The sequence below is a fragment of the Flavobacterium sp. U410 genome, from assembly GCF_053570605.1.
The window spans coordinates 1-57,671 of the sequence record NZ_JBSEFI010000008.1 but is presented as its reverse complement, the minus strand read 5'-3'; the positions used below and the strand labels follow the sequence as shown (position 1 = coordinate 57,671).

The following is a 57,671-nucleotide window of genomic DNA, read 5'->3' as shown; positions in this document are numbered from 1 at the left end:
AAAAGTAGCTTTAGAATTAGCTTCTTACGCAAAAAAAGTAGCTGACGCTATGGGTACTTCAGTAACTGCTGTAACTGTTAACGCTAGTGATGTTAGCGAATTAGCAAAATACGGTGTAAGCAAAGTTTTAAAAGTATCAAGCGACAAATTAGCGAACTTCAACGCAAAAGCTTATGCTGATGTAATTAAACAAGCTGCTGAAAAAGAAGGGACAAAATTAGTCGTATTATCTTCAACTACAGATAGTTTATATTTAGCTCCGGTTGTAGCTGTAAACCTAAATGCAGGTTACGCTTCAAACGTAGTAGCTTTACCGGTAAGCACTAGCCCTTTCCAAGTAAAAAGAAACGCTTTTTCGAACAAAGCTTTCAATATCACAGAAATTTCAACGGATGTAAAAGTAATTGCTTTAGCGAAAAACTCTTTTGGGTTAGCTGAAGATGCTGTTTCTTTATCAGAAGAAGATTTTGCACCAGCTTTAAATGATGCAGATTTTAGCATCAAAACTGAAAATGTTGAAAAAGTAACCGGAAAAGTAACTATTGCTGATGCAGAAATTGTAGTTTCTGCCGGACGTGGTTTAAAAGGACCTGAAAACTGGGGAATGATCGAAGAGTTAGCTTCTGTTTTAGGTGCTGCTACTGCTTGTTCTAAACCCGTTTCAGATATCGGATGGAGACCTCACAGTGAGCACGTTGGACAAACTGGTAAACCGGTTGCCGCTAATTTATATATCGCTGTAGGTATTTCCGGTGCTATTCAACACATTGCAGGTATCAATGCCTCTAAAGTGAAAGTTGTCATCAATAATGATCCTGAAGCTCCTTTCTTTAAAGTTGCTGATTATGGTGTTGTCGGGGATGCTTTCGAAGTAGTTCCGAAATTAATTGAAAAATTAAAAGCTTTTAAAGCGAATAACGCATAATATTTTTTCAAAAAAAGTTTAAAATAAGAGTTATCTTTGTTAGGATAGCTCTTTTTTTTATTTTTGACGAATTAATAAAAGCGTGTTATCTACTTACACACCAAAAAAATATGAGTTTAGTTAAATTGACCATAAAAGGAATTTCGTATAGTCAAACCCAAAACGGTGCTTATGCGTTAATCCTGAATGAAGTGGACGGCGAAAGAAATCTACCTATAGTTATTGGAGCTTTTGAAGCCCAATCTATCGCTATTGCATTAGAACAAGATATAAAACCTCCGAGACCTCTAACCCACGATTTATTCAAGAATTTTGCGGATAGATTCGACATTGTCGTTAAACAAGTAATTATACACAAGCTAGTGGACGGCGTTTTCTTTTCCAGTATTATTTGCGAACGCGATAAAATTGAAGAGATCATCGATGCCAGAACTTCTGATGCGATTGCTTTAGCCATACGCTTTGGTTCTCCAATTTTCACTTATAAAAACATTTTAGATAAAGCGGGTATTTATCTAAATACAAATCCGGTTGAAGAAAACAAAGAAAATGTCGAAAATGAAGATGATATTTTATCGACTCCGGAAACTTTTGGTCTTGAACCAGAAGAAAAAAAAGTAACTAAAGACGACTTTAGTCAATATACTTTACAAGAACTTTACGACAAACTTGAAGAAGCTGTACAAAATGAAGATTATGAAAAAGCAGCTAAAATAAGAGACGAGATCTCAAAAAAAGAATCTTAAAAACTAATCCTAAAACCAAAGATGACTAAGAAAATTTCTTTCCTAATATTTTTCTGCCTTTTCAGCATAGGTATTTTTGCTCAAGAAATTGAAAAAAAATGGCAATTACAATCTTCTCAGAATGATTATTTAGAACTAAACAAAGGAACATATCAATTAAAGCTTTCTTCTGACAGTATTTTTCAAAAAGGAGATTACTGGATTCAAGACAATTATCTTTTCTTATTTGAAAACGGTTCAGATTCGCCAACAAAGCGTTTCTTAATTGAAACCAAAACAGATTCTACTTTAACACTAAAAAAAGGAAATGAAGCCTATTCTTTCTTTGCATCCAATAAAGTAAAGAAAAAAGAACTTCAAAAAGCGACCATTATCCCTAATCAAGGATTAAGTACTTCCGGAGTGATTAGAGGAATCGTTGGTATGATTGCTTTATTAGCCATTGCTTTTCTTTTTAGTTCTAACAAAAAAGCCATTAATTGGAAAACAGTTGGATTAGGATTGCTATCTCAATTGATTTTAGCTGTCGGAGTATTAAAAGTTTCATTTGTAAAATCAGCATTTGAATACGTTGGAAATCTATTTGTCTTAGTTTTAGACTTTACTAAAGCCGGAAGTGAATTTCTATTAGGCGGAATGGTAAACGTAGAAACTTTTGGATTCATTTTTATTTTTCAAGTGTTACCAACCATCATTTTCTTTTCGGCATTAACTTCTTTATTATTCTATTTAGGTGTTATCCAAATTGTTGTAAAAGGAATGGCTATGGTTTTAACCAAAATATTACAAATATCAGGAGCCGAAAGTTTATCAGTAGCCGGAAATATTTTCTTAGGTCAAACCGAAGCACCTTTGATGATTAAAGCTTATTTGGAAAAAATGAACCGAAGCGAAATACTATTGGTTATGGTTGGTGGTATGGCCACCGTTGCCGGCGGTGTTCTAGCTGCATACATCGGTTTTCTTGGTGGAAATGATCCTCTTTTGCGCTTGGAATTTGCTAAACACTTACTTGCTGCTTCAGTGATGGCAGCACCGGGAGCTATTGTAGTTTCAAAAATGTTGTATCCTCAAACAGAAAGCATCAATACAGAAGTTGAAGTAACTAAAGATAAAATTGGTTCTAATATTCTAGACGCCATTGCAACCGGAACTACAGAAGGTTTAAAATTAGCGGCTAACGTTGCTGCTATGCTTTTAGTTTTCATTGCTTTCATCGCTATGATTAATTATATGTTAGGATCATTCGGTAGTTTCACCGGATTAAATGATTTCATTGCAGCTCACACACCATACACTAAGTTCTCTTTAGAAACAATTCTAGGAATCATCTTTTCTCCATTAATGTGGTTAATTGGTGTGGCCCAAGAAGATATGATGTTAATGGGACAATTGTTAGGAATTAAATTAGCTGCCTCAGAATTTGTGGGCTACATTCAGTTGGCCGAACTTAAAAACGCCGCTAACGACATTCACTTTACGTATGAGAAGTCTGTAATTATGGCAACTTATATGTTATGTGGTTTTGCCAATTTTGCTTCTATTGGTATACAAATCGGAGGAATTGGCTCATTAGCACCTAACCAACGTAAAACTTTGTCTGAATTTGGATTAAAAGCAGTAATTGGCGGTAGCTTAGCTTCGCTTTTATCAGCAACTATTGCAGGAATGATTATTGGGTAATAAATTATAATTTATGTTTGTAAATCATTATTATAAATGTCCGCATTGCAAATCGAAAAATAAAATTTCCATTGATGCAGAAGACAGAGGGCAATTACAAATGAAAAGTGGAAATGAAATAGGTCACACCTGTAATTACTGTCATAAAAAAGAAAAAATTCACATTAATAATATTTATGCTGAACCCACTAAAATTGGATATTTAATTGGTTTAGTACTAAGTTGTATTATAACCATATTATTCTGGAATTTAGGATTTATTATCACCCTCTCGTTTAGCATACCAATGGGAGTATATTTATATCAACAAAATTTAGCGAGGACTTTTAACAACTATAAAATCCGAAAATAATTTAAGCGAGGATCAATAACCCAATTAAAGATGAAACAATACCACGACTTAGTAAAACATGTTTTAGAAAACGGACATCAAAAAGGTGATAGAACCGGAACCGGAACTATTAGTGTTTTTGGGTACCAGATGCGTTTTGATTTAAGTGAAGGTTTCCCGATGGTGACCACAAAAAAATTACACTTGAAATCTATTATTTATGAATTGTTGTGGTTCTTGAAAGGCGATACTAATATTGGTTACCTTAAAGAAAATGGAGTTAAGATTTGGGACGAATGGGCTGATGAAAACGGAGACTTGGGTCCTGTTTATGGTCATCAATGGCGCAATTGGAACAGTGAAGAAATTGACCAAATCTCAGAACTAATTGAGACCTTAAAAACGAATCCGAACAGCCGACGTATGTTGGTTTCGGCATGGAATCCAAGTGTTTTACCGGATACTTCTGTTTCTTTTGCTGAAAATGTGGCTAACGGAAAAGCAGCTTTACCACCGTGTCATGCGTTCTTTCAATTTTATGTTGCTGACGGAAAGTTGAGTTGTCAATTGTACCAAAGAAGTGCCGATATTTTCTTGGGCGTTCCATTTAATATTGCTTCGTATGCTTTGTTAACTATGATGATTGCACAAGTTTGCGATTTACAAGTTGGTGATTTTGTACACACTTTTGGCGATGCTCATATTTACAACAATCATGTTGAGCAGTTAAATCTTCAGCTATCAAGAGAATGCAGACCTTTGCCGACAATGAAACTGAATCCGGAAATTAAAAATATTTTCGATTTTACTTTCGATGATTTTACCTTAGAAGGTTATGATCCGCATCCGCACATTAAAGGTCAAGTTGCAGTATAAATGAGAGATATTATTATCATAGCTGCTGCATCTGAAAACAATGCTTTAGGAAAAGACAATACTTTGGTTTGGCATTTGCCCGATGATTTTAAGCGTTTCAAAGCGTTGACTTCCGGACATTATATTATTATGGGAAGAAAAACTTTCGAAAGTTTTCCAAAACCATTACCTAATCGAACTCATGTAATTATCACCCGTCAAAAAGGATACGAAGTTCCCGAAGGTTGTTTGGTTGTTCCTTCAATTGAAGCTGCCGTTTCAGTTTGTCCAAAAGAAGAGGATATATTCATCATTGGCGGAGGCGAAATTTATAAACAATCATTTGAAGTGGCCACTAAAATAGAATTAACCCGAGTACATACAGAAGTAGAAGCAGATACTTTTTTTCCGGAAATTGACAATTCAAAATGGAAATTGATTTTTGAAGAATCCCATCCTAAAGATGAAAAACATGCTCTTGATTTTACTTTTTTAACATATTTGAAAAAAACAAATAACATTACTTCAAATTGATTTTAATTTTTGAAATTGATTTTTGAAATTGAAATTGAAATTTTATCAGTACTTTTGCATCCCATTAATTTGATATACAATGTCTAAAAACATTACGCCATATAAAGATTCTGAATTAGGTAAAAAAGAACAAGTTGCCCAAATGTTTGACAACATTTCCGGTAATTATGATGGATTGAATAAAGTGATTTCTTTTGGAACTGATGCAAAATGGAAACAAAAAATATTAAAAATGGTTACGACACAACAGCCAAATTCTATTTTAGATATTGCAACAGGAACCGGAGATTTAGCCATTCTTTTTGCTTCTACCTCAGCTAAAGAAATTATCGGTTTGGATATTTCGCAAGGCATGCTGGAAATTGGAAAGAAAAAAATTGCCACTCAAAATTTAGAATCAAGAATACAAATGGTTTTAGGCGATGGCGAAAATATTCCGTATACTGATAATTATTTTGACGTAATAACAGTTGCTTATGGGGTACGAAATTTCGAAAACTTAGAAAAAGGGTTGTCAGAAATTTTAAGAGTACTTAAGCCCAACGGACAATTAATTATTTTAGAAACTTCTGTCCCAACAAAATTTCCGTTTAAACAAGGATATGCTTTTCACTCAAAAGTAATATTGCCTTTAATAGGAAAATTGTTTTCTAAAGATAAAACTGCGTATTCTTATCTTTCAGATTCTGCAAATATTTTTCCTTTTGGTGAAGCTTTAAACAATATTTTGAGAAAAATCGGGTTTATAGATGTAAAAGACCTACCTCAAACATTTGGTGTAGCTACAATTTATCAAGCATCTAAAAAATAATATGAAAAAAATTCTAATTATATTCTTAATCAGTATCAGTCTTTCCTCTTACGGACAATTTAGAATGTTCGGTAAAGACCCGCTTATCAACAAAGAAAACTTTGACAAGCAACGTGTGCATTGGGGATATTTCTTAGGTTTTAACAGCTTGGATTTTAAGTTTGATTATTTATCCGTTACTCAGGACATTCAGGTTCAATCAACAACTGGCTTTAACGTAGGCTTAATTGGAAATCTTCGTTTAACAGATTATGTTGATTTTCGTTTTGAACCCGGACTTTACGTTACCCAACGTAATTTAACATATCCTACTCTTGAAGATCCTGTAGATCGCTTACGTGAAGTAAAATCTACTTACATCTTTTTTCCTGCTTTATTAAAACTTTCGTCTAAAAGAACAGGAAACATCAGACCTTATTTAATTGGTGGTTTATCCACTGCTCTAAATTTAGGAAGTATGGCTAATTCCACTGAAGACAACTACAACCGAAAATTCCGAATGAAAGATTGGACTAGCTTTTATGAGTTAGGTTTCGGGATTGATATTTACTTTGAATATTTTAAATTCTCTCCTTCTATTCGTGGTGTTTTTAGCACTAAAGATGAATTAATCAGAGACAACGACCCTAATAGTCCTTGGACTGGAAATATTCAATCGATGCAAACTCGTGGATTCTTCGTTAATTTTGCCTTCCATTAATTATTTCTTCGGAATTCGCTTAATGTAATTGCCGTTGCCGTTGCTACATTTAAACTTTCCGTTTTTTGTAATTTCCCAAAACGCGGAATCGCAATTTTATGAGTAACCAATGCTTCAATTTCCGGAGAGATTCCGTTAGCTTCATTCCCCATAACAATTACCGCTTCTTGAGCTAAATCTTGATTGTAAACATTTTCGCCATCCATAAAGGTGCCATAAACAGGAAGGTTCACCTTGTGTAAAAACGAAATTAAATCTACATAGACAATTTTCACTCTACTAATTGACCCCATGGTCGACTGAATTACCTTTGGATTATAGACATCCACGGTTTCCGTTGAACACACTAAAGTTTCTATTCCAAACCAGTCGCACAAACGAACTATTGTTCCTAAATTACCAGGATCTCTTATATCGTCTAAAGCCAAAATCAATCCATCGCTAATCAAATCAGAACTTTTCGGCATTTTAAAAACGGCTAAACATTCATTAGGTGTCTTGAGTGCACTAATTTTTTTCAGCTCTGCTTCAGAAATGGCATACATCTTGTTTGCTTCAACTACAGGGAAAAGAGTTTCGTCAACAGTAAATAAATTTACAAGCTCAAATTTCGCATCCAGAAATTCATCAATCACTTTTTTGGTCTCCGCAAAAAATAATTGATGCTGATTTCTATATTTTTTTTGCTGCAAACTCGTTATCAGTTTAATTTGGTTTTTACTAACCATAAAAGTTGTATTTTTGACTAATTATATAATTGCTATTTTGAAAAAAAGTTTACCAAAAATACTATTATTATTCGGAATAGGACTCGGTTTTTATTCGTGTTCCTTAACAAAAAAAGTTCCTGAAAGCAAACAGCTTTTAACAAAGAACATTATTCTGGTTAATGATACTATTAAAAAGGACGAAATATTAGAAAGTTTCTTTTATCAAAAACCAAATGGCAAGTTTTTTGGTTTGCCTTTACGCCTGACGTTATACAATATGGCAAAAGACAATCCGGATTCTCTTTACTATGATTGGTTAAACCGAAAACCAGATCGTAGAGCACATTTAGCCGGATTTCTTTCTGACAAACAAGTTGACCGTTTAAGTCAATCTTTCATTGTTTCAGGGTTTAGTAAGTTGCTTAAAAATGTGGGGCAAGCTCCTTCTATTATTGATGACAAAAAAATTAAAAGTACTCGAAATAAACTCAAAGCGTATTACAATTACAATTTAGGCTATTTTGACGCTGAAGTGGAAACACAAGTAGATACTGTAGGCGAAAAAAAAGGAAAAGTCAGTTACAAAATTACCACTGGGAAGCAATCAATACTTGACACTATTGATCATCAAGTGGAAACAAAAGATTTGGAACAATTATATACAGACATTGAAAAAGAATCACTATTAAAAAAAGGCGCCCCTTTTAATTCACAAAATTTCTTGAATGAAAGATCTCGAATAACAGAATATTTCAGAAATCATGGTGTATATCATTTTCAGGTCAACAATATAAAATACGATATAGACACTCTTAATCCTAATCATCGTGTCAATGTAAATGTAAAGATCGAAGACAGAAGCATTAAAAAAGGAGATACCCTTGTAAAAACTCCTTTTAAAATTTATAAAATCAGTCAGGTTAATATTTTTACATCTAACACATCTAAAAAAGAAATAGATCAAATTCAAGATAGTGTTTCTTATAAAAATTTCAATATCTACAGTTCGGGGAAATTAAACTACAGGCCTAAAGCTCTTACTGATGCCATTTTTATTGAAAAAGGACGTTATTTTAGTGACAGGCAGAAAACAAGAACAACACAATCTATTAGCAACCTGAAAGTATTTAACTTCCCAACTATTGAATATGTAGAAGACAGCTTGGACGTAGATAACAATAGCTTAATAGCGAATATTTACTTAGTTCCGAAAAAGAAGTTTAACTTGAATGTTTCAACAGATTTTTCACACTCTAATATTCAAGATTTTGGTATCTCAGGAAATTTATCCCTAACATTCCGAAATATTTTTAAAGGGGCTGAGATTTTAGAGCTATCGGGAAGAGGAAATATTGGTTCGTCCAGAGACATGGCTAATCCGAATAATACTTTTTTTAACATTTCTGAATATGGTGGAGATGTAAAATTGAGTTTTCCAAGAATATTTTTCCCTGTAAATACTCAAAACATCATTAAGAAATACATGCTACCTACGACCCAATTTTCTGTTGGTTTTTCTAATCAAAGAAATATCGGATTGGATAAAGAAAGCGTTTCCGGAAGCTTAAATTACAGTTGGAAAACAAACTTCCAACGCAATAGTTTTAAACTGGAACTACTAGGGGTAAATTATGTTCGCAACCTTAACATAGGTAACTATTTTAACGTTTATAAAACTTCATATAATAGTTTAAATGAACTCGCTCAAATATACAATCAAGATCCGTCAAATATTGCTCCTACTACAGGAAATCTTACAGATGAAGGCGCTGTTCGCTTCATGGAACAATCACTCACCGGAGGACTTCTTTCTCCACAAAATCCTGATTTCAAAACTATTTTAAGTTTATCAGAGCGTTATTACCGATTGATTGAGGACAACTTAATTGTTTCTTCAAGTTTTACATTTAGCAGAAGCACCAAAAATAATTTAACAGACAAAAATTATTATAATTTTAGAACTAAGCTTGAATCTGCCGGAAATCTTCTAAGCCTTTTGGCTAATAATTTCAATAATTCTGGAGAAACCAGTGCTTCAGGAAACCAAAAAGTGTTTGGTATTGAATATGCGCAATATGCTAAAGGAGAGGTTGAATATATTAAACAATGGGATTTAGGCAGAAAACAAAGTATTGCCATTCGTTCATTTGCAGGTATTGCCATTCCTTATGGAAACGGAACATCCATCCCTTTCTCTCGAAGTTATTTTGGAGGAGGGTCTAACGATAACAGAGGTTGGCAAGCTTATAGCTTAGGTCCGGGAAAAAGTCAGAGCATATTAGATTTTAACGAAGCGAATATGAAGTTGGCTTTCAGTGCAGAATATCGCTTTAACTTCTTCGGCAGCTTAGACGGAGCCCTATTTTCGGATGTAGGTAACATCTGGAATGTGTTTGACAATATTGAAAATACTGACTATACGTTCAATGGAATTAAATCATTAGAGGATTTAGCCGTAGGTTCCGGAATTGGTTTTCGATATGATTTTAAATTTTTCGTATTTAGAATTGACTTGGGGTATAAAGCCTATGACCCTTCAAGAGAACTCAATGACCGGTGGTTCAAAGGATTTAATTTTAACAAAACCGTTCTAAATTTTGGTATAAATTATCCTTTCTAATTATAGTTTTTATTAATTTTGCTAATTAACAATAAACCAAAGATACTATGAAACACAACATTAAACCAGGTGTTGCAACAGGAGACCAAGTTCAGGAAATTTTTCAATATGCTAAAGCAAAAGGATTCGCATTACCTGCTGTAAACGTTGTTGGTTCTAGCACAATAAATGGTGTTATAGAAACTGCAGCTAAACTTAATGCTCCGGTAATTATTCAGTTTTCAAATGGAGGTGCTCAATTTAATGCCGGAAAAGGATTAAGTAATGAAAACGAAAAAGCTGCTATCTTAGGAGCAGTAGCTGGTGCTAAACACATACATACTTTAGCTGAAGCTTATGGAGCTACAGTTATTTTACATACTGACCACTGTGCAAAAAAGCTTTTACCTTGGATTGACGGCTTGTTAGATGCTTCTGAAAAACACTTTGCAGAAACAGGAAAACCTCTTTTCAGTTCGCACATGATCGATTTATCGGAAGAACCAATTGCCGAAAACTTAGAAATTTCTAAAAAATATTTAGAAAGAATGAGCAAAATGGGCATGACTTTAGAAATTGAATTAGGTATCACCGGAGGTGAAGAAGATGGTGTTGACAATTCAGACGTTGATAGTTCAAAATTATATACTCAACCAGAAGAAGTGGCTTTTGCTTATGAAGAGTTAATGAAAGTAAGTCCTAAATTTACTATTGCTGCTGCATTTGGTAACGTTCACGGAGTATACAAACCGGGTAATGTAAAATTAACTCCAAAAATCTTGAGAAATTCTCAAGAATATGTTCAAGAGAAATTCAGAACAGAAGCTAACCCAGTTGATTTTGTTTTCCACGGAGGTAGCGGTTCAACACTTGAAGAAATTCGCGAAGCAATTTCTTATGGTGTGATTAAAATGAATATTGATACCGACTTACAATTTGCTTATACAGAAGGTATCCGCGATTATATTTCTTCAAAAATTGACTATCTAAGAACACAAATTGGTAACCCTGAAGGATCAGATAGTCCAAACAAAAAATACTACGATCCAAGAAAATGGGTTCGTGAAGGAGAAATTACTTTTAACAAACGTTTAGAACAGGCATTTGCCGACTTAAATAACGTAAACACGTTATAATCATTCAAACACATTAATATTAATCGGTTAGATTTTTAGCCGGATCACATCCGGCTAGAATTTCTGACACCTAATTTAAGACTATGGCTTGGTTTAAAAGAAAAGAAAAGGGTATACAAACTCCAACAGAAGAGAAAAAAGATGTACCTAAAGGCTTATGGTATAAATCGCCAACAGGAAAAGTTGTAGATACTGAAGAATTGGCAAAAAATCTTTGGGTAAGCCCTGAAGATGATTTCCACGTAAGAATCGGAAGTGCCGAATATTTTGAAATTCTTTTTGACAACAATGAATTTGAAGAACTAAATCCGAATATTGTTTCAAAAGACTCACTAAAATTTGTTGACACAAAAAAATATAGTGACCGTTTAAAAGAAGTAATGGCAAAAACGCATTTAAAAGATGCTATTAGAACTGCTGTTGGAAAATCAAAAGGTAAAGATTTAGTAGTTGCTTGTATGGATTTCGCTTTTATCGGTGGTTCCATGGGAGCAGTTGTCGGAGAAAAAATTGCCAGAGCAATTGACTATTCTATCAAGCATAATGTTCCTTTTATCATGATTTCGAAATCAGGTGGAGCCCGTATGATGGAAGCTGCTCAGTCTTTAATGCAGTTAGCTAAAACTTCCGCAAAATTAGTACAATTAGCAGAAGCTAAAATCCCATACATTTCACTTTGTACCGACCCTACAACAGGGGGAACTACTGCCTCTTATGCTATGTTAGGAGACATCAACATTGGCGAACCGGGTGCTTTAATTGGTTTTGCCGGACCTCGTGTTGTAAAAGACACCACAGGTAAAGATCTACCCGAAGGTTTTCAAACTTCTGAGTTCTTGTTAGAACACGGATTCTTAGATTTTATTGTCCATAGAAAAGAACTGAAAAATAAAGTAAATTTATACCTTGACTTAATTTTAAATCAAGAAATCAGATAAAAAAACCGCTCAAATGAGCGGTTTTTTTTATTATATTGCAGTAAATCATTTCTACTACATATGAAAAATAAATTCTACTTAGATATCGAATCTCCATGCTCGGAAGATTTTAATTCGTTTACTCCTACTAAAAAAGGAGGTTTTTGTGATTCATGTTCCAAAGAAGTCATCGATTTTACAAAATTGTCTCAAAAAGAAATTAATGACTATTTTCATAACAAAAAGGACAATACTATTTGTGGAAGGTTCACTGCTGAACAATTAAAAACCACTTATGAACCAAAAAGAAAAAGTTTTTTTGGTTATCTAAGTGGGATTGGAATAGCTTGCATTACATTTTTCAATAGTTCTTCCCTACAAGCCCAAGAAATTAAGAATCAAAATGAATCTAACAATAATAGTATAACAACAGAAGATATATCTGAAGAAAAGTTGATCACAGCTAAAGGAATTGTTTCCGATGATTTAGGTCCAATTGCCGGAGCTTATGTAGTCTTAGAAGGTACAAGTATATCTACAACAACTGACTTTGATGGTTATTTTGAATTCCCTGAAAAACTAAAAAAAGGAGATGTTTTAGTTTTTAGTTATGTTGGAGCAGTATCTAAAAAGATTATATTTAATGACCAATCTGTTACAAATGTTGAATTAAAAATAGACTTAGTTCAATCTGGAGTTATTATGGCTGGTAAGGTTGCTAAAAAAGGAGTATATTCTTCTAAAAAATAACTTTATATAGGTGAGAAGATTATTTGTCATTTTAGTTTTTTTTACAACTTTATTACTTAAAGCTCAAGTATCAGATTTTGATTCAGTAAATTTTACAAGAGCAGATAATATAGCTAAACTTAATGAAGATCAAAAATTAGAGAACCTCCCTATTCTCGCTTATAATCTTACAAATAAACTCAATACCGATGTTGAAAAATTTAGAGCAATTTTTTATTGGGTGAGTAATAACATTAACGCTGATGATGCACTTAATTCAAAAGTTCTACATAAAAGAGAAAAATTCAAGAATGACAGTTTAGCTTTTATTAGTTGGGATAAAAAAAATAAAAAGAAGTTCTTTAAAAAACTTATAAAACAAAAACGAACTATTTGTACTGGTTATGCTTATTTAATCAAAGAATTATGCTTTTTTGCCAATATAGAATGTGAGATCATTAATGGATATGGGAGAACTATTGACAACAATGTAGAATCACTAGATTTGATAAACCATTCTTGGAATACTGTTAAATTGAATGACCAATGGTATTTATGTGATGCCACTTGGGCAAGCGGTTATTTAGATGAAAAAGGGTATTTCATTAAAGAATACAATGATGGATATTTTTTAACAGAACCTAATTTATTTGAGAAAAATCATATCCCAGAAGACTCAAAATGGGCTCTCAAAACTAATAGTAAAGAAACAAAAAAAATATTTCCACTTGTCTACGGAGAAACTTTTAAGCTAAATATTGATCCTATATTGCCTAATGAAATGATCAATAGATTTAAAGTAGGAGAAGAAATTACATTTAGCTATAAAAGTTCAAATAGTGAATACATAACATCGCTTGTAGAATTGATAGGTTCAAGAGAAATTCCTTTTGAAATTTATAATATTCAAAAAAAAGACGATATAACATCATTCATGTATAAATTTAACAAAAAAGGAAACTACGATGTACATCTTAAAATCAACGACTACATAGTTGTAACTTATATCATAAAAATAATAGACTAAAATACAATAAAAAACCGCTCAAATGAGCGGTTTTTTATTTAAAAACGATTATCACCATCTAACAAATTCCCTAAACCACCCAATAAACTTCCTTCACCTTTATCTTTTCCTCCCATTTGTGGTGCCGCTTGAATAACTCTATCAGCTAAACGACTAAATGGTAACGATTGAATATAAGCTACTCCCGGCCCGCGAAGTGTTGCAAAGAACACTCCTTCACCTCCAAAAATAGTATTCTTTATTCCACCTATAAATTCTATATCGTAATCTACATCTTTGGTGAAACCAACGATACATCCGGTGTCTACTTTCAATATTTCTCCCGGTTGTAATTCTTTTCGAGCCAAAGTTCCCCCGGCATGTACAAAAGCCATTCCGTCACCTTCTAATTTTTGCATAATAAAACCTTCTCCTCCGAATAATCCACGACCTAATTTTCGAGAAAATTCTATTCCAACAGAAACTCCTTTTGCAGCACAAAGAAAAGCATCTTTTTGACATATAAATTTTCCGCCATATTTCATCAAATCAATTGCTACAATTTTACCCGGATAAGGAGAAGCAAAAGAAACTTTCTTTTTGCCATAATCCACATTTTGGTATGCCGTCATAAAAAGACTTTCGCCTGTTAAAACACGTTTTCCCGCCGATAACAATTTTCCGAAAATTCCAGAATCTTTATTACTTCCATCACCGAAAATAGTTTCCATTTTGATGCCGTTTTCCATCATCATAAAACTTCCGGCTTCGGCAACAACGACTTCTTGTGGATCTAATTCAATTTCTACATATTGCATTTCTTCACCATAAATATGGTAATCTATTTCATGTGCTTGCATAATTCTTAGTTTTTGTTAATTAGTCGTTGGAACAAAAAAATTGTTACCAACTAATTCTTGTCAGCAAAAAAGAATTTGCTTTCGGAAGAATTAATACTCTAGATTAACATACCCAATATATCTACTAATCGTCTGTTTACGACGATTCATATAAGGCGTAGAACGCAACGGGTTATATTTACGAGGATTAGGTAGAATGGCTGCAATTCCGGCAGCTTCATAACGTGAAAGATTTCTGGCTTCTTTGTGATACCAATGACGAGAAGCGGCTTCAGCTCCATAAACACCATTCCCCATTTCAATACTATTCAAATATACTTCCATGATGCGTTGCTTGCTCCAGAAGATTTCAATTAGAACAGTAAAATAAGCTTCAAAACCTTTTCGGATATAACTTCTTCCAGGCCAAAGAAAAACATTCTTAGCCGTTTGTTGCGAAATCGTACTTCCGCCTTTTATCTTTTTACCATTTTGATTGCCCTCGAAAGCCTTTTGCATCGCCGAAAAATCAAAACCATTATGCTCTAAAAAACGACCGTCTTCACTGGCAATAACCGCCTTTTGCAAGTTGGGAGAAATGTATTCTATAGCCACCCAATGGTGTGAACAAGTCATTTCTTTTCCGGCATTTTTTTGTTCGATGGCTCTAATTGCCATTAATGGTGTATAAGGCACGGGAACAAACTTGTATAACAACACAAAAAAGACACACACAACATTAAACCAAAGAATAAACTTCCAGACAAAACGAAATAGCTTTTGTTTAAAAGTTCTCTTTACCGGTTTTTTTGCGGGCTTTTTTTTAGGTGCCGCTGCTTTTTTTGTTGCCATTTATAGTAAATCTGCTAATTCTTTTCCAACTAAACTTCCAATTGCCACGCCCATTCCTCCTAATCGAACACCACAAAACACATTTTCTGAAAGTGTTTTTACAATAGGATTCTTATGATTTCCTACTCCCATTATTCCACTCCAACGGTGTTCTATCTCGAAATTTTGACGCGGTAAAAGTACATCTTTTAACAATTGTTCTAACTGTTCTTGGATAATTTTTGTTTGACCAAATTCGGTTGTAGTTTCGCCTTCAAAATCAAGGTTTCTTCCGCCTCCAAAAAGGATTCGATTTCCCACATTTCTAAAATAATAATAACCTTCGTCTAAATGAAAAGTTCCTTTAATAGTTAAATTATCAATGGGTTTAGTAATCAAGACTTGAGCTCTTGCCGGCTTCACTTCCTCTTTGACAAACTGATTCGCAAAACCATTGGTCGCTATAAACAATTTATTTGTTATAAAAGAAACATCATTTGTTACCACTTCAACTTTTCCATTCAAATCTAGGAAAGAAGACACCTGTTGTTGATTCAAAATTAAAATATCTTTTGAAATTGCCTTTTTTAGCAAAGCCTGCATCATGTTTCCAGTATCAATTTGACCTTCAAAAGGATTAAACACCAATTCATCGCATATCTTTTGAAAACCAAAAGAATCTGTTTTAGTAACAAATACATCTTCTTTAAAAATTGGTTTCAATATTTGGTTTACCAAAGGAATTTGAGTCACACATTTTTCAAAAAAGTGCTTGTTCTTTTCCAAAAACAATTCGTAACCACCATATTGTTTGAAATCCAAAACAGCATCACCTAAATTTGTTCTTAGTAATTGTAAGCCTTGCCAACGTTTTTCCACCAAAGCGGCTACGTCGTCAACCGAATTCGCCTTTAAATCATCTAAAATTTCCGAAATACTTCCGAAACATGCAAAACCTGCATTTTTGGTACTTGCTCCCTGAGGCAAAATTCCTTTTTCTAACACTAAAACTTTGGCCTGAGGAAATTTCTCTTTCAGTCGTAAAGCACAATGTAACCCCACAATACCGCTGCCTACAACGGTAAAGTCAATATTTGAAAACCAATTTTTAAGTTCCCAATAGCTCAGTTCCATTTTTTACTCCGATTTATTTCTAGCTGTTTTGATCGCTTTCATTACCAAAGGAAATGTGGTAACAGCAATAAGAATCAAAATAATTTTTTCGATATGCTTTTTTAAGTCCAAATCAAATTCCTCCAAAAAGAATCCATACAGATAGTGCCCCGCAAAAACCAATAAAAAAGACCACAGTAAAGAACTCAATACATTATAAAGCATAAACTTGGTTTTTGGCATGTGTACAATTCCGGCAATAATGGGAACAAAAGTTCTTACAATAGGTAAAAAGCGAGCAAAAATAATGGCTATTCCACCGTGTTTTTCAAAAAAAGCCTGAGATTCATATAAGTATTTCTTCTTAAAAAAGAAACTATCTTCTTTGTGATATAAAAATTGACCACTTCTAGCACCAAACCAGTAACCAAATACATTTCCTAGTGTGGCTGAAGTTGCAATTAACAATGCTAAAACCGAAACATTTGAAAAGTCACTTGGAATATAGAAAAATGTCTCAACCAGTTCACGTGAATAAATTCCGGACAAAAAAAGTAAACTATCGCCCGGAAGAAAGAAACCTGCAAACAAACCTGTTTCGGCAAAAACAATGAAAAGCACCATGTAAATTCCAACAGGAACTCCACCAATCTCCATTGTTATATAAAACTCCGGATTAAATAATTTGGTCCAATGAAAATCTTCCATCTTACTCTAATTTATCAACTGATTTTGCCACCACCATTGAAACCGCAGCATCACCCGTAACATTTACAGTAGTTCTACACATATCTAAAGGTCTATCAATAGCAAAAATTAAAGCCAAACCAGCTTCGGGAATTCCGGCTTGCGCCAAAACAATCACCAACATTACCATTCCAGCTCCCGGAACTGCTGCACTTCCTATTGATGCCAAAGTTGCTGTCGCAATAATTCCTAATTGTGTTCCAAAACTCAAATCCATTCCAAAAGCTTGAGCAATAAAAACCGCTGCCACTGCTTGGTACAAACTAGTTCCGTCCATATTAATAGTAGCGCCAATTGGTAATACAAAACTCGCTACTTCATCATCAACTCCTAAATTATCCACCACTCGTTCCATAGTCACCGGTAAAGTTGCCGCACTGGAACTTGTGGAAAAAGCTAACAATTGTGCCGGAGAAATTCCGTCAAAAAAGAATTTAGGTGATTTCTTAGCCAAAAACTTAACCAACAGCATATAAACTCCTATCATTATCGCCAGTCCTAAAAGAACTGTCATCCCATACATTCCTAAAGCTTTAAACAAATCTAAACTCGGCGATTCGGCAACCAAAGAAGCCAACAAGGCAAAAACTCCAAAAGGAGCTGCGAGCATGATAATGTCGATCATTTTCAAAATAGCTTCATTAAAACCATCAAAAAAGGCAGTAACAGGTGTTGCTTTTTCTTGCGGAATTAAAATAAGTGCAATTCCAAAAAACACTGCAAAGAAAATTACCTGTAACATATTTCCATTATCAGAAGCTGCTTTGATGATGTTACTTGGCACAATATCTTCTAACGCTTGCAAAGGACCAACTTCACTTTGTTTTTCGGCAGCCATAATTTTAGAATTGGCATCACTGGCATAATTTCCAACTAATTCGGTTCTTGTTTCTTCAGAAATATAACTTCCGGGTTTAATTATGTTCACTACAACCAATCCTATAGAAACAGCAAATATCGTCGTCAAAATATAAAGTCCAATAGTCCTCCCTCCCATTTTGGAAAGCTTGGAAATATCTTTCAGATCAGAAACACCTTTAATCAATGAGGCTAAGATCAAAGGCACTGCAATAAGCTTAAGAAGATTGATAAAAATGTTACCAAAAGGTTTTACCCAATCTATAATAATATCTTTTCCCCAATCGAATTGAATTAAAACAATAGCAAACAAAACTCCTAGAATCATCCCAAGAAGTATTTGCCAATGCAGTGCAAGTCTCTTCATAATGCTTATTGAATTTAAAGTTGTGAAAATACGTATATTTTTCAAATTAAGCCTAAGTATGCATTGATTAATCACTGAATATCATAATTGTTCCTCTATTTATAAAAGTAATAAATATAACATAAAATTTATTTTATAGTATTTTTTAACAAAATATACAGAAAAACTGTAATCATTTTAACATTTTGATTTATACATTTGATTTATTAATTAACCTTACCTATTTTTTATGAAACAAAATTTACTAGGAATTGCCTTTTTAGCAATTTCGTACTTTGCCACAGGGCAAAACGGGGATTCGTTTTGGACAAAAGCTCAAAACAAGAGTACAGCAGAAATTGTACAAAACAAAAAAACAATTCAAAATCCAAAGCTCTTTGAATTAGACATTGCTAAAATGAAACAGACTTTAAGCCATGTTCCTAAAAAAGCTGACCTTAATCACAAATCAAACACCATTCTATCTTTTCCAAATGCTGAAGGAAATCTAGAAAACTTTAGAATATTTGAATATTCTGTAATGGATCCTGATTTGGCTGCACGTTATCCGGAAATTAAATCCTATGTCGGACAAGGAGTTGAAAATACCGGAGCAACTATTTATTTCAGCATTTCTCCATTAGGCTTTTATTCGATGATTCTCTATCCTGATCAATCTGCTCAATTCATTGAGCCTTACACTTCGGATTTAACGACATATACTTCTTATCGTAAATCAGACAAAAAAACTGCTTTTACAAAGTTTGAATGTGCTGTCATAGATCAAGTAGTACAATCTGATAATTCCAGTTATTTACTTCGTCCAAATGCAGATGACTCTACACTTAGAACATTTAGGCTAGCCATGTCTGTAACAGGAGAATACACAGCTTATTTCGGAGGCACTAAAGCCAATGCTTTAGCTGCAATTAACAATACCATGACTCGTGTAAATGGTGTTTTCGAAAAAGATTTTGGTATAAAACTTGTTCTTATTTCCAACACTGATACTGTTATCTATACTAATTCATCAACTGATCCTTATTCTAACTCCAGTTCCATGCAAAACTGGAATTCGCAATTACAATCTACATTAACCAGTGTTATTGGTGAAGCTAATTATGATATTGGACATTTATTTGGTAAAGATGGCGGTGGCGGAAATGCCGGATGTATCGGATGCGTGTGCGTAAACGGACAAAAAGGAAGTGGATATACTTCACCTGCTGACGGAATTCCTTCGGGAGATAATTTTGACATTGATTATGTAGCTCACGAATTAGGACATCAATTAGGTGCCAATCATACTTTTTCTATGAGTAATGAAGGTACTGGCGCAAACATGGAGCCCGGATCAGGGTCTACTATCATGGGGTATGCCGGAATCACTTCTCAAGATATTCAAGCTCATTCTGATGCTTACTTCCATGCAATAAGCATCCAACAAGTAACCAATAATATTAAAGCAAAATCTTGCCCGACGTTGACAAGCACAGGAAATAGCGTTCCCACAGCCAATGCAGGTTCTGATTACACTATCCCAAAAAGCACCCCTTTTATGCTAACGGGAACAGGAACAGATGCAAACGGAGATGTTTTAACATATTGCTGGGAACAAATGGACAATGCTTCTAGTTCGCAAACAGGATCCAGTTCAGCTGCCAGTGCAACAAAAACTAGCGGACCAAACTTCAGATCCTATACTCCAACTACTTCCCCTACACGTTATTTCCCGACAATGTCAAGAGTTCTAGCTGGAGCAACCACAACATCCGGATCAGAAATTACCGTAGAAGCTCTTTCTTCAGTTGCCAGAACTTTAAATTTCAGATTTACTGTAAGGGACAACAGAGCCGGAGGATCAGCTAATAATAGTGATGATATGGTTGTGACCGTAAACGGAACAGCTGGACCTTTTAATGTAACCGCTCCTAATACTGCTGTAAGTTATACAGGCGGAAGTACGCAAACCATCACTTGGAATGTTGCCGGAACAACTTCAAACGGAGTAAATTGCGCCAATGTTGACATTTTACTTTCTACAGATGGCGGTAGTAATTGGACAACTTTATTAGCTGCTACTCCAAATGATGGCTCACAAGATGTCACTATTCCAAACACACCTTCATCCCAATGTAGAATTATGGTTAAAGGAACTAATCATATCTTCTTTGATGTTTCTAACACCAATTTTACAATTACGGCGAGTGCCGGAAATGACACAACAGCTCCTTCAGCTCCAACTAATTTAGCAGCTTCAGGAACTACTCAAACCACAACTAGTTTAAGTTGGACAGCCTCTACAGATAATATTGCTGTAACAGGATATAATATATACCAAAACGGGACTCAAATCGGAACTTCATCAACCACATCTTACAATGTTACCGGATTGTCTGCTTCTACAACTTATAGCTTTACTGTAAAAGCTAAAGATGCTGCAGGAAATATCTCTAATACAAGTAATACTGTAAACGTAACAACATTAAGTGGCTCTACAACTCCAACATATTGTACTTCTCAAGGAAATTCAGTTTCTGATGAATACATTGGAAGAGTACAATTAAACACAATAAATAACTCTTCAACTGGTAATAATGGTTATTCTGATTTTACTTCCATTTCAACTAGTTTAACAAAAGGAACGGCTTATACAATAACAATTACTCCAACGTGGACAGGAACTATTTACAGTGAAGGTTATGCTGTTTGGATTGATTACAATCAAAATGGAAGCTTTGGTGATTCGGGAGAATTGGTATGGAGCAATGCAGCTAGTCAAACAACTCCCATTTCAGGTACTTTTACTGTACCAACGACAGCTACAAGCGGAGCTACTCGAATGAGAGTTTCTATGAAATATAACGGAATACCAACTTCATGCGAAGCTTTCTCTTATGGAGAAGTTGAAGATTACACCATAAATTTAGTTACCGGAACAGCTGATACTATAGCTCCTTCAGTACCTACACTTTCGGCTAGTGGAACTACACAAACAACAACCAATTTGAGTTGGACAGCCTCAACAGACAATGTTGGGGTAACAGGCTACAACATTTACCAAAATGGAAGTCAAATAGGTACTGCTGCAACTACATCTTATAATGTTACCGGATTAACAGCGGCAACAACCTATAGCTTCACAGTCAAAGCTACTGATGCAGCAGGGAACTTATCTGCTTCAAGTAATGCTGTAAGCATTACTACATCTGCTAATACTGTAACTTATTGTACTTCTCAGGGGAACAACACTTCTGATGAGAGAATTTCAAAAGTCGTGTATGGCTCAATCAACAATTCTTCCACAGGAACAACTGGTTATGAAAACTTCACTTCTATTTCCACTAATGTTACCCGAGGAACTTCGCAGACAATTACTATAACTCCTTATTGGTCAGGAACTATTTATAGTGAAGGTTATGGCGTATGGATTGATTTTAATCAAGATGGCGATTTTGATGATTCAGGCGAATTGGTTTGGAGTAAATCTGCCAGTACAACCACTCCGGTTTCCGGAACAATTACAATTCCTTCTACAGCAACCCTTGGCACAACAAGAATGAGAGTTTCTATGAGATACAATGCTATTCCTGCTTCATGTGGTTCTTTTTCTTATGGGCAAGTGGAAGATTACACAATAAACATCACATCAAGTGGAAAAGAAATTGAGGAGAACGTATTTATTTCAACTGAAATCACTTTATATCCAAATCCGGCAAACAGTGTTTTGAATTTTACAGGATTGAAGGAAAACTCAACCTATTCTATTTACAATATGCTAGGACAAATGGTTAAAAAAGGAAAAGTTGAGAACAATATGATTCAGGTAGAAACTCTGGAACAAGGACATTACTTTATCGAAATTCAATCAAATAATAAAATAACAACTAAGAGATTTATCAAAAACTAATCTTTCAGTCTCAAAACAAGAAGCCTCAGCAATGAGGCTTTTTTTATAGTCTTTATTTAAGTAATTTTATGCTCTACAAATTACAAAATCATGAAAAAGCAATTTTTATCTATTATTTTACTTATGGCAGGACTCTCACTTAGTGCCCAAGAGGTCATGACGCCTGAACTTTTATGGAAGCTTGGACGTATTTCTCCTTTAGGCATTTCAAAAGATGGAAAATCGATAATTTATAAAGTTTCTACTCCTTCAGTTGAAGAAAATAAATCTAGCAGCGCCTTTTACAGCATTCCTCTTTCCGGCGGAAAACCCACTAAAATTGAAAATGCATCTGATTTAGTTAAGGACAAAAATACTCATGCAAATGGCTGGACTGTTTCTCACAAAGAAGTGAAATTAGAAAAAGTTCATGGAAAAGATTTTTATCCGGAATTAGAAAAAAGTGACGTTCAAATTTACAACGGATTAGATTATCGCCATTGGGATACTTGGAATGATGGAAATCACAATCATGTATTTATAACCAATGATAGAAAAGAAGAAACAGATATTATGGCTAACGAACCTTATGATTCTCCTCAAAAACCTTTTGGTAGTGACGAAGATTACATTTGGTCTCCTGATGGGTCAAAAGTGATTTATGTTTCTAAGAAGAAAGTTGGTACAGCCTATGCTGTTAGTACAAATACCGATTTATACGAATATGATGTAAATACAAAATCTACTAAGAATTTAACCGAAGGAAACAAGGGATATGATGTAGCTCCGCAATTTTCACCAAACGGAGATTTGTCTTGGTTACAAATGAAACATGACGGTTATGAAGCTGATAAAAACGATATCATTGTGCGTCATAAAGGAATAGACATCAATTTAACAGCTGCTTGGGACGGAACGGTTGATAGTTTCACTTGGAGCGATGACGGCAAAAAAGTATATTTCTTAGCTCCTGTTGATGGAACCAAACAACTTTTCGAAGTGAATTTTCCAGGCTTAACGAAAATTATGGTTCGAGTGAATCAATTAACAGAAGGTCCATTCGACATTAATCAGATCATTGGCTTTAGTGGAAATACCATTTTGGTTACCAGAAGCGATATGAATCATGCCAATGAAATTTTTTCGTATGATCTAAAAAAGAAAAAGTGGAATCAAATTACGAATGTAAATACAGAAATCTATGCTAAATTATCTTTACCAACTGTTGAGAAACGAATGGTAAAAACTACTGACGGAAAAGAGATGTTAGTTTGGGTGGTTTTACCTCCTAATTTTGACAAAACTAAAAAATATCCAACTTTATTATATTGCCAAGGCGGACCACAAGGCGCACTTTCTCAATTTTATTCGTTCCGTTGGAATTTCCAAGTAATGGCTTCTCAGGGCTATATCGTTGTGGCTCCAAATCGTAGAGGAATGCCGGGACACGGTGTAAAATGGAATGAAGACATCAGTAAAGATTGGGGTGGCCAAGCCATTCAGGATTATCTAAGTGCTATTGATGATGTTGCCAAAGAATCTTACGTTGATAACAAACGTTTAGGTGCTGTTGGCGCAAGTTATGGTGGCTATTCTGTTTTCTATTTAGCTGGTGTTCACAATAACCGTTTCAAATCTTTAATTGCACATGACGGAATCTTTAATCTTCAAAGTATGTACGGAACAACAGAAGAGGTTTTCTTTACCAATTGGGATATGGGTGGCGCTTATTGGGAAACCGAGAACAAAGCTGCTCAAAAAACGTACAAAGAATTTAACCCTATTAACTTAGTAAACAACTGGAATACACCTATTCTTATTGTTCAAGGCGGAAAAGATTATCGTGTACCAATCGGTCAAGCACTAGAAGCTTTTCAAGCCGCACAATTAAAAGGAATTAAAAGCAGATTGCTATATTTCCCAGAAGAAAATCACTGGGTTTTAAAACCACAAAACGGAATGGTTTGGCAACGTGAATTCTTTAAATGGTTAAAAGAAACTCTCTAAAAAATAAAAGGAGCCGATTTTCATGGAATCGGTTCCTTTTATTTTTTTAAAAATCATTTTTTTATGAATTTTGTTGTTTTCACCGAACCATCAGACAATTTTGCAATAATTATATAAGCTCCTTTTGCTAAGTTCGTCACATCTAAACTATTCTGATTTTGAATTAATTTCACAGAATTAACTTTTTGACCTAAAATATTTATTATCTCCAACTCTTCAAGTTCAAATTTTGTATCCCAGTTTAAAACACTTTCAACCGGATTAGGAAACAACTCAAAATCATCTAACACAAATGCTTCCTGTACCATTGTAGCACATTCAAAAAGCAGGATAGGATTAGCCGAAGAAATTGTTGTACCATTTCCCAACCACCCTACTGAATTATAGCCCCAACCCCATAAAGAATTATCTTCTTTAAGAGCAAAAGAAATAGAATATCCTGCCATAACTTTTACCCAATCAGTATCTGTTCCTACTTGAACTGGCACTGTAGTGATAGGAATCAACATTTGTCCGTCTATCCAACCATAAGATCCCCATTGCCATAATGTTCCATTTTCCTTTATTCCAATTGAATGGGAATTTCCCGCTGATACATCTTTCCAATGATCATTTCCTATTTGAACTGGAGCATAACGATTAATTGTTGTTCCGTCTCCTAATTTTCCATTCTCATTCTCTCCCCAACCCCATAATGTCCCATTTGTTTTTAGCGCTAAACTATGATTAGAACGAGCGGCTGAAACTTTAAACCAATCTGAGTCTTCACCAATCTGAGTGATCATAAAAACAGTTCCATTATAACCTACACCTAATGAACCATATAAATTCCTTCCTCTTCCCCAAAGTGTTCCGTTTGTTTTGATCCCATACGTTTTAAAGTATCCTGCATAAATTTTATCCCAATCAGTATCCGGACTAATCTGAACCGGAGAAGTATAGAAATATACACTCCCGTTTGTCAGTTCTGAAGCTTGAGTATTTCCCCAGCCCCAAAATGTTCCGTCTGATTTCAAGGCTACGGAATGCAAATTACCTGCAGATAATGATACCCAATCGCTATCCGATCCTACTTGAACCGGAGTTGTATTGCTTATTTCAGTTCCATCCCCTAACTGTCCAACACTATTATTACCCCAAGCCCAAATCGTTCCGTCTTCTTTGAGTGCTACCGTATGCATTCTCCCGGGATTAATAGTTTGCCACATTTCAATTGTTCCTAATTGTAAAGGAATAGTCTGCGGAGAAACTGTCCCATTACCTATCTGTCCATATTGATTTTGTCCCCATATTAAAATACTACCATCTGATTTATATACTATAATAGTATCATCTGAACAAATTATATCTTGTACACAGTCTTGAGCGTTTATCCATAGAAAGGAAAAAAAGAAAAAAAAGGAGTATTTTTTTATCATAATTATAAGGTTTTTACCAAATATAAAAAAGTATTCTATGTTCTCATTCCTTTTATATAATTAAAACATTTTAGTATTCAAAATAATACGTTTATCACAATCTAAAACAAAAGAGCCAACCTAATTGGTTGGCTCTTTTAATATTTACTCTTCTTTAGGTTCTTCCATTTTGAAATCCTCCATGAATTTTGTAGTATAATTTCCTGCTACATAATCCGGATTTTCCATTAATTGTCTGTGGAATGGAATCGTTGTTTTAATACCCTCAATAACAAACTCATCTAAAGCTCTTTTCATTTTATTGATAGCTTCTTCTCTTGTTTGAGCAGTCGTAATCAACTTAGCAATCATTGAGTCATAATTTGGCGGAATAGTATATCCTGCATACACGTGAGTATCTAAACGAACTCCATGACCTCCCGGAGCATGTAAAACTGTAATTTTTCCCGGAGAAGGTCTAAAGTCATTATATGGATCTTCAGCATTAATACGACATTCAATTGAATGCAATTGCGGATAGTAGTTTTTACCAGAAATTGGCACTCCTGAAGCTACTAAAATTTGCTCGCGAATTAAATCATAATCTACAACTTGCTCCGTAATAGGGTGCTCTACTTGGATACGAGTATTCATTTCCATAAAGTAGAAATTTCTATGTTTATCAACCAAGAACTCAATGGTTCCTGCACCTTCATAACTGATATATTCAGCAGCTTTAACTGCAGCTTCACCCATTTTATCACGCAATTCTTGAGTCATAAATGGAGAAGGAGTTTCTTCCGTTAATTTTTGGTGACGGCGTTGCACAGAACAATCTCTTTCCGAAAGATGACATGCTTTACCATATTGATCTCCCACAACTTGAATTTCAATATGTCTTGGCTCTTCGATAAGTTTTTCCATATACATACCGTCATTCCCGAATGCAGCAGCAGCTTCTTGACGAGCACTTTCCCATGCTTTCTCCAATTCGCTTTCTTTCCAAATAGCGCGCATTCCTTTTCCTCCACCTCCGGCAGTTGCTTTCATCATAACTGGATAACCAATTTCTTTAGCTACTTTTTTAGCATCTTCGAAAGAACTTAAAATACCATCTGAACCTGGAACACAAGGGACTCCAGCGGCTTTCATTGTCGCTTTGGCAGTAGCCTTATCTCCCATTTTTTCAATCATTTCTGCAGAAGCACCGATAAATTTAATTCCGTGTTCTTCACAGATTTTTGAAAACTTGGCATTTTCAGATAAGAATCCATAACCTGGATGAATTGCATCTGCATTTGTAATTTCTGCAGCGGCAATAATATTTGACATTTTCAAGTAAGACAAGTTACTTGGTGGCGGACCAATACACACAGCTTCGTCAGCAAAACGCACGTGTAAACTATCTGCATCAGCAGTAGAATATACGGCGACCGTTTTGATCCCCATTTCTCTACAGGTTCTAATTACACGAAGTGCAATTTCTCCTCTGTTAGCGATTAATATTTTTTTAAACATCACTTTTAATTTGAAAATTAAACAATTGAAAATTTGAAAATGAATTCAAATAGTTACATCTTTTCAAATTAAGATGGATCAACTAAGAATAATGGTTGATCAAACTCTACCGGAGAAGCATCATCTACTAATACTTTAACGATTTTTCCTGAAACTTCAGATTCAATTTCGTTAAATAATTTCATTGCTTCAATTACACAAACCACATCTCCTTTAGAAATAGAAGCACCAACTTCTACAAATGCAGGTTTGTCTGGAGATGGTTTTCTATAGAATGTTCCAATAATTGGAGATTTTACAGTAATATATTTGTTATCATCTGAACTTGTCGCTTCTGCAGCTACTGGAGCAGCTGTTGTTGGAGCTACTGGCATTGGAGCAGCAGCTTGTGGCAAAGCTGTTGTTACCGGAACTTGTTGAACATAAGTTGTTTCAGCTCCTTCTGTAGTAGTTTTGATAGTGATTTTGAAATCATCCATTTCTAATTTCACTTCTGTAGCTCCAGATTTAGCTACAAACTTAATTAAGTTTTGAATTTCTCTAATATCCATACTCTTGAAATTTGGTTTAGCTTGTTGTTATTTTGTATTATAAGCCCATTTTAAGTAGATAGCTCCCCATGTGAAACCACCACCGAATGCGGCAAAAATTATATTATCTCCTTTTTTGATTTGTTTTTCGAATTCACAAAGTAAAAGCGGTAAAGTTGCAGAAGTAGTATTACCGTATTTATGAATATTAATCAGCACTTTAGATTCATCAACACCCATGCGGTTTGCTGTAGCATCGATAATTCTTTTGTTTGCTTGATGTGCTACCAACCAATTTACGTCTTCGTGAGATAAATTGTTACGTTGCATTATTTTTTCACTTACATCGGCCATTCCGGAGACAGCATATTTAAAAACTGTTTTTCCGTCTTGAAATACATAGTGTTGTTTGTTTTTTACGGTTTCTTCGGAAGCAGGTAAAATAGATCCTCCGGCATCAATTTTCAAAAACTCTCTACCTATTCCGTCGCTTTTAAGTACTTCATCCTGCAAACCAAAGCCTTCTTCATTTGGTTCAAATAAAACCGCTCCTCCTCCATCACCAAAAATGATACATGTAGCTCTATCAGTATAATCAATAATAGATGACATTTTATCAGCACCTATCAATAATACTTTTTTATATTTTCCAGATTGGATATAAGCAGATGCAACTGACATTCCATACAAAAAACTGGAACAAGCAGCTTGTAAATCAAATGCAAAAGCATTAGTTGCTCCAAGTTGAGAAGCTACAAAAACGCCTGTTGAAGCTACTGGCATATCAGGTGTCGCAGTAGCCATAATAATTAAATCTATTTCTTTGGGATCCAGATTTTTCTTTTCAAGTAAGTTTTGAGCCGCTTTAATGGCCAAATAAGAAGTTCCTACCCCTTCTTCTTCTTTTAAGATCCTTCTTTCTTTAATACCTGTTCGGGTTGTAATCCACTCGTCGTTTGTGTCTACCATAGTTTCCAAGACTTCGTTAGACAACACATATTTTGGCACATAAGAACCGATTGCTGTAATGGCAGCCGTTATTTTACTCATTGTCATTTATTTAAAATGGTCATTACTTTTTAATAAAGAAAAAAGCGTTGGTTCATTTTTAAGCACCAAAAATTTGTAATCTCCTAAAAAGTGATGGAAATTACAAAAAATATGTGACTATTGAAACCAATGCTAAATAAAAGAGCTTTGTAAATAACAAAAAAACCCTCACTTCGTGAGAGTTTTCTGTATTTTAAATAATTACGCTACAGCTTCTGTTTTATCAACAACAACTTGACCTCTGTAGTATAATTTACCTTCGTGCCAATAAGCTCTGTGGTACAAGTGAGCTTCACCAGTTACTGGGCATGTAGCAATCTGAGGAACAGATGCTTTGTAATGCGTTCTTCTCTTATCTCTTCTTGTTGACGACTGTCTTCTCTTAGGATGTGCCATTATTACTTATTTTTATTTTTATCCGTTAATAGTTTTTTTAAATTTTCCCACCTTGGGTCTATCTCTTCTTTTTCTTTTTTTTCTTCTTTAGGAGCCAATTCTTCTAATTTCTGCAACGTTTCACTTCCTAAAGTTCCATCTTTAACTCCAGGATGAATTCTTTTAACAGGAACAGAAAGCACAATCATTTCATAAATGTATTGTGATACATCTACTTGAAATTCTCCATGCGGAAGAATCAACAATTCTTCGTTTTCATCATTGAATTCATCACCAAACTTAACAATCAAATTTAATTTTCCTTTAATTGGAAGATTGAAAATCTCTCCTGTCAAATCACACGGAACTGTTACTTCTCCTTTATGTTTAAAAGCCAACTCTAACATTGTACTTTTCTTTTCTAATACTATATTCACTTTGACATCTGCCGCATCAAACTCATTATAATCAAAGTGCTCAAAGAACGAATTATCCAATTGATAATCAAACTGATGCTTACCTAATTTTAATCCCGTAAACGGAATTAAATATTCTTTAAAATTCTTCATAACAACAGTTTACCCTTTAAAAGGGATGCAAATATATAAAATTATTACAAATACAAGAGCAGTTAAAAACTTTTTTTTACCCGTAACTATTCAGTTTTAACTTTTAAAGGATTTTTTGTAAGCTCTTGATATTCATTTCTTTTATGAAAAACATCAATAGCCAAGTACAAAGCTTCCTTAAAAGAACTAAAGCTAGCCAACCCTTTCCCCGCAATTTCAAACGCTGTTCCGTGATCCGGCGATGTACGAATTTTATCTAATCCTGCCGTATAATTCACCCCGTTTCCAAAAGAAAGCGTTTTAAAAGGAATCAATCCTTGATCATGATACATCGCTAAAATCGCATCAAATTTTTCATATTGATTGGAACCAAAAAAACTATCTGATGAATACGGACCAAAAACCATCAAGCCTTCACGAAACAATTCGTCAATTTTAGGCTTTATAATAAGCTGCTCCTCCTTACCAATAACTCCATTATCACCACTATGCGGATTTAATCCTAAAACAGCAATTTTCGGTTTATCAATTCCAAAATCTTGAATCAGTACCCTATTAATTGTTTTTATTTTAGTCTCCAACAATTCAGGAGTCAAATGTTCTACAATTTCATTTACAGGTACATGATCCGTCAGAAGACCTATTCGCAACTTACCACTGACCATCAGCATCAAAGCATCACCTTGTAATTCTTGATTCAAATAATCTGTATGCCCGGGAAATTTAAAATCTTCTGACTGAATATTATACTTATTAATCGGAGCAGTCAACAAAATATCCAACTGTCCTTCTTTCAGAGCTTTCGTCGCTGCAACAAAAGATTTAATAGCATATTTGCCCACACTATCATCCAATTTCCCAAATTCAAGATTCACTCCTTCTTTCCAAACATTCAGAACATTCATTTTTCCAGGGACAATTTGCCCCAAATTATCAATGCCCTGAATTGGCTCTTCAATCCCTAAACCTTTTTTAATAAAGGAAATTATCTTGGTATTAGCAAAAATAACAGGCGTGCAAAACTCAAACATACGATTATCCTCAAAAGTTTTCAAAACAATTTCAGGCCCGACACCGTTCAAATCACCTATCGAAATACCGACTATTATATTTTCTACTTTTTTAACCATTTTCGGTTACTTTAATTTACTTATTTTTGAACTGCAAATTTAATAAAATAAAACCAGTTATGTTTACAGGAATAATAGAAACACTCGGAATCGTAAAAAACATCCAAAAAGAGCAAGACAATCTAAATATCACCATAAGCTCTTCTATAACCAAAGAACTCAAAATAGATCAAAGTGTAGCTCACAATGGCATCTGCCTCACTGTTGTAGCAATAGATGACGAAAATTATACCGTTACTGCTATTAAAGAAACCATCACCAAAACAAACATAGACACCTGGAAGGTAAATGACGAAATCAACCTAGAAAGAGCAATGAAATTAGGAGACCGCCTTGACGGCCATATTGTTCAAGGCCACGTGGATCAAATCGGCACTTGTATTGACATTCAAGAAACAAACGGAAGTTGGCTGTTTACTTTTGAATACGACAGCCTATTAAACAATATTACAATAGAGAAAGGATCCATAACTGTGAATGGAACCAGCTTAACTGTCGTAAACTCAAAAAGAAATGAATTTAGTGTAGCTATCATACCTTACACTTACGAACACACTAATTTCAAAACCTTCAATAAAGGAAGTATTATAAATTTAGAATTTGATGTTTTAGGCAAATATGTAAAAAGGATACAAGAACTAAATCAATAAAAGAAGAAAAAATAGAAATAAAAAAAGCTCTTTACAAAGAGCTTTTTTTTGTAGCGATATATTTCTTTGATATATAATATCCAAAAATAAGAGCCGAGAAGAATAAAAACACCAATCCTCCATCAATTGGCAAACCTGGTGGTGGTGGTGGTGTCGGTGGTGGTGGCGTTGGATCGGCTGCCAAGACCATATCAACATTCAGTAATGCTACGAAAACTAAAACTAATTTCTGTACTGCTAATTTCATAGGCCAAACTTATAAATTTTTATTCTCTTTACGGAAGAAAATGGGTTTTCTTAATTGTTATTTAACGATTTCCAAACAAATGTGTTAATTCTCTGTTTTACGAAACACGAAAATAAAAATATTTTTAAACAAAACAATGTTTTTCAAAAAAAAACTTAAAAAAATCTTAAATTCTTTCCAATCGACTAAAAAAAAATAGCCTTTTACCGACTATTTCTGTTTTTTGTGGTCCCACCTGGGCTCGAACCAGGGACCACCTGATTATGAGTCAGGTGCTCTAACCAACTGAGCTATAGGACCATTACTTACACAAAGTTCATTGCGTTTAGTAAAACAACAAGGCTTTTGCCTTATTTGAGGCTGCAATATTAATACTAATTTCTATTTATTGCAAGATTTTTTTATTTTATTTCCTGACAAAGTTCAATTAAAACCCCATTCGTGGTTTTAGGATGCAAAAAAGCCACTAATTTATTATCCGCTCCTTTCTTAGGCGTCTCATTTAACACCACAAAACCTTCTTCTTTTAACCTTGCTATTTCAACCACAATATCTGTAACATCAAAAGCAATGTGATGAACCCCCTCGCCTTTTTTTTCTATAAACTTAGCAATAGGACTATCTTCCTTAGTTGCTTCTAAAAGCTCAATTTTATTTGGTCCATTCATGAAAAAAGAAGTCTTCACTCCTTCACTCTCCACTTCCTCTTCTTTATAAGCAGGTTGCCCAAAAAGTTTCTCAAAAACAAGATTTGACACTTTTAAATCTTTAACTGCAATCCCTATGTGTTCTATTTTATTCATAACTTACAAAAGTTTTAAGGTTTAATCACTAGCCCCGATGGAAGCTAACTACCCAAACCATTAGGTTTGTAGTGCGAACAGCGGGAAAATGGACTACAAAAATAAAACAAAGTTTTGCTCCTGAAAAAACTAAGTTACTTTTTATGTATTTTTGCATCATGGAAACAAACAGACAAAAGAAAATAGGCAGTTTATTACAGAATGATTTAGTAGACATTCTACAAGGTGAAGTGAGAAAAAACGGCGTCCATAACCTTATTATTTCGGTTTCGAGAGTTAATGTAACTTCTGATTTATCTATCGCCAAAGTATTTTTAAGCGTTTTCCCATCGGATAAAGGCCCAGAAATTTTAGCCGCAGTTAAATCTAACGCTCCGTTAATTAAAAATGATTTAGCGCAACGTGTAAAAAATCAATTACGAAAAGTTCCAACACTTGTCTTTTATATTGATGACAGCTTAGACTATATTGAAAAAATAGACAAGGCTTTAACCGGAGAAGAAAATCCGGTAAAAGACCCTGGATTGTTATACAAAAGAAAAAAATCGTAATTTGAATTTTCCTCTTTACATAGCCAAGCGATACAGCATTTCCTTTAGTAAAAATTCGGCAATAAACATTATTACTATTATTGCTTCTTTAGGAATTATTGCAAGCGCAATGGCTCTTTTTGTAGTACTATCGGTTTTTAGCGGTTTACGTGATTTCAGTTTAAGTTTTACCAACGACACCGATCCTGACTTAAGGATTCAACCGCTACAAGGAAAAACTTTGACAATTACTCCGGAAATAGAAAAACAATTACTAGAAAGCTCTTTTTTCAGTCATTTTAGCAAAACCACTGAAGAACGCGTTCTTTTTTACTACAACAACAAAGAGCAAGTGGCTTACATTAAAGGAGTAGATTCATCTTTTGACAAAGTGACTCAGATCAAAAAACATCTATACGTTGGCAATTGGGTTGAAAGAAATTCCAATGAAGTCGTTGTAGGATCAGAAATCAGCAGAAAACTCAATATGGGTTTATTCGATTTCACCAACGCTTTAGAAGTCTATGTACCCAAAGCAGGAAAAGGAGCCATTGATGATTTACAAGATGCTTTTACAGTGAAGAAACTGGCTCCTACCGGAATTTTCAGCATTAATGAAGACTTAGACAACAAATACATTTTTTGCGACTTGTCTTTAGCTCAAAGCCTACTCTCTTTAAAAAACAATCAAATCAGTTTTATTGAGTTTCAGTTAAAAGACGAAGCAAATGAAAAAGATGCCATCAACGAACTGAATTCCATTTTCAAAAATCATATTATCATAAAAAACAGAGCTCAACTAAATGATGCTTTATATAAAATGCTTAATTCTGAAAATCTGATTGTTTATTTGATTTTCACCTTAGTTATCATTGTAGCTTTATTTAATTTAGTCGGAGCTCTAATTATGATGATTATCGACAAGAAAAACAATTTAAAGACCTTACTTTCTCTTGGTTGCTTAAAAAAAGATATTGCTCGAATCTTTTTATTCCAAGGTTTACTCATTACTTTCGGAGGAGGCTTACTAGGTCTGTTTTTAGGCGTTATTTTAGTCATTCTACAACAACAATTCAGTTTAATTATGATTACTTCTAATTTAGCTTATCCAGTTGTTTTTGATGCCCAAAACATCTTACTAGTTAGCATCACAATCATTATTTTAGGTTACTTAGCTTCTTTGATTGCAAGCCGAAGCGTATCAAACTTTTTAAAATAATTTTCATCTCAATAAAAAGCATAAAAAAAAGGAGTTGTAAAATATTACAACTCCTTTTTCTTTGTTTTACACTTATAATTAAGCTTCAAACGGAACTACAGTAACATAAGACTTATTATCTTTTTTCTTTTGAAACTGAACAATACCGTCAACTTTTGCGTGTAAAGTATGATCTTTCCCCATGTAAACATTTTCACCTGGGTTATGTTTAGAACCTCTTTGTCTAACGATGATGTTACCAGCGATAGCTGCTTGACCACCGTAAATTTTAACGCCTAAACGTTTCGATTCTGATTCTCTACCGTTCTTCGAACTACCGACACCTTTCTTGTGAGCCATGACGTTTTGATTTTAAAAGTTAATACTCAAATCAAACAGCTTTTCCACCGTTTAATTCATCTTGTAATTTCTGTAATTCGTCCCACTTACCGTCAGCAGCCAATTGCGCTTGTTGAGCCCAAGTAGTAGGATCTAAATGTTGTACTTTAGCCTCAGCTGCATCTAAGAAACCTTTCACAGTTTCAGCAGAAGTTTCAGCTAATTTAGCATAAGTATCAATTCCAGCAGCTACTAAAACCTCAGCAGCTTTAGGTCCGATACCTTCGATTTTTTTCAAGTCATCACCTTTTTTAGCAGCAGCTTTTGCTTTTGGCGCAGCAGCTTTTTTAGGAGCTCCTGAAGCTACAATACCTTCAATGATAATTTGAGTTAATGATTGTCTGTGACCATTTTTCTTTTTGTAACCTTTTCTTCTTTTCTTTTTGAAAACGATTACTTTGTCACCTTTTACATGTTGTAAAACTTTGGCTTCAACAGAAGCACCTTCTATAGCTGGGGCGCCTAAAGTTACTGCACCATTCTCGTCTAACAAAAGTACTTTATCGAAAGAAACTTTGTCTCCTTCAGCACTAGCTAAACGGTGTACAAAAACTTTTTGGTCTTTGCTTACTTTAAATTGTTGCCCTGCTATCTCTACGATTGCGTACATACAAATGAATTTTAGTTAAAATTTCAAGGATGCAAATATACAACTAATTATTTAATTTCCAACACTTAAAAGACCAACACCTCTTTTTTCGTTAAAAAACACAAAAAAAGCCCCTTAGTTGTAACAAAAAGTCAGAAATTGCAACAAATTAAAAACGTTTTTTAATCAAAATATAATTTATGAAAAAATCTTTAATGGCTTTGAGTACTGCACTATTGCTTGGAGGAGCTGCCCATGCGCAAAAGGTAGCTTATGAAGAATATGATTTAGCCAATGGATTGCACGTTGTTCTTCATCAGGACAATTCAGCTCCAGTGGTAGTAACATCAGTTATGTATCATGTTGGCGCAAAAGACGAACAACCAGACAGAACAGGTTTTGCTCACTTTTTCGAACACCTTTTATTTGAAGGAACTAAAAACATTGAGCGTGGTGAGTGGTTTAAAATTGTTACGGCTAACGGAGGTCAAAACAACGCTAACACTACTGATGACAGAACATACTATTATGAGGTATTCCCTTCAAACAATTTAGAATTAGCTATTTGGATGGAATCAGAACGTTTGATGCATCCGGTAATTAATCAGATTGGTGTTGACACTCAAAATGAAGTAGTAAAAGAAGAAAAAAGATTACGCGTTGACAACCAACCTTACGGAAACCTAATTAAAGCTGTAAAGCAAAATATGTTCAAAGTTCACCCATACCGTTGGACAACTATCGGAGAAATGGAACATTTAGATGCAGCAACTTTAGAAGAGTTCCAAGCTTTTAATAAAAAATTCTACATTCCTAACAATGCTGTTTTAGTAGTAGCAGGTCAATTTGATACGGCTCAGGCTAAAGAATGGATTAACAAATATTTCAGCACTATTCCTAAAGGAACTCCTGTAACTCGTAAAACATACGAAGAAGCTCCGATCACAACTTCATTTAAAGCTACTTGGGAAGATCCTAATATTCAAATCCCAATGTATGTTGCATGTTACAGAACTCCGTCTATGAAAACTCGTGACGCCAGAGCTCTTGATATGATTTCATCTTATTTATCGGATGGTAAAAGCTCTAAACTTTACAAAAAGTTAGTTGATAACAAAAAAATGGCGCTTCAGATTGGTGCGTTTAACTACAGTCAAGAAGACTATGGAATGTATTTCATTTATAGTTTACCAATGGGACAAACCTCGGAAGAAGATTTAATGAAAGAAATTGATGAAGAAATCGCTAAACTTCAAACTGAATTAATTTCTGAGAAAGATTACGAAAAACTTCAAAATAAATTTGAAAGTCAATATGTAAACAGCAATGCTAGTGTTGAAGGTATTGCTAATAATCTGGCAACATATTATCTTTTATATGGAGACATCAAATTAATCAATACAGAAATTGACATTTACCGTTCTATTACAAGAGAAGAAATCAAAGAAGTGGCTAACAAGTATTTAAAACCAAACCAAAGAATGGTTTTAGATTATGTACCGGCTAGCGAAAAAACTCAAAACTAAGACGAAATGAAGAAAATAGTATATATTGCAACCTGCTTATTATTAACAGTAACAATGCAAGCACAAGACAGACCTATGCCGAAATCAGGTCCGGCTCCGACTATTAATATCAAAAAACCGGAAAGTTTTACTTTAAAAAACGGTTTAAAAGTATTGATTGTAGAAAACCACAAACTACCAAGAGTTTCTTACACCTTAACATTAGATAACGCTCCTTATGCTGAAGGCGATAAAAAAGGAGTAACTGATTTGTTAGGATCAATGTTAGGAAATGGAACCGAAAACATTTCTAAAGATGCTTTTAACGAAGAGATTGACTTCTTAGGAGCAGATCTAAGATTTTGGTCAGAAGGAGCTTCTGCAAGCGGACTTTCCCGCTATTCTTCCAGAATTCTTGAGCTAATGGCTGACGGAGCTTTAAACCCTGTATTTACACAAGAAGAATTCGACAAAGAAAAAGACAAAATAGTTGAAGGGTTAAAAGCAGACGAAAAAAGTGTTCCATCAATCGCCAGACGTGTTGAAAACGTATTAACTTTCGGTAAAACACATTATAAAGGAGAATTCGTTTCAGAAGAAACTTTAAAAAACGTTTCTTTAGCCGATGTAAAATCTAACTACAATCAATATTTTGTTCCAGGAAACGCTTATTTAGTAATTGTAGGGGATGTTAATTTCAAGAAAACAAAAAAAGAAGTAGAAAAGCTTTTTGGAAAATGGAAAAAAGCTACCGCTCCTAAAATTGAATATGTAGATCCTAAAGATGTCCAATATAGTCAAATCAACTTTATTGACGCTCCTAATGCGGTTCAATCTGAAATTGCGCTAGTAAATCTTTCTAGCTTAAAAATGACTGACAAAGATTATTTTGCAGTTTTAATGGCTAACCAAATTTTAGGTGGTGGCGGTGAAGGTCGTTTATTCTTGAACTTACGCGAAAAACACGGTTGGACTTACGGTTCTTACTCTTCTATAAATGCCGGGAAATACATCAACAAATTCAGATCAGGAGCTTCTGTTCGCAACACCGTTACTGATAGTGCTGTAGTTGAAATATTCAATGAATTGAAAAAAATCGGAAGTGAATTAGTTTCTGATGAAGAATTAAGAAATGCTAAGGCAAAATACATTGGTAACTTCGTAATGCAAATTGAAAAACCAGCAACAATTGCTCGTTATGCATTAAACAAAGAAACACAAAATTTACCGGATGATTTCTACGAAAAATATATGCAAAATATCAATGCTGTAACAGCTCAAGATGTTTTAAATGCTGCTCAAAAATACTTTTTAGCAAACAAGACCAGAGTTATCATTGTCGGAAAAGCTGCCGATGTATTACCAAACCTTGAAGCTTTGAGTAAATCAGATAAATTACCTATTTTCTATTTTGATAAATATGGTAATCCAACTGAGAAGCCCGTTGTAAAAAAACCGATTCCAGCTGGAGTTACTGCTAAAACAGTAATTGAAAATCACATTAAGGCAATTGGTGGTTTAGAAGCTTTACAAAAAGTGAAAACAGTTGCTACTTTTTCAAAAGCTACAATTCAAGGACAAGCTCTTGACATGACAACAAAAGCTGCTAAAGACAAATTTTTAGCAGAAATAAGCATGATGGGAATGGTTGTTTCTAAAACTGTTATCACACAAAAATCTGCTTATACCGTTAACCAAGGACAACGAATGGACATAACAGGTGATGATTTGAAACAAATGCAAGAATCTGCAGGGACTTTCAAAGAATTGAAATTATTAGACAACCCTTCAATTACATTAAAAGGCATTGAGGTTATTAAAGACAAAGATACTTATGCCATTCAAAAAGGAGAAACAACTTATTATTATGACGTAAAATCAGGATTAAAAGTTGCCGAATCTAAAGATATGGAACAAATGGGACAAAAAATGACTCAATTTACTTATTACGACAATTATGTTGAAGTAAAAGGAATCAAGTTCCCATATAACACTACTCTAAGCGTAGGAATGGATATTGACTTTACCACAACTGATGTAAAAATCAATGAAGGTGTAAAAGATGCTGATTTTGAATAAGAAATCAAAAAAATACACAAAAAAGGGTTTCCGATGGAAACCCTTTTTTATTTTCTACTCGAAAAATAAACGCCTATTAAAACGACAATTGCTCCAAATATCTGCATTACATTCATACTTTCTTCCATAAAGACAGTTCCTAAAAAAATAGCCACTACAGGAATTATATAAGTAACTGAAGATGCAAAAACCGGAGAAGAAATCTGAATTAATTTAAAAAAAATAATATTAGAAATTCCTGTTCCTACCATTCCCAAAATACAAATAAACAACAAAGAAGTTTGTACTTTAGGTTCTTCAACTATAGTAAAAAAATCAGAAAAATACAACACTCCTAAAGCGGGTATTATCATAATCGCAAAATTTCCGGCACTAATGGTAAGCGGATGTAAATCGGACAAATATTTCTTTATCAAATTCACATTAGTACCATAGAACAGTGATGCGACAACAATCAAAACAGCATACAGGTGATTTTCCGTTGATCCATGACCATTTCCAAACAACACCAATAGAACACAACCCACAAAACCTAATCCTACTCCAAAAAACTGTCGGCGTTCTACCGGAATTTTAAAAAACAACAAACCGACTAACAATGTATTTAGCGGTGTTAACGAATTCAAGATAGAACTTATAGAACCATCAATTTTAGACAATGCAGTAGCAAATAAAAAAACAGGGACGAATGTTCCGCACAAAGCAGTTAATGCTATATATTTCCATTTATAGGATGGAATCTTCGTCAAATGCTTAAATCCTATTATCAATAAGAATATGCCAGCAAAAATTATTCGCAAAGCTCCTAATTGAATCGGATTAACTCCTTTTAATCCCAATTGCATTAAAATAAAAGAACTTCCCCAGACACACCCTAAGAAAGCTAATAAATACCATTTTAAGTTATTTTTACCCATATTTAATGTTTTCAAAGACCAAAATTCCAACTTTATTTTCAAATAGGTTTCTAAATTTTGTATTTTTGTTGATATTTTTACATTTAATTTCAATTTGTTATGAAAAAAATAAAAGTTGTCTCCCTAATAGTTCTTTCAACAGTAGCCTTAGTAAGCTGTAAAAAAGAAGCAGAACAAACCGCTGAAGTTGCAACTAACAAAATAGAAGTTGTTGCCGAAAATAATGCTCCTGCAAAAGTAGAAACTGCTAGCTTTACAATTGACGGTATGACTTGCGAAATTGGTTGTGCTAAAACTATTGAAAGCAAACTTTCTGGTTTAGAAGGTGTAGAAGAGGCTAAAGTAAACTTTGAAGAGAAAAAAGCAACAGTTGTTTTTGATGCCAATAAACAATCTGCTGAAAGTATAAAAACAACTGTAGAAGGTGTTGCTGGTGGCGATACGTATACAGTTAGCGATATGCAAGTAAATCCAAAGGCATAATTTTTAACGCTATAAAAACATAAAAACCACTTTAAAAGTGGTTTTTATGTTTTTATTATTTCCATTTAACGGTTTCCATTATTCTCCTAATATCATCTTTCACATAACTGGCAGCCGGTAAAATAGAATCAAAATTAGGTTTTGCATAAAAATACATGCTTCCTACTAAAAAATTCTTCGTACTATCGGTTACATAAAACTGTGCATTTGTTGCTGCATTACCGCCTACTTCCGAGAACATACCATATACTTTCCTATTCTTATCAATATAAGGTTGCGCACTAATCTCATCTGCTTTTACGGCATGATCATAGGTTAATTTTTGAGCATCTTTAAGCAATTGTTCTATATTATTATCCACTTTTTTATAGGTAACATAAACTGTAGCTTTCATTTTAGGATAATGTACCTCAAAAGAACAGTTTTCATTTCCCTTTATTTTAGTCTCATTATTAATATCAAAAGTAAACGGACAACTTCCTTCTAACTTCCCATAAGTCGGATTCGGATATTCTAATCGCAATTGCGCTTTTGGCTTAGGTAATGTTTCATCACCGCAAGATTGTAATCCTATTCCAATAAAAGCTAATAGTATTATTTTTTTCATTTTTAAAACTTTCAATATTTACGATAACGTAACTTTTATTTGTTTTATTCTTCGCTTATCTAAACTTTCGATGGTAAACACACATAGTCCAAATGGTATTTTTTGCCCTTTTTTAGGAAAGTTTCCTGAGATTTCAAGAATAAATCCAGCTAAAGTTTCCGCTTCCCCTTTGGCTTGTTCAAACAAATCTTCATCAACTTCAACGATTCTAAAGAAATCCTTTAAACTAATTTTCCCGTCAAAAACATAATTCTTATCATCAATTTGCGAATACACTAGATCTTCATCATCAAATTCGTCGCTAATATCGCCCACGATTTCTTCCAAAATATCTTCCAACGAAATCAATCCGGAAGTTCCTCCGTACTCATCAACCACAATAGCCAAGTGGTTTTTCATTCCTTGAAACTCTTTCAACAAATTGTCAAGTTTTTTGTTTTCCGGAATAAAAAACGGATCTCGAATTAAACTTTGCCAATTGAAATCTTTCTTTTCATCAATATGCGGAATCAAATCTTTGATAAACAAAACACCTTCGATTTGATCAATATTTTCTTTATAAACCGGAATTCGGGAATATCCTTTATCAATTATTTTAGGCAAAACCTCGTCAAAAGTTTCTTCGATATCCAACGCAAAAATATCGATGCGCGGACTCATTACCTGACGAACTTCAGTATTTCCGAAAGAAACAATTCCTTCTAACAGTTTTTGTTCCTCAACAGTAGTTTCCTCCTGATTGGTCAATTCTAAAGCTTGAGACAATTGGTCTACCGAAAAATTAGTCTTTTGCACACTAAATTTCTTTTCGATATACAATGTAATGTTACGCATGGGAATAGTCACCGGAGCCAAAATTTTAAACAAAAGAGAAACCGGAATCAGAACGATCTTAGCAAAAGTGACGTTATTCCTATTGGCATAAATTTTAGGCAAAACTTCACCAAAAAGCAAAATCAAGAAGGTAACCACAACTACTTCCAGTACAAAACGAAGTAATCCAGAGTGCACTCCTCCAAAAAGCCTTTCGCTAAAAGAAGAAAATATAATAACTACACCTATATTAATAAAGTTATTGGCCACCAAAATAGTAGCCAAAAGCTGTTTGGGTCTATTCAGCAAATCCGAAATTAAACTTCCTTTGTTTAAATCTTCATGCTCTAAATCGTCAATGTCTTTTTGAGAAAGTGAAAAAAGGGCAACTTCTGAACCTGATATAAAGGCAGAACAAATAAGCAGAATAAAAACAGCTAACATTCCGGTTAGCATTTCAAAATCAATAGTAGAAAAAAAACTGGAAGGGTCCGAGTCCAAATTAGTACGTATTAGTTAAACATTAAAAAGGCAAATCGTCATTACCTAAGTTTGCGTCGTCAAAATTAGTGTTTTTCGGAGATTCTAACTCACTTGCTTTAAAGTTTTGTTTGGTGTTAGCTTCCGGATCTTTTTTAGTAGTTAAAAAAGTGAATTCAGTCACTTGAATTTCGGTAGTATATTTAGTATTACCATCTTCCGCTTGCCACTGACGTGATTTAATGCGGCCTTCAATATAAATTTTGTCTCCTTTAGAAAGGTATTTTTCACAAATTTCTGCAGCTTTATTGCGTACTACTATATTATGCCATTCGGTAGAAGTGATTTTTTCACCCGTTGTTTTATTGATGTAAACTTCGTTAGTTGCCAAAGGAAAACGACCTATACAGTTTCCTCCTTCAAAATAATGCATCTTAACTTCGTCTCCTAAATGTCCTATCAAAAGTACTTTATTTACTGTTCCGTTCATGGCGTGTAAGTGTTTGAGTAAATCAAATATAGTATTTTTTAGAATACCTCACTATAGTTTGCTGTAATAAAATTGTGCAACACTATAGGGAAAGGCAGTTTCAATAAGCGATCAAATGAAATAGCGTCGGCGAGTTCAGTCTTTAATTCTACTTGAAAAAATCGAATATTCAAATGTTGATGTGATAGTTTATGAATTACAGAAGCTTGTTCCAAAAATGCGACCGTTGCATTCTCATATTGCTGAAGAATTTTTGCTTGAGTTTCGTCTATCGAAATTTCCGTTTCTGTTTCTAGCAAAGGAAACTCATATAAATTATGCCAAATTCCTTTTGCTGTTCTTTTTTCGACAAGAAAATTCCCTTCGCTGTCGCTTACTATTATATAATTAAAGTATCTATTTTTAACTTTTAGCTTTTTGGATTTTACAGGTAATTCGTCCACTCTCTTTTTTTGCAAAGCGAAACAACTACTATTTAAAGGACAAACCGAGCAATCCGGACTTTTAGGCGAACATTGTGTCGCTCCAAACTCCATAATCGCTTGATTGAATAACGCAGCTTTACCTTTTGGCAACAAACTATCGGCTAATTCCTGAAACTCTTTTTTAGTTTTAGATTGTGCAATATCTGACTCCACTCCAAAATAACGTGCCAAAACCCGAAAAACATTTCCATCAACAACTGCCACATCTTCTCCAAAAGAAATAGAAGCAATAGCAGCAGCAGTATATTCCCCTACTCCTTTTAATTGTAACAAATCATTGTAGTTATCCGGGAACTTTCCGTTTAAATCTCTACTTATATATTGAGCGGTTGCATGTAAATTTCGAGCACGAGAATAATACCCCAAGCCTTGCCACAATTTCAGAACCTGCTCTTCATGAGCCTTTGCTAAATCATGAACTGTTGGAAAAGCTTCAACAAAAGCCAAGTAATAAGGCAATCCTTGTGCTACTCGTGTTTGTTGTAACATAATCTCAGACAGCCAAATATGGTAAGGATTTTGTGTTTTTCGCCAAGGTAAATCGCGCTTATTTTGTAAATACCAATCAACTAAAGAGTTAGAAAAATCCATTTTTTTAATTTGAAAAACAAAATTAAAACTTTAGCAGTTAAATTTTAATTAATTAAGGTTGATTTATTGTTTTTTTAATTTGTATATTTGCACACTCTAAAAATGAACACAAAATATTAATACGAAAGAAAATGACGAAAGCAGATATCGTAGCGAAAATTTCTGAAAAACTAGGTCTTGAAAAAAATGACGTTCAAGCAACAGTTGAATCTTTCATGGAAGAAGTGAAAAATTCATTAGAAACTGGGGATAATGTTTACCTAAGAGGTTTTGGAAGCTTTATCATCAAAACAAGAGCTGAAAAGACAGGTAGAAACATTTCAAAAAACACTACAATCAAAATTCCTGCACACAACATTCCTGCATTTAAACCTGCTAAAGTATTTGTTGAAGGAGTAAAAACAAAAACTGAAGTAACCGTATAATTATTTATTAATCTAAACCAACAAAGTTATGCCAAGTGGTAAAAAGAGAAAAAGACATAAGGTAGCAACTCACAAACGTAAGAAGAGAGCGAGAGCTAACCGTCACAAAAAGAAAAAGTAGTTTAAAACTACTTTTCTTTTTTTAGAGTTCTTTGAAATGAATTGGCAAAAACACCAATTCTCCGGGTAAAATACCTGTAAAAATTGTTTAATCCATCCTTTCAATTTAGTTAAAAGCTGTGAGTAAAAAGTTATAAGTTCCTGAACTGCAAACTATAACCCACAACTACAAACTCAATAGTTGGGATAAAAATGTACCGCATGAACAAAGAATTAATTATTCGTTCCAGTTCTGATGCCGTAGATTTTGCCTTGTTAAAAGATGGAAAACTAATAGAATTACATAAAGAAGAAGAAAAAGGAGCACAGTTTCAAGTTGGCGATATTTTTATTGCTAAAATCAGAAAACCAGTTCCCGGATTGAACGCTGCTTTTGTAAATGTAGGCTATGAAAAAGATGCCTTTTTACATTATCATGATTTAGGTCCGAATTTATCTTCTTTAATGAAATTTCTTAAACTTGTAAGCGCAGGTAAAACAAAAGACTTTTCACTCAAAAATTTTCCTTTTGAACCTGAAATTGACAAAAATGGTAGCATAAACGATGTTTTAAGTGCTAACCAGTCAGTTTTAGTACAAATTGTGAAAGAGCCTATTTCTACTAAAGGTCCAAGAATCAGTTCTGAGATTTCTTTAGCAGGAAGATATGTGGTTTTAGTTCCCTTTTCAGATCGCGTTTCGGTTTCTCAAAAAATCGTTTCCAAAGAAGAAAAAGAACGTTTAAAACGACTGGTTCAATCCATTAAACCAAAAGGATTCGGCGTAATTGTCCGTACGGTAGCCGAAGGCAAAAAAGTAGCTGAACTTGATCGTGATTTGCAAAATCTAATCGATCGTTGGTCTGCTATGTGCAAAAGATTGCAAACGGCTCATCATCCGTCAAAAGTATTAGGTGAACTCAACAAAGCATCTTCCATTTTAAGAGATGTTTTTAATGATACTTTCACCGGAATTCATGTTGACGAAGAGGAATTGTATTTACAAACGAAGGACTATCTGCAAGAGATAGCTCCGGATAAAGTGTCTATCGTAAAACACTATCAATCAAAAGAAGTACCGCTTTTTGAGAAATACCACATAGAGCGACAAATTAAAACGTCTTTTGGTCGTACTGTTTCCATGAGCAAAGGAGCTTATCTCATTATTGAGCACACCGAAGCTTTACACGTAATTGATGTCAATAGCGGAAATCGCTCCAACAAAGCTCAAAGTCAAGAAGAAACAGCTTTAGAAGTAAACTTAATTGCAGCTGCAGAAATTGCACGTCAGTTAAGACTTCGAGACATGGGCGGAATCATTGTTGTCGATTTTATTGATATGCAAAATGCAGACAATAGAAAAAAACTATATGATTTCTTAAAAGAAGAAATGAGTGACGATAAGGCTAAACACAAAATCTTGCCTCCTAGTAAATTTGGTTTAATACAAATTACTAGACAAAGAGTCAGACCTGAAGTTCACATTAAAACAAGAGAGGAAGACCCGAATGAAAACGGGGAAATTGAAGCTCCAATTTTAATTATTGACAAGATAGAAGCTGACCTAGAAAGAATTATAAAAGACCATAAAAAGATTGTATTAAACACACACCCTTTTGTGGCAGCATACCTTACAAAAGGTTTTCCATCCGTTCGTTCAAAATGGTATTTTGAACACAAACGATGGGTGAAAGTTATACCTCGTGACGCTTACACGTATTTAGAATATCATTTCTTTGACAAAGAAGGAAATGAAATTAAATAACTTAAAATCCGTTATTCTTTATTGAGTAACGGATTTTTTTATTGAATACTTTCTAGTATTCATTCGTATAAAATCTTTATTTTTAAAATCTGAAAAAATACTTAATTAGTACTACAAATGCTTTTTAACTCCTTTGACTTTGCTCTCTTTTTGCCTATAGTTTTTGTTTTGTACTGGTTTATTTTTGCTAAAAAACTAAAGCTTCAGAATTTTTTAATTGTTGTTGCCAGTTATGTTTTTTATGGCTGGTGGGATTGGCGTTTCTTATTTCTTATTTTTTTAAGCACAGGAATTGACTACAGCATTGGTTTACTATTAGAAAAAGAGCATAGAAAATTCAACCGAAAAATTCTCCTTTGGATCAGTATTTTGACTAATCTGGGAATGTTGGCTTTTTTTAAATATTTCAATTTCTTTGTTGAGAACTTTATTACTGCCTTTTCTCTGTTTGGGTATTCTTTAAAAGCTAGTTCTCTGAATATTATTTTGCCTGTCGGAATTAGTTTTTACACCTTTCAAACACTAAGTTATACTATAGATGTTTACCGGAAAAAACTAAAACCGACTCATAACTTTATTGCTTTTTCGGCATTTGTCAGTTTCTTTCCTCAACTTGTTGCAGGACCTATTGAACGAGCAACACATCTATTGCCTCAATTTTATCAAAAGCGAAAATTTGACTACGAAAAAACTATTACTGGCTGTCGCCAAATTTTATGGGGTCTATTCAAGAAAGTAGTAATTGCGGATAGTTGTGCTGAATATACCGATCAAATTTTCCAAAATCCGGAAGCTTTTAACGGAAGTACCTTGTTCTTAGGCGCCTTATTTTTTACTTTTCAAATTTATGGTGACTTTTCAGGATATTCAGATATTGCCATCGGGACTTCTCGTCTTTTTGGCTTTGATTTGATGCAGAATTTCAACTTTCCTTATTTTTCCAGAAACATTGCAGAGTTTTGGCGCAGATGGCATATTTCTTTGTCTACCTGGTTTAGAGATTATCTTTACATTCCCCTTGGCGGAAGCCGTGGAAATACGGTTAATAAGATAAGAAATACTTTTATCATTTTTGTCGTAAGCGGATTTTGGCACGGAGCCAATTGGACATTTATTGTTTGGGGATGTTTACATGCTTTATTCTTTTTACCGTTGTTACTCTCCAAAACAAACAGAACTTATCTGAATACTGTTGCCGAGAATTCATTTTTTCCCAGTTTAAAAGAATGTATTCAAATGTTATTCACATTTGGAATTGTTGTTCTAACATGGATTTTCTTTCGCGCAAAAAATATACATCAAGCTTTAACATACCTAAATGGCCTATTTTCTCGTTCTTTCTTCCAAATTCCTTCTTTCGACAGAAAAAGAGAATCTTTAGTTATAGCTGCTTTTCTTTTTTTGTTTATTTTAATAGAATGGATAGGCAGAAAAGAAACTTTTGCTTTAGAGAAAACAGGTTTGAAATGGAATCGATTGATTCGTTGGATCTTTTATCTTTTACTTGGAATCATTATTCTGCTTTTTAGCGGTTCTAAACAAGAATTTATCTATTTTCAATTCTAATTCGCATGAAAAAATTCATTCTGAAAATACTATTTTTTGTTTGTTTGCTACTTTTAGCTTTCTTCCTTTGTATTTCCTTTGCCGATGGTACAACGGATTCTTCTTATTTAAAATTTACCAGTCCAAAACAAAAAAGCTTCATTTTAGGAACTTCCAGAGCAGCACAAGGTTTACAACCTAAAATTTTTGACAGCATTTTGAATACATCACTTTATAATTTTGCATTCACTATTGAACAAAGTCCTTATGGACCAACATATTTACACAGTATCCAAAAAAAACTAGACTTTAATACTAAAGACGGAATTTTTATTCTTTCAGTTGATCCTTGGAGTATTTCTTCAAAAACGGAAAATCCAAATGACAGTATTCACTTTAGAGAACTTACCCTTTGTTTGGGTAATACATCAAATATGAATCAGCATCCTAACTATGAATATTTATTAAAAAATCTTCAAGGTCAATTTTACACTATTTTCACTAATAAATTTTTCTATAAAGTTCTGGGAAAGGATAAACCTAAAGCCTTTTTGCATGAAGATGGTTGGCTCGAACTTTTTGTTCCGATGGATTCTGTTGAACTTAACAAACGTGTAACTCATCAAATTGAAGATTATAAGAATAATATTCTACCTCAATTTCAGTTCTCAAACTTACGATTAAACTATCTGAAACAAACGATTCAATTTTTAAAGAAACACGGAAAAGTATATTTAGTAAGACTTCCGGTTCATCCGAAAATGATGGCGTTAGATCAAAAATTAATTCCAGATTTCAATACTAAGATGAATTCTTTAGTTCCTTTGGCTGATGCTTATCTCGATTTAACTTCGACAACTGCCGATTGTACTTTTATCGATGGGAATCATTTATATAAAACATCAGGAAAAGAAATTTCAAAAAACATAGCTGAATGGATAAAATCGCAAAATACACATTGATTATCGGCTCCTTTCAACACTAATTCGTTGCTTAATTTCGTTTCCGTCTTCATCTACAACAGTAATCAAATGCTGTCCATTTGTAGTTATTAATGATTGTTCATGAAACGTTTTAGTTGTTCCCAAAAATTGGTCATCAACATACCAAAAAAGTTCTGCTTCCGGATTAGAGTGCGCTACTTTCAGGATCACAGGTTGTTCGATTCCGTTAAAATCTTTCGTCAAGATAATTTTGGTAAACTCATTGGGGTAAATAAATGCCATTCTTGGCTTTGCATTGGCATCTTTGCAATCTTCCCGCAATGGTGGTACCGGAACATAATCTACATGCTTGCTTTTATAATACCATTCCATTACCGGAGGTAAAATAAACCAAGATTTGGAAACCATATTATCAATACTTTCACAACTGCTGTTTACGGTAAACTGAAGGTTTTTATCCAAATGAATGATTTTATGGTACGGACATGTCTCTGTTTTTTTAGACGTTTTAGGAATCCATTGCTCAACAATCGGACAATTTTCTTGTACTAAATACCCCGATTGTTCACAAACCATTACTTTTTCCATATCATTAAACGGTTGGGCAAACCATTTTCCTTTTGGCAACGTTCTAAAGACATCAAACAAAACGGGCGCTGCACTTTCCACACCAGTCAATAACGGACGGCCTTCTCCAGTAGCATTTCCTACCCAAACACCCACAACATAATCAGGATTTACGCCAATAGCCCACGCATCTCTTCCGCCAAAACTAGTTCCTGTTTTCCAAGCAATTTCCAATGACGAATCATAAAAACGCCATGCCTCGTCACCTTCTGGTCGGTTGACTTCCTTCATTGCATTAAAGGTTTGCCAAATAGCTCCGGCTCCGTAAATATTCTTTTCACTTTTTTCTATTCCAAAATCAATCGGTTCGTCAGTGATGTATCGGAGCAAAGTCATTTCCTTACTTCTGTACAAATCTTGCTTTGTCGTAAAGTGATTCAACGTTGAAGCCATGTAAGCATAGGCTCCGCACAAGTCCCACAAACTAGATTCGGCACCACCCAAAATCAACGACAAACCATAATGTGACGGATGACGATTAATAGAATGCTGTTTTAACTTCTGAAGCTTTTCATATAATCGATTTACAGAATACTCTTTTAGCATCAAAACAGCCGGAATATTCAGTGAACGTGCCAATGCTCTACTGGCAGGAACAGCGCCATCGAACGTATAGTTATAATTTTGTGGTGAATAACCACTAATTTGCGTTGGAATATCAGGAACCAAAGTATTCGGAAGCAATTCGCCTTCATCGAGCATGGCAGCATACAAAAAGGGTTTTAAAATACTACCCGTACTTCTTGGTGCTTGAATCACATCGACATCTTTTTGATGCTCTTTGTCCGTTGGTGTATTCCCGACATAAGAAAGCACTTTTCTAGATTTTACATCAACCACTAACACCGCCATATTATAGACTTTATTTTGACGAAAAGAATTGTAATATTGTGCTACAATTTCGTTTACTCGTTCTTGCAACGTATGATCAATAGTTGTGGTTATTTTTTGTCCTTGCTTTTCTGTATTAATTTTTTCCGTTAAATGAGAGGCTATTTTAGGAATGGCATATGGTTTTTGCGGAAGCGGTTCTAACAAAGCCAAATCGTACGTTTCTTTATCTATTGTATTTTGTTGCCAAAGTTTCTTCAGTAACCGATTGCGCTTTTGCAACAAAATTTCCTGATTTTTTCCCGGATAAATTAATCTCGGTGCGTTGGGTAAAACAGCTAAAGTAGCGGCTTCTGCCCAAGACAATTGATGCGGTTGTAAACCGAAATAACGCCAAGAAGCCATTTCTAATCCTACTACATTTCCACCAAATGGCGCATGCGACGCATATAAATTTAACACCTCATCTTTGGTATAGCGAAACTCTAAACGAGTCGCCAAGATGACTTCCAAAAGTTTTTCAAAATAACTTCTTTCGGCATTTTTTCGATGCAGACGAATGACTTGTTGGGTTAACGTACTTCCACCGCGAACTACTTTTCCAGCTGCCCTGTTTTGTTGGAAAGCATGAAGCATTGCCACAGGATTAAAACCAATGTGTTTGTAAAAATATTGGTCTTCAAAAGCAACAATACATTTTTGAAATTTATAAGGAACACTATCACTTTCCGGAAAACGCCATTGCCCGTCTTTTGCAATTTTGGCTCCCAAAAACTGCCCGTTACTACTTTCCACAACTGTAGCATAAGAATCATTGAATAAATTTCGTGGCAACGAAAAATAATATATTGTCAACAAAATAAATCCTACAATGATTTTTCCGGAATTTGAAAGAAATATCTTTTTGATTTTCAGAATTAATCCTATTACTTTTTTAGAAAGCATTTTTTTTCTTGATACAGTTGTTGTCTCTGTTTTGATAAATTGTATTTATAAAGATTTTGTATTTCAAAAATAGTAAAGTTTAATCAAAATAGCGATCTGTTTTTTTCAACCTTTTTGGATGTCCTTTTTCATTGCTTACAAATAAAAAAACCCTAAACTCCAATTGGAGTTTAGGGTTTTCACTTAACTAAAAAATTAATAGCGCTTACTTACTCTTTAATAATTTTTAATGTTTTCACTTCTTCATTATGAGAAGTTACTCTTATCAAGTACGTTCCTGCTGCTAAGTTTGAAACATCAACAGAACCTTGATTTGCATTAATCGTTTTATAAATCACTTCTTGTCCTAACAAATTATAAATAGAGATGTTTGCTATATTTTCATCAAAAGAAACATTCAACACATTATTTACCGGATTTGGATAAATGTTCCATTTTGAAACTCTGTTAAATTCTTCATTAGACAATGTACTAGCTGAACATTCAAGTAAAATTAAGTTGGAACTATTATTTGTTGTACCATCTCCTAATCTTCCTTGTCCGTTTAATCCGCACACACTTAAAGATGCATCAGTATTTAACGAAAAAGTGTGATATGCTCCTGCTGAAATTAACTCATGATTATTAGAATTTGTTACAGTAATCAAATTAGTATTATTTGTTGTACCATCACCTAATTGACCATAGGTATTTTCACCTGTGTAAAACATATTTCCATAAGTGATTGTTCCTACCGTATAATTCCATCCGGCATCTATATTTTGTACTTGATCAAAAATAGAAACTGGAGTTAATCGATTGGTATTGGTACCATCTCCAAGTTGCCCATACGCATTATTCCCCCATGTAAGAAGAAGTCCATTTAACTTTTTACCCACAGAATGATTATACCCTGCAGCTACATCAGCCCAATCATCATCTGTACCTATTTGAGTAGGAACTGTTGCGTTATTGGTCGTTCCATTTCCAAGTTGACCATCAGTATTGCTACCCCATGTCCAAAGTGTACCATTCATTTTAATAGCTAATGAAAAACCAGATCCTGCAGCAATTTTTAACCAACTAGTATCTGTTCCGATTTGTGTTGGAGTAGTTTTGTTTACAGTTGTTCCGTCGCCTAATTGACCAAAATTATTATTTCCCCATGCCCAAAGTGCACCATTATCTCTTATTGCTAAAGCAAATCCCTCTCCAGTAGTAACTCTAATCCAGTTCGTTGATGTTCCAATTTGGGTTGGAGTAGTTTTATTTGTTGTTGTACCATCTCCTAATTGACCAAAGGTATTATTTCCCCATGCCCATAATGTTCCATCTGCTTTAATTGCTAAAGTGAAACCACCACTTGCCGAAACACTTTGCCAATTGTTCGCTGTGCCTATTTGAGTTGGAGTACTTTTGGCAATTGTTGTACCATCTCCCAATTGTCCATAACCATTATCTCCCCAAGCCCACAATGTTCCATCTGTTCTTATTCCTACTGAATGTGTATAACCTGCACTGATAGTTTCCCAACAGCTTAAAGTATTAGAAAGTGTTGTAAATGAACCGCAATACACCCATTCTGTTTGGTCGTTACCACAAACTGAAGCTACCCACCAATGGTAATCAGTATTTGGAGATAAGTTGTCAATATTAGCAGAAGTTGAAGTTGTATTACCATCAATTCCACCAATTGTAGGTTCCGTATTATATAAATACAAATACGTATCTGGTGTTGGTGTTGCTGATGTCCAGTTAAGTATTGCAGTTGTTGCTGTAATATTCTCTGTCCAAAATTGTCCTGGAGGGTTACAAGTTGGAGTACTATCCTGACATTTTATTGAACGAACTCTTTCTGTATTTTGAGCTCCACAATTTGCATTTGCACTAAAATAGTATCTTATAACTCCTGATGTGGTAGTGGAATTCCAAACCAAAGGTGTTACTCCACTTGCTAAAACTACTGTTCCATCTCCATTGGTAATAGTGATATAATCAGTAGTAACTGAACTAGTGAAAGTATATTGTTTATTTGAAGATACATTTACATTTGAATATTCGCCAGCATAAGCATCGTCTACAATTTGTTGTAAACTACCATTACAGGTTGGAGTAAAGGTTGCATTCGGATATAAACCATAAGTTGCACTGTTACAAGTGAGTGCTGCAAGTGTCGTAAAACTTCCTCCGGAAACCCAAGCACTTTTTGTTCCATTACAATTTGATCGTATCCAATAATAATAAGTCGTTGCTGCCGATATTCCGCTCAATACTCCTACACCAGCCGATGTAGTTGTTGCAGAAGCTGTTGTGGTACTTGTTGGCGCAGTATTACTTGTAATAATATAAATATCATAATTAGTCGGCGTAGTTGCTGGCGCTGTCCAGTTCAATCTGCAAGAATTTGATGTAATATTAGAAACCGATAATTGAGTAGGCAAACCACAACTTGATGACGTAGCACATTGCATATATTTTACTCTATTGGCACCTTGCGAACCACAACTGGAATTAGAATGTAGATAATAGCGTACCACACCTGTATTCGTACCAGAAGACCAGCTTAATGGCGTTTGACCACTTGCCAAAATTGAGGTTCCCGTACTATTAGTAATCGAAATAAAATCAGTGCCTACAGAAGAAGAGAACACATATTGTTGGTTTGCAGCTATGTTTACATTTGAATATTCGCCAGCATAAGCATCAGAAACAATTGTCTCGTTACTTCCAGTACATGAAGGCGTAAAAGTAGTATTAGGATACAAACCATAAATAGCTCCATTGCAACTTAGTGACTGGTTCATTGTGAAAGAGCCACCCGAAGCCCAACTACTTTTTTCTGAACCACAATTAGATCGTATCCAATAATAATAGGTAACACCGGCTGTTAAACCATTAATATCTATAGTTGTATCAGTATTAGTAAGTGTCGCAGTGCTATTTACTGTTGGAGCGGTATTTGTTGTGATGATATAAATTTCATAACCATTACTCGGCACACTAGTTGGAGCAGTCCAAGACATTCTTATTGAATTGGAAGTAATGTTGGCTACTGCCAAATTAGAAGGAGGCATACAAGTAACAGATGATGTAATACAATTTACATATTTATTACGCGGACTTCCTGTAGAAGTACCATACCCGCACTGGGCATTATCATGAGAATAAAAACGAACTACCCCAGATGTAGAGCCAGAATTCCAGGTTACAGGCGTTGCACCACTTGCTAAAACGACTGTTCCTAGAGCATTCGTAATGGTAATAAAATCGGTACTATAATTAGTTTTAAAGACATATTCAGTATTTGGAACAACAGCTATATTAGAAAAACTTCCATTCATGACATTAGTTGCAAACCACTCATCACTTCCATTACAATCAGGCGTAATTGTAGCCGAAGGATAAATACCATAATAGGCACTATTACAAAGCAATGATGAGATCGTTGTAAAAGTTCCTCCATAAATCCATTCTCCTTTTTGATATTGGCAATCAGCACGAAGCCAATAATGATATGTAGTATCTGGATTTAAATTGGTAACTAAAATTGAACTTGTAGTTGAATCACTTGTAGGCACTGTTTCTCCTGGCGTAGTTGATGAAGTACTTACATAAGCATCATAACCAAATGTAGGCGCAGTGGAGGGTGGCGTTAAATTTATAGTACACGATATTGGAGTAATGTTAGTTACACCAGCAGGTGTTGGATCTAAACAAGGTGGTGCAGTAACCCATGTTACTTTTCTTGCTCTTACAAACTGATTAGTAGTTTCGCATTGTGCGTTTTGATGAATGTAATATCGAACCGTTTGATTGTAAACAGAAACAAAGCTTACAGGTGTAACGCCAGAAGTAATTACTTGTGTACCTGTATCATTAGTAATTGTTATATAATCAGTAGATACGGATGTCGAAAAAGTATAGTACTTCGATGGTTCAATATGCACATAGGTATATTCACCAGTTCTTGCATCGGAGTTAATAGTGTTTGAGCCAGCTGCACCAGTGGCTTGAAAAATCCCGACAGGATATTGGCTGCCCGTTGTACACTGAGCAGAAATTTTTGACGCTGAGAAAAAGAGCATCAAAAATAAAAATAAAGTAATTGTTTTTTTCATTTTTATGATCTATAATATTATTATGTAGATATAAAAGAGACTCAAACGACTTTCATTTTAACTTTATTATTAAAGCTATTGAGCCTCTCATTGTTTTTATTTTTTTGATTTTAATCGAAAAAATCATCCCTCTTCAATTAATCAAGTAGGATTCTCTTTTTAGTTCTATTTTGTTCTTCTGTTGGAACTATTTATTATTTTATTTAATCTTAAAGCAAAAATATCAGAATAGAAGTATTCATCCAGTTTGTTAATTTGACTATTTATAAATAATCAGATAACCAAACATAGCATATACTTTTGATTTTTAGATATTTAATCTGTATTCTTCAATCTTCCAATGTAATAGTTAGGAGAAAGTCCTGTTTGCTTTTTAAAAACACGAACAAGAGTATTCGCATCTTTATAACCTACTTCTTCTGCAATAGCTTGCAAGGTGTATTTACGAAAATAATCTGAGTCTTTCAACTTTTGAAGCACATAATGAATTCGTAATTCTTGTGTATATTCTGAAAAAGTTTTTTGCATCTCTTGATTAAAATATTGTGACAAATATGCTGTATTTGTGTTTAATTTTTTTGCCACAAAAGCCAACTTGAAATTTGGATCTAAAAAAGTTTCTTTTTGTTCTAATTTTTTTAGACCTATTGTTATCTTTTCAATAAGATCTTCATCAATTGATTGTTTTGCTTGCGTTTCAATTTTATCATTTTGCAGATTATTACTATTTGAAGCTTGAGTTTCTTTTAGATTTTGAATAATTTTTAAAAATCGAATGTGTTTTTCTTTTTGCCGTTTATGATAATAGTAAAAACTAGAAACTACCACAACTAAAATAATTAAAATGCTATAGAGAGAAATTTTAAAATAATCCCTTGAAGCAATAATTTTGTTAGACTCTTCTTTTATTTTATTTAAATCGTAATCATGAAGAAAATTTAAAGATTTACTTTTTATTTCTTCTATTGATTTAATTAATTCTAAACTTTTTCGAGCATAGAGATAAGCATTTTCAGTGTCTTTTTTTTCACTATAACATTGTGTCATAATATTATAAGCCATTAATAGATTCTCCTTTGAAACCTTAGTTATTTGATAGCTTTCTTCATACTTCTTACAATAGAAAAGTGCTGAATCAACTTGTTTTAAATGATGAAAACAATCAGCCATTCCTAAATCAAACAACTGTTCCGTTCTTATATTATCATGAATAACGGGATACTTTTTTCCATTTCTATATAAAGACAATGATTTATCATAATTCCCAGCCAAAGCTGCACTTTTTGCTTCTCGCATACTCAACAAAGCTTTTGTGTAATCAGGATAAAAATTATCTTGTAACATCAGTATTGCAGCTACTTTAAAGTAATGATTTGCAGAATCTAACAAAACATTTTTTTTTGATTTAATATAATACTCTTGATAGGCTGCGCCTATGATGTTATATTTATCTGCAAATAATTTATTGTTCATTACTTTTTTTTCACCAACTCCTAATTTTAAATGTGGTGTAGTCTTTAACTCTCTCTTTAACAAAGCAATTCCATTTACATAATCTCCCATTGCTACTTTTATTAATCCATATTGTTCATTAAAATGATTATCAGGCACACTCATTTTATATTTATCAAGATATAATAATGCCATGTCGTACTCACCTAAATTTTTATGGATGTAAAAAAGCTTGTTAACACACATTCCAATCAAACCTTGGTACACTTTGCTTGATTTATCAATCTTACTTTTTTCAATATCATTTATAAGTAATACAAGAAGTTCTTTAGAATAAATAAACTCTGATTTGTTATAAAAATAATTAGCAATGTAATATTTACCATAAAAACTAAACAGTTCATTTTTAGAATTACTAATTTCTAAAGCTTCAGTGTAAGCTTTTTCAGGATTTGAAATAAGATTTTCCTGAATACTTCGGGTTCTACTAATTTCTGATTCACTCAATTCCTGAGCAAATATCAAATTAATAAAGAATAATAGTATGATAGAAAAAATAAATTTATACATCTTGAAAATTAGAAATTCAAACTGAAAATTATTGCTAGCTAGAATAAAAGAAAACTACACCTTTTTAGAAAATCATTCTATAAAATAGCTTTTATCATTTTCATTTGTTTTTATATGCTTAAAATTTAACCGAAACTTTTTTACTTAACCAACGAAATTACATTCAATTCCAAAATTAGAAGTATTGTAAATGTATAATCATAGGTTTGTTCAAAAAAACTGATAAAATAAAAGCTATAACAGTTAAATAAAGTTTTCTCATAAGTGAGTATAAATAATTGTGAATTAATTAGAAAAAAGAGGTGTAAATCTAGTGTTTTTATTTATTTTTTAAAAATTGCATTTCTACAAACCATATTTTTATAAACAATTACACCTCTTTTGTGATTATTTTTCTAATTTCAACCAAACAAAATCATTCCATCCTTCAATTAATCTGGTAGGATCGGTCATTTTAGTTCTGTCTTGTTCATCGATGTAAACTATTTTATTGTTTTTTACATTGAATTTATAAACTCTTGGTGCTTTTTCATTAGAAAGAGTTAGCTCGATTTTGTAAGCTCCGTCTGTTAAATCATTAAATTTTATTGCATCACCGGTTGGTTTGTCAATTGGTCTTAATGCG

The 57,671-nt window shown here is 33.9% G+C and carries 51 protein-coding genes and 1 tRNA gene (1 of these 52 running past the window's edge); 25 read left to right on the top strand and 27 right to left on the bottom strand.

Features of this window, described 5'->3' with window-relative positions; translation table 11 throughout:
* The 8 genes from ACUSJC_RS07270 to porT form a co-directional block, all read left to right on the top strand.
* Positions 1 to 925: the 3' portion of an electron transfer flavoprotein subunit alpha/FixB family protein gene (locus ACUSJC_RS07270; protein ID WP_449268900.1), read on the top strand. The gene continues 44 nt to the left of window position 1, outside the view; only the last 925 of its 969 coding nucleotides appear in the window; its start codon lies beyond the left edge, outside the window; its stop codon occupies positions 923 to 925.
* 110 nt (positions 926 to 1,035) lie between these two features.
* Positions 1,036 to 1,671, top strand: coding sequence for a bifunctional nuclease domain-containing protein (locus ACUSJC_RS07265; RefSeq protein WP_449268899.1), 636 nt, complete (start codon positions 1,036 to 1,038; stop codon positions 1,669 to 1,671).
* Positions 1,672 to 1,692: 21 nt separating this feature from the next.
* Positions 1,693 to 3,354 carry a NupC/NupG family nucleoside CNT transporter gene (locus tag ACUSJC_RS07260; protein WP_449268898.1) on the top strand — a complete coding sequence of 554 codons (1,662 nt, stop codon included), beginning with the start codon at positions 1,693 to 1,695 and terminating at the stop codon, positions 3,352 to 3,354.
* Between the two features lie 13 nt (positions 3,355 to 3,367).
* A complete protein-coding gene (locus tag ACUSJC_RS07255) occupies positions 3,368 to 3,706 on the top strand; it encodes a hypothetical protein (protein WP_449268897.1) in 339 nt (112 codons plus the stop codon).
* Positions 3,707 to 3,736: 30 nt separating this feature from the next.
* The gene (locus ACUSJC_RS07250) at positions 3,737 to 4,561 is read left to right on the top strand and encodes a thymidylate synthase (protein WP_449268896.1); all 825 of its coding nucleotides are present in this window, start codon (positions 3,737 to 3,739) and stop codon (positions 4,559 to 4,561) included.
* A complete protein-coding gene (locus ACUSJC_RS07245) occupies positions 4,562 to 5,074 on the top strand; it encodes a dihydrofolate reductase (RefSeq protein WP_449268895.1) in 513 nt (170 codons plus the stop codon). It abuts the gene before it with no gap.
* Between the two features lie 79 nt (positions 5,075 to 5,153).
* Positions 5,154 to 5,885 carry a bifunctional demethylmenaquinone methyltransferase/2-methoxy-6-polyprenyl-1,4-benzoquinol methylase UbiE gene (gene ubiE, locus ACUSJC_RS07240; RefSeq protein ID WP_449268894.1) on the top strand — a complete coding sequence of 244 codons (732 nt, stop codon included), beginning with the start codon at positions 5,154 to 5,156 and terminating at the stop codon, positions 5,883 to 5,885.
* Between the two features lies 1 nt (position 5,886).
* Positions 5,887 to 6,585 (top strand): type IX secretion/gliding motility protein PorT/SprT, encoded by a 699-nt coding sequence (gene porT / locus ACUSJC_RS07235; RefSeq protein ID WP_449268893.1) that lies wholly within the window; start codon positions 5,887 to 5,889, stop codon positions 6,583 to 6,585.
* On the opposite strand, the gene ACUSJC_RS07230 is transcribed toward porT, so the two are convergent.
* Positions 6,582 to 7,313, bottom strand: coding sequence for a TrmH family RNA methyltransferase (locus tag ACUSJC_RS07230; protein ID WP_449268892.1), 732 nt, complete (start codon positions 7,311 to 7,313; stop codon positions 6,582 to 6,584). The genes porT and ACUSJC_RS07230 overlap by 4 nt on opposite strands.
* A 13-nt stretch (positions 7,314 to 7,326) precedes the next feature.
* On the opposite strand from ACUSJC_RS07230, the gene tamL reads away from it, so the two are divergent.
* From tamL to ACUSJC_RS07205, 5 genes are all read left to right on the top strand, one after another.
* Positions 7,327 to 9,915 (top strand): translocation and assembly module lipoprotein TamL, encoded by a 2,589-nt coding sequence (gene tamL, locus ACUSJC_RS07225; RefSeq protein WP_449268891.1) that lies wholly within the window; start codon positions 7,327 to 7,329, stop codon positions 9,913 to 9,915.
* Between the two features lie 47 nt (positions 9,916 to 9,962).
* Complete coding sequence (gene fbaA, locus ACUSJC_RS07220; RefSeq protein WP_449268890.1) at positions 9,963 to 11,030, top strand: class II fructose-bisphosphate aldolase; 1,068 nt, start codon at positions 9,963 to 9,965, stop codon at positions 11,028 to 11,030.
* An 83-nt stretch (positions 11,031 to 11,113) separates the two neighbouring features.
* Complete coding sequence (gene accD / locus ACUSJC_RS07215; protein ID WP_449268889.1) at positions 11,114 to 11,968, top strand: acetyl-CoA carboxylase, carboxyltransferase subunit beta; 855 nt, start codon at positions 11,114 to 11,116, stop codon at positions 11,966 to 11,968.
* 60 nt (positions 11,969 to 12,028) lie between these two features.
* A complete protein-coding gene (locus tag ACUSJC_RS07210; RefSeq protein ID WP_449268888.1) occupies positions 12,029 to 12,697 on the top strand; it encodes a carboxypeptidase-like regulatory domain-containing protein in 669 nt (222 codons plus the stop codon).
* A 10-nt stretch (positions 12,698 to 12,707) separates the two neighbouring features.
* Positions 12,708 to 13,703: a transglutaminase domain-containing protein gene (locus ACUSJC_RS07205; protein WP_449268887.1), complete on the top strand. Its 996-nt coding sequence runs from the start codon at positions 12,708 to 12,710 to the stop codon at positions 13,701 to 13,703.
* Positions 13,704 to 13,741: 38 nt separating this feature from the next.
* On the opposite strand, the gene ACUSJC_RS07200 is transcribed toward ACUSJC_RS07205, so the two are convergent.
* From ACUSJC_RS07200 to ACUSJC_RS07180, 5 genes are all read right to left on the bottom strand, one after another.
* The gene (locus tag ACUSJC_RS07200; RefSeq protein ID WP_449268886.1) at positions 13,742 to 14,542 is read right to left on the bottom strand and encodes a TIGR00266 family protein; all 801 of its coding nucleotides are present in this window, start codon (positions 14,540 to 14,542) and stop codon (positions 13,742 to 13,744) included.
* Between the two features lie 90 nt (positions 14,543 to 14,632).
* Positions 14,633 to 15,373, bottom strand: coding sequence for a monofunctional biosynthetic peptidoglycan transglycosylase (gene mtgA, locus ACUSJC_RS07195; protein WP_449268885.1), 741 nt, complete (start codon positions 15,371 to 15,373; stop codon positions 14,633 to 14,635).
* Positions 15,374 to 16,486 carry an NAD(P)/FAD-dependent oxidoreductase gene (locus ACUSJC_RS07190; protein ID WP_449268884.1) on the bottom strand — a complete coding sequence of 371 codons (1,113 nt, stop codon included), beginning with the start codon at positions 16,484 to 16,486 and terminating at the stop codon, positions 15,374 to 15,376.
* 3 nt (positions 16,487 to 16,489) lie between these two features.
* The gene (locus ACUSJC_RS07185; protein WP_449268883.1) at positions 16,490 to 17,173 is read right to left on the bottom strand and encodes a DedA family protein; all 684 of its coding nucleotides are present in this window, start codon (positions 17,171 to 17,173) and stop codon (positions 16,490 to 16,492) included.
* A 1-nt stretch (position 17,174) separates the two neighbouring features.
* On the bottom strand, positions 17,175 to 18,437 hold the full coding sequence (locus ACUSJC_RS07180; protein WP_449268882.1) for a dicarboxylate/amino acid:cation symporter: 1,263 nt from the start codon (positions 18,435 to 18,437) through the stop codon (positions 17,175 to 17,177).
* A gap of 229 nt (positions 18,438 to 18,666) precedes the next feature.
* On the opposite strand from ACUSJC_RS07180, the gene ACUSJC_RS07175 reads away from it, so the two are divergent.
* Both ACUSJC_RS07175 and ACUSJC_RS07170 read left to right on the top strand, forming a co-directional pair.
* On the top strand, positions 18,667 to 22,326 hold the full coding sequence (locus tag ACUSJC_RS07175; RefSeq protein ID WP_449268881.1) for a reprolysin-like metallopeptidase: 3,660 nt from the start codon (positions 18,667 to 18,669) through the stop codon (positions 22,324 to 22,326).
* 90 nt (positions 22,327 to 22,416) lie between these two features.
* Positions 22,417 to 24,312: a S9 family peptidase gene (locus tag ACUSJC_RS07170; protein ID WP_449268880.1), complete on the top strand. Its 1,896-nt coding sequence runs from the start codon at positions 22,417 to 22,419 to the stop codon at positions 24,310 to 24,312.
* Positions 24,313 to 24,365: 53 nt separating this feature from the next.
* On the opposite strand, the gene ACUSJC_RS07165 is transcribed toward ACUSJC_RS07170, so the two are convergent.
* From ACUSJC_RS07165 to pdxA, 7 genes are all read right to left on the bottom strand, one after another.
* A complete protein-coding gene (locus ACUSJC_RS07165; RefSeq protein WP_449268879.1) occupies positions 24,366 to 25,730 on the bottom strand; it encodes an RCC1 domain-containing protein in 1,365 nt (454 codons plus the stop codon).
* 144 nt (positions 25,731 to 25,874) lie between these two features.
* Positions 25,875 to 27,227, bottom strand: a complete 1,353-nt coding sequence (accC, locus tag ACUSJC_RS07160; protein ID WP_449268878.1) for an acetyl-CoA carboxylase biotin carboxylase subunit — start codon at positions 27,225 to 27,227, stop codon at positions 25,875 to 25,877.
* Positions 27,228 to 27,295: 68 nt separating this feature from the next.
* Positions 27,296 to 27,778, bottom strand: a complete 483-nt coding sequence (accB, locus tag ACUSJC_RS07155; protein ID WP_449268877.1) for an acetyl-CoA carboxylase biotin carboxyl carrier protein — start codon at positions 27,776 to 27,778, stop codon at positions 27,296 to 27,298.
* A gap of 27 nt (positions 27,779 to 27,805) precedes the next feature.
* A complete protein-coding gene (locus tag ACUSJC_RS07150; protein WP_449268876.1) occupies positions 27,806 to 28,807 on the bottom strand; it encodes a beta-ketoacyl-ACP synthase III in 1,002 nt (333 codons plus the stop codon).
* A 201-nt stretch (positions 28,808 to 29,008) separates the two neighbouring features.
* Positions 29,009 to 29,203 carry a 50S ribosomal protein L32 gene (gene rpmF, locus ACUSJC_RS07145; RefSeq protein WP_109568650.1) on the bottom strand — a complete coding sequence of 65 codons (195 nt, stop codon included), beginning with the start codon at positions 29,201 to 29,203 and terminating at the stop codon, positions 29,009 to 29,011.
* Between the two features lie 2 nt (positions 29,204 to 29,205).
* Positions 29,206 to 29,751, bottom strand: coding sequence for a YceD family protein (locus tag ACUSJC_RS07140; RefSeq protein WP_449268875.1), 546 nt, complete (start codon positions 29,749 to 29,751; stop codon positions 29,206 to 29,208).
* Between the two features lie 86 nt (positions 29,752 to 29,837).
* The gene (gene pdxA / locus ACUSJC_RS07135; RefSeq protein WP_449268874.1) at positions 29,838 to 30,881 is read right to left on the bottom strand and encodes a 4-hydroxythreonine-4-phosphate dehydrogenase PdxA; all 1,044 of its coding nucleotides are present in this window, start codon (positions 30,879 to 30,881) and stop codon (positions 29,838 to 29,840) included.
* A 59-nt stretch (positions 30,882 to 30,940) separates the two neighbouring features.
* On the opposite strand from pdxA, the gene ACUSJC_RS07130 reads away from it, so the two are divergent.
* Entirely contained in the window at positions 30,941 to 31,531 is a 591-nt protein-coding gene (locus ACUSJC_RS07130) for a riboflavin synthase (protein ID WP_449268873.1), read from the top strand.
* Positions 31,532 to 31,562: 31 nt separating this feature from the next.
* Here the strand turns inward: ACUSJC_RS07130 and ACUSJC_RS07125 are convergent, their stop codons facing one another.
* The 3 genes from ACUSJC_RS07125 to mce all read right to left on the bottom strand — a co-directional run bounded on the left by ACUSJC_RS07125 (position 31,563) and on the right by mce (position 32,581).
* Positions 31,563 to 31,778 carry a PID-CTERM protein-sorting domain-containing protein gene (locus tag ACUSJC_RS07125; RefSeq protein WP_449268872.1) on the bottom strand — a complete coding sequence of 72 codons (216 nt, stop codon included), beginning with the start codon at positions 31,776 to 31,778 and terminating at the stop codon, positions 31,563 to 31,565.
* Positions 31,779 to 32,004: 226 nt separating this feature from the next.
* Positions 32,005 to 32,078: transfer RNA gene (locus tag ACUSJC_RS07120), tRNA-Ile, on the bottom strand.
* Positions 32,079 to 32,179: 101 nt separating this feature from the next.
* Complete coding sequence (gene mce, locus ACUSJC_RS07115; RefSeq protein WP_449268871.1) at positions 32,180 to 32,581, bottom strand: methylmalonyl-CoA epimerase; 402 nt, start codon at positions 32,579 to 32,581, stop codon at positions 32,180 to 32,182.
* A 158-nt stretch (positions 32,582 to 32,739) separates the two neighbouring features.
* Between mce and rbfA the strand changes: the two genes are divergently transcribed.
* Both rbfA and ACUSJC_RS07105 read left to right on the top strand, forming a co-directional pair.
* Complete coding sequence (gene rbfA / locus ACUSJC_RS07110) at positions 32,740 to 33,132, top strand: 30S ribosome-binding factor RbfA (RefSeq protein WP_449268870.1); 393 nt, start codon at positions 32,740 to 32,742, stop codon at positions 33,130 to 33,132.
* Between the two features lies 1 nt (position 33,133).
* Positions 33,134 to 34,330 carry an ABC transporter permease gene (locus tag ACUSJC_RS07105; protein WP_449268869.1) on the top strand — a complete coding sequence of 399 codons (1,197 nt, stop codon included), beginning with the start codon at positions 33,134 to 33,136 and terminating at the stop codon, positions 34,328 to 34,330.
* Positions 34,331 to 34,408: 78 nt separating this feature from the next.
* On the opposite strand, the gene rpmA is transcribed toward ACUSJC_RS07105, so the two are convergent.
* Together rpmA and rplU are read right to left on the bottom strand one after the other, a co-directional pair.
* Complete coding sequence (gene rpmA / locus ACUSJC_RS07100) at positions 34,409 to 34,669, bottom strand: 50S ribosomal protein L27 (protein ID WP_449268868.1); 261 nt, start codon at positions 34,667 to 34,669, stop codon at positions 34,409 to 34,411.
* Between the two features lie 31 nt (positions 34,670 to 34,700).
* On the bottom strand, positions 34,701 to 35,318 hold the full coding sequence (rplU, locus tag ACUSJC_RS07095) for a 50S ribosomal protein L21 (RefSeq protein ID WP_449268867.1): 618 nt from the start codon (positions 35,316 to 35,318) through the stop codon (positions 34,701 to 34,703).
* Between the two features lie 179 nt (positions 35,319 to 35,497).
* Here rplU and ACUSJC_RS07090 point away from each other — a divergent pair, with 179 nt between their 5' ends.
* Positions 35,498 to 36,823, top strand: a complete 1,326-nt coding sequence (locus ACUSJC_RS07090) for a M16 family metallopeptidase (RefSeq protein ID WP_449268866.1) — start codon at positions 35,498 to 35,500, stop codon at positions 36,821 to 36,823.
* A 6-nt stretch (positions 36,824 to 36,829) separates the two neighbouring features.
* Complete coding sequence (locus ACUSJC_RS07085; protein ID WP_449268865.1) at positions 36,830 to 38,881, top strand: M16 family metallopeptidase; 2,052 nt, start codon at positions 36,830 to 36,832, stop codon at positions 38,879 to 38,881.
* A 47-nt stretch (positions 38,882 to 38,928) separates the two neighbouring features.
* Here the strand turns inward: ACUSJC_RS07085 and ACUSJC_RS07080 are convergent, their stop codons facing one another.
* Entirely contained in the window at positions 38,929 to 39,798 is an 870-nt protein-coding gene (locus ACUSJC_RS07080; protein WP_449268864.1) for a DMT family transporter, read from the bottom strand.
* A gap of 99 nt (positions 39,799 to 39,897) precedes the next feature.
* On the opposite strand from ACUSJC_RS07080, the gene ACUSJC_RS07075 reads away from it, so the two are divergent.
* Positions 39,898 to 40,281: a heavy-metal-associated domain-containing protein gene (locus ACUSJC_RS07075; protein ID WP_449268863.1), complete on the top strand. Its 384-nt coding sequence runs from the start codon at positions 39,898 to 39,900 to the stop codon at positions 40,279 to 40,281.
* A gap of 55 nt (positions 40,282 to 40,336) precedes the next feature.
* On the opposite strand, the gene gldD is transcribed toward ACUSJC_RS07075, so the two are convergent.
* The 4 genes from gldD to mutY are packed head-to-tail and all read right to left on the bottom strand — an operon-like array spanning position 40,337 to position 43,747.
* Positions 40,337 to 40,888, bottom strand: coding sequence for a gliding motility lipoprotein GldD (gene gldD / locus ACUSJC_RS07070; protein ID WP_449268862.1), 552 nt, complete (start codon positions 40,886 to 40,888; stop codon positions 40,337 to 40,339).
* A gap of 18 nt (positions 40,889 to 40,906) precedes the next feature.
* Positions 40,907 to 42,202, bottom strand: coding sequence for a gliding motility-associated protein GldE (locus ACUSJC_RS07065; protein ID WP_449268861.1), 1,296 nt, complete (start codon positions 42,200 to 42,202; stop codon positions 40,907 to 40,909).
* Positions 42,203 to 42,224: 22 nt separating this feature from the next.
* Positions 42,225 to 42,671 carry a single-stranded DNA-binding protein gene (locus ACUSJC_RS07060; protein WP_449268860.1) on the bottom strand — a complete coding sequence of 149 codons (447 nt, stop codon included), beginning with the start codon at positions 42,669 to 42,671 and terminating at the stop codon, positions 42,225 to 42,227.
* Between the two features lie 38 nt (positions 42,672 to 42,709).
* Positions 42,710 to 43,747 carry an A/G-specific adenine glycosylase gene (gene mutY, locus ACUSJC_RS07055; protein ID WP_449268859.1) on the bottom strand — a complete coding sequence of 346 codons (1,038 nt, stop codon included), beginning with the start codon at positions 43,745 to 43,747 and terminating at the stop codon, positions 42,710 to 42,712.
* A gap of 119 nt (positions 43,748 to 43,866) precedes the next feature.
* Between mutY and ACUSJC_RS07050 the strand changes: the two genes are divergently transcribed.
* The 4 genes from ACUSJC_RS07050 (at position 43,867) to ACUSJC_RS07035 (ending at position 48,542) form a co-directional block, all read left to right on the top strand.
* A complete protein-coding gene (locus ACUSJC_RS07050; protein WP_449268949.1) occupies positions 43,867 to 44,172 on the top strand; it encodes an HU family DNA-binding protein in 306 nt (101 codons plus the stop codon).
* Positions 44,173 to 44,493: 321 nt separating this feature from the next.
* Positions 44,494 to 46,035, top strand: a complete 1,542-nt coding sequence (locus ACUSJC_RS07045; protein WP_449268858.1) for an Rne/Rng family ribonuclease — start codon at positions 44,494 to 44,496, stop codon at positions 46,033 to 46,035.
* 117 nt (positions 46,036 to 46,152) lie between these two features.
* Positions 46,153 to 47,601: an MBOAT family O-acyltransferase gene (locus tag ACUSJC_RS07040; RefSeq protein WP_449268857.1), complete on the top strand. Its 1,449-nt coding sequence runs from the start codon at positions 46,153 to 46,155 to the stop codon at positions 47,599 to 47,601.
* Positions 47,602 to 47,606: 5 nt separating this feature from the next.
* Positions 47,607 to 48,542: a hypothetical protein gene (locus ACUSJC_RS07035; protein ID WP_449268856.1), complete on the top strand. Its 936-nt coding sequence runs from the start codon at positions 47,607 to 47,609 to the stop codon at positions 48,540 to 48,542.
* Here ACUSJC_RS07035 and pbpC read toward each other — a convergent pair whose 3' ends face one another.
* The 4 genes from pbpC to ACUSJC_RS07015 all read right to left on the bottom strand — a co-directional run.
* Positions 48,543 to 50,927 carry a penicillin-binding protein 1C gene (gene pbpC / locus ACUSJC_RS07030; protein ID WP_449268855.1) on the bottom strand — a complete coding sequence of 795 codons (2,385 nt, stop codon included), beginning with the start codon at positions 50,925 to 50,927 and terminating at the stop codon, positions 48,543 to 48,545.
* Positions 50,928 to 51,136: 209 nt separating this feature from the next.
* On the bottom strand, positions 51,137 to 55,024 hold the full coding sequence (locus tag ACUSJC_RS07025; protein ID WP_449268854.1) for an RCC1 domain-containing protein: 3,888 nt from the start codon (positions 55,022 to 55,024) through the stop codon (positions 51,137 to 51,139).
* 315 nt (positions 55,025 to 55,339) lie between these two features.
* Positions 55,340 to 56,983, bottom strand: coding sequence for a helix-turn-helix domain-containing protein (locus ACUSJC_RS07020; protein ID WP_449268853.1), 1,644 nt, complete (start codon positions 56,981 to 56,983; stop codon positions 55,340 to 55,342).
* Between the two features lie 450 nt (positions 56,984 to 57,433).
* On the bottom strand, positions 57,434 to 57,671 hold a 238-nt coding region (locus tag ACUSJC_RS07015), incomplete at its 5' end, for a hypothetical protein (RefSeq protein ID WP_449268852.1).

Bases quoted from the DNA above. Each gene is read 5' to 3' on its own strand.
- ACUSJC_RS07265 (WP_449268899.1), top strand. From the start codon at position 1,036: ATGAGTTTAGTTAAATTGACCATAAAAGGAATTTCGTATAGTCAAACC.
- ACUSJC_RS07260 (WP_449268898.1), top strand. From the start codon at position 1,693: ATGACTAAGAAAATTTCTTTCCTAATATTTTTCTGCCTTTTCAGCATA.
- ACUSJC_RS07255 (WP_449268897.1), top strand. From the start codon at position 3,368: ATGTTTGTAAATCATTATTATAAATGTCCGCATTGCAAATCGAAAAAT.
- ACUSJC_RS07250 (WP_449268896.1), top strand. From the start codon at position 3,737: ATGAAACAATACCACGACTTAGTAAAACATGTTTTAGAAAACGGACAT.
- ACUSJC_RS07245 (WP_449268895.1), top strand. From the start codon at position 4,562: ATGAGAGATATTATTATCATAGCTGCTGCATCTGAAAACAATGCTTTA.
- ubiE (WP_449268894.1), top strand. From the start codon at position 5,154: ATGTCTAAAAACATTACGCCATATAAAGATTCTGAATTAGGTAAAAAA.
- porT (WP_449268893.1), top strand. From the start codon at position 5,887: ATGAAAAAAATTCTAATTATATTCTTAATCAGTATCAGTCTTTCCTCT.
- ACUSJC_RS07230 (WP_449268892.1), bottom strand. From the start codon at position 7,313: ATGGTTAGTAAAAACCAAATTAAACTGATAACGAGTTTGCAGCAAAAA.
- fbaA (WP_449268890.1), top strand. From the start codon at position 9,963: ATGAAACACAACATTAAACCAGGTGTTGCAACAGGAGACCAAGTTCAG.
- accD (WP_449268889.1), top strand. From the start codon at position 11,114: ATGGCTTGGTTTAAAAGAAAAGAAAAGGGTATACAAACTCCAACAGAA.
- ACUSJC_RS07210 (WP_449268888.1), top strand. From the start codon at position 12,029: ATGAAAAATAAATTCTACTTAGATATCGAATCTCCATGCTCGGAAGAT.
- ACUSJC_RS07200 (WP_449268886.1), bottom strand. From the start codon at position 14,542: ATGCAAGCACATGAAATAGATTACCATATTTATGGTGAAGAAATGCAA.
- mtgA (WP_449268885.1), bottom strand. From the start codon at position 15,373: ATGGCAACAAAAAAAGCAGCGGCACCTAAAAAAAAGCCCGCAAAAAAA.
- ACUSJC_RS07190 (WP_449268884.1), bottom strand. From the start codon at position 16,486: ATGGAACTGAGCTATTGGGAACTTAAAAATTGGTTTTCAAATATTGAC.
- ACUSJC_RS07185 (WP_449268883.1), bottom strand. From the start codon at position 17,173: ATGGAAGATTTTCATTGGACCAAATTATTTAATCCGGAGTTTTATATA.
- ACUSJC_RS07180 (WP_449268882.1), bottom strand. From the start codon at position 18,437: ATGAAGAGACTTGCACTGCATTGGCAAATACTTCTTGGGATGATTCTA.
- ACUSJC_RS07175 (WP_449268881.1), top strand. From the start codon at position 18,667: ATGAAACAAAATTTACTAGGAATTGCCTTTTTAGCAATTTCGTACTTT.
- ACUSJC_RS07170 (WP_449268880.1), top strand. From the start codon at position 22,417: ATGAAAAAGCAATTTTTATCTATTATTTTACTTATGGCAGGACTCTCA.
- ACUSJC_RS07165 (WP_449268879.1), bottom strand. From the start codon at position 25,730: ATGATAAAAAAATACTCCTTTTTTTTCTTTTTTTCCTTTCTATGGATA.
- accC (WP_449268878.1), bottom strand. From the start codon at position 27,227: ATGTTTAAAAAAATATTAATCGCTAACAGAGGAGAAATTGCACTTCGT.
- accB (WP_449268877.1), bottom strand. From the start codon at position 27,778: ATGGATATTAGAGAAATTCAAAACTTAATTAAGTTTGTAGCTAAATCT.
- ACUSJC_RS07150 (WP_449268876.1), bottom strand. From the start codon at position 28,807: ATGAGTAAAATAACGGCTGCCATTACAGCAATCGGTTCTTATGTGCCA.
- rpmF (WP_109568650.1), bottom strand. From the start codon at position 29,203: ATGGCACATCCTAAGAGAAGACAGTCGTCAACAAGAAGAGATAAGAGA.
- ACUSJC_RS07140 (WP_449268875.1), bottom strand. From the start codon at position 29,751: ATGAAGAATTTTAAAGAATATTTAATTCCGTTTACGGGATTAAAATTA.
- pdxA (WP_449268874.1), bottom strand. From the start codon at position 30,881: ATGGTTAAAAAAGTAGAAAATATAATAGTCGGTATTTCGATAGGTGAT.
- ACUSJC_RS07130 (WP_449268873.1), top strand. From the start codon at position 30,941: ATGTTTACAGGAATAATAGAAACACTCGGAATCGTAAAAAACATCCAA.
- ACUSJC_RS07125 (WP_449268872.1), bottom strand. From the start codon at position 31,778: ATGAAATTAGCAGTACAGAAATTAGTTTTAGTTTTCGTAGCATTACTG.
- mce (WP_449268871.1), bottom strand. From the start codon at position 32,581: ATGAATAAAATAGAACACATAGGGATTGCAGTTAAAGATTTAAAAGTG.
- rbfA (WP_449268870.1), top strand. From the start codon at position 32,740: ATGGAAACAAACAGACAAAAGAAAATAGGCAGTTTATTACAGAATGAT.
- rpmA (WP_449268868.1), bottom strand. From the start codon at position 34,669: ATGGCTCACAAGAAAGGTGTCGGTAGTTCGAAGAACGGTAGAGAATCA.
- rplU (WP_449268867.1), bottom strand. From the start codon at position 35,318: ATGTACGCAATCGTAGAGATAGCAGGGCAACAATTTAAAGTAAGCAAA.
- ACUSJC_RS07090 (WP_449268866.1), top strand. From the start codon at position 35,498: ATGAAAAAATCTTTAATGGCTTTGAGTACTGCACTATTGCTTGGAGGA.
- ACUSJC_RS07085 (WP_449268865.1), top strand. From the start codon at position 36,830: ATGAAGAAAATAGTATATATTGCAACCTGCTTATTATTAACAGTAACA.
- ACUSJC_RS07080 (WP_449268864.1), bottom strand. From the start codon at position 39,798: ATGGGTAAAAATAACTTAAAATGGTATTTATTAGCTTTCTTAGGGTGT.
- ACUSJC_RS07075 (WP_449268863.1), top strand. From the start codon at position 39,898: ATGAAAAAAATAAAAGTTGTCTCCCTAATAGTTCTTTCAACAGTAGCC.
- gldD (WP_449268862.1), bottom strand. From the start codon at position 40,888: ATGAAAAAAATAATACTATTAGCTTTTATTGGAATAGGATTACAATCT.
- ACUSJC_RS07060 (WP_449268860.1), bottom strand. From the start codon at position 42,671: ATGAACGGAACAGTAAATAAAGTACTTTTGATAGGACATTTAGGAGAC.
- mutY (WP_449268859.1), bottom strand. From the start codon at position 43,747: ATGGATTTTTCTAACTCTTTAGTTGATTGGTATTTACAAAATAAGCGC.
- ACUSJC_RS07045 (WP_449268858.1), top strand. From the start codon at position 44,494: ATGAACAAAGAATTAATTATTCGTTCCAGTTCTGATGCCGTAGATTTT.
- ACUSJC_RS07040 (WP_449268857.1), top strand. From the start codon at position 46,153: ATGCTTTTTAACTCCTTTGACTTTGCTCTCTTTTTGCCTATAGTTTTT.
- ACUSJC_RS07035 (WP_449268856.1), top strand. From the start codon at position 47,607: ATGAAAAAATTCATTCTGAAAATACTATTTTTTGTTTGTTTGCTACTT.
- pbpC (WP_449268855.1), bottom strand. From the start codon at position 50,927: ATGCTTTCTAAAAAAGTAATAGGATTAATTCTGAAAATCAAAAAGATA.
- ACUSJC_RS07025 (WP_449268854.1), bottom strand. From the start codon at position 55,024: ATGAAAAAAACAATTACTTTATTTTTATTTTTGATGCTCTTTTTCTCA.